The 56505-nt window shown below is 59.0% G+C and carries 54 protein-coding genes and 1 pseudogene (2 of these 55 running past the window's edge); 33 read left to right on the top strand and 22 right to left on the bottom strand.

The features are described from left to right. The 5 genes from AC07YV_RS11995 to AC07YV_RS11975 all read right to left on the bottom strand — a co-directional run. Positions 1–150, bottom strand: the beginning of a protein-coding gene (locus tag AC07YV_RS11995; protein ID WP_102699509.1) for a hypothetical protein. 333 nt of this gene lie to the left of the window's left edge; 150 of the gene's 483 nt are visible here — the first part of the coding sequence; it begins with the start codon at positions 148–150; the stop codon falls past the left edge of the window. Beyond that, positions 147–968, bottom strand: coding sequence for a transcriptional regulator (locus AC07YV_RS11990; protein ID WP_102699510.1), 822 nt, complete (start codon positions 966–968; stop codon positions 147–149). The genes AC07YV_RS11995 and AC07YV_RS11990 overlap by 4 nt, the downstream gene beginning before the upstream one ends. A 1020-nt stretch (positions 969–1988) precedes the next feature. Beyond that, a complete protein-coding gene (locus tag AC07YV_RS11985) occupies positions 1989–2330 on the bottom strand; it encodes a hypothetical protein (protein ID WP_102699512.1) in 342 nt (113 codons plus the stop codon). Positions 2331–2418: 88 nt separating this feature from the next. Beyond that, a complete protein-coding gene (locus AC07YV_RS11980; RefSeq protein ID WP_102699513.1) occupies positions 2419–2880 on the bottom strand; it encodes a hypothetical protein in 462 nt (153 codons plus the stop codon). Positions 2881–2983: 103 nt separating this feature from the next. Further along, a complete protein-coding gene (locus tag AC07YV_RS11975; protein WP_102699514.1) occupies positions 2984–3664 on the bottom strand; it encodes a DUF3313 domain-containing protein in 681 nt (226 codons plus the stop codon). Between the two features lie 225 nt (positions 3665–3889). On the opposite strand from AC07YV_RS11975, the gene AC07YV_RS11970 reads away from it, so the two are divergent. Beyond that, positions 3890–4711 carry a hypothetical protein gene (locus AC07YV_RS11970; protein WP_102699515.1) on the top strand — a complete coding sequence of 274 codons (822 nt, stop codon included), beginning with the start codon at positions 3890–3892 and terminating at the stop codon, positions 4709–4711. A gap of 34 nt (positions 4712–4745) precedes the next feature. After that, positions 4746–5138, top strand: a complete 393-nt coding sequence (locus AC07YV_RS11965; protein WP_102699516.1) for a GFA family protein — start codon at positions 4746–4748, stop codon at positions 5136–5138. A 113-nt stretch (positions 5139–5251) separates the two neighbouring features. On the opposite strand, the gene AC07YV_RS11960 is transcribed toward AC07YV_RS11965, so the two are convergent. After that, positions 5252–5590 carry a hypothetical protein gene (locus AC07YV_RS11960; protein WP_102699517.1) on the bottom strand — a complete coding sequence of 113 codons (339 nt, stop codon included), beginning with the start codon at positions 5588–5590 and terminating at the stop codon, positions 5252–5254. Between the two features lie 316 nt (positions 5591–5906). Between AC07YV_RS11960 and AC07YV_RS11955 the strand changes: the two genes are divergently transcribed. From AC07YV_RS11955 to AC07YV_RS11935, 5 genes are read left to right on the top strand one after another with little or no spacing between them, the layout of a single operon-like run. Continuing rightward, positions 5907–7379, top strand: coding sequence for a cytochrome c oxidase subunit II (locus AC07YV_RS11955; protein ID WP_102699518.1), 1473 nt, complete (start codon positions 5907–5909; stop codon positions 7377–7379). A 49-nt stretch (positions 7380–7428) separates the two neighbouring features. Further along, the gene (gene ctaD / locus AC07YV_RS11950; protein WP_102699519.1) at positions 7429–9204 is read left to right on the top strand and encodes a cytochrome c oxidase subunit I; all 1776 of its coding nucleotides are present in this window, start codon (positions 7429–7431) and stop codon (positions 9202–9204) included. Beyond that, positions 9201–9893 carry a cytochrome c oxidase subunit 3 gene (locus AC07YV_RS11945; RefSeq protein ID WP_102699520.1) on the top strand — a complete coding sequence of 231 codons (693 nt, stop codon included), beginning with the start codon at positions 9201–9203 and terminating at the stop codon, positions 9891–9893. Before ctaD ends, AC07YV_RS11945 begins: the two co-directional genes overlap by 4 nt. Before the next feature lie 6 nt (positions 9894–9899). Further along, complete coding sequence (locus AC07YV_RS11940; protein ID WP_102699521.1) at positions 9900–10625, top strand: heme-copper oxidase subunit III family protein; 726 nt, start codon at positions 9900–9902, stop codon at positions 10623–10625. A 13-nt stretch (positions 10626–10638) separates the two neighbouring features. Next, a complete protein-coding gene (locus AC07YV_RS11935; RefSeq protein WP_095966028.1) occupies positions 10639–10956 on the top strand; it encodes a cytochrome C oxidase subunit IV family protein in 318 nt (105 codons plus the stop codon). A 32-nt stretch (positions 10957–10988) separates the two neighbouring features. On the opposite strand, the gene AC07YV_RS11930 is transcribed toward AC07YV_RS11935, so the two are convergent. Then, positions 10989–11549: a hypothetical protein gene (locus AC07YV_RS11930; protein ID WP_102699522.1), complete on the bottom strand. Its 561-nt coding sequence runs from the start codon at positions 11547–11549 to the stop codon at positions 10989–10991. A 151-nt stretch (positions 11550–11700) separates the two neighbouring features. Beyond that, positions 11701–11991, bottom strand: coding sequence for a hypothetical protein (locus AC07YV_RS11925; RefSeq protein ID WP_102699523.1), 291 nt, complete (start codon positions 11989–11991; stop codon positions 11701–11703). A 291-nt stretch (positions 11992–12282) separates the two neighbouring features. Here AC07YV_RS11925 and AC07YV_RS11920 point away from each other — a divergent pair, with 291 nt between their 5' ends. Then, on the top strand, positions 12283–12831 hold the full coding sequence (locus AC07YV_RS11920; RefSeq protein ID WP_102699524.1) for a cytochrome b: 549 nt from the start codon (positions 12283–12285) through the stop codon (positions 12829–12831). A 16-nt stretch (positions 12832–12847) separates the two neighbouring features. Here the strand turns inward: AC07YV_RS11920 and AC07YV_RS11915 are convergent, their stop codons facing one another. Then, positions 12848–13654, bottom strand: a complete 807-nt coding sequence (locus AC07YV_RS11915; protein ID WP_102699525.1) for a helix-turn-helix transcriptional regulator — start codon at positions 13652–13654, stop codon at positions 12848–12850. A 96-nt stretch (positions 13655–13750) separates the two neighbouring features. On the opposite strand from AC07YV_RS11915, the gene AC07YV_RS11910 reads away from it, so the two are divergent. Then, on the top strand, positions 13751–14707 hold the full coding sequence (locus AC07YV_RS11910; protein ID WP_102699526.1) for a threonine dehydratase: 957 nt from the start codon (positions 13751–13753) through the stop codon (positions 14705–14707). A 111-nt stretch (positions 14708–14818) separates the two neighbouring features. Next, a complete protein-coding gene (locus tag AC07YV_RS11905) occupies positions 14819–15514 on the top strand; it encodes a tRNA (adenine(22)-N(1))-methyltransferase (protein WP_494990291.1) in 696 nt (231 codons plus the stop codon). 96 nt (positions 15515–15610) lie between these two features. Here the strand turns inward: AC07YV_RS11905 and AC07YV_RS11900 are convergent, their stop codons facing one another. Beyond that, positions 15611–15754, bottom strand: coding sequence for a hypothetical protein (locus tag AC07YV_RS11900; RefSeq protein ID WP_158248436.1), 144 nt, complete (start codon positions 15752–15754; stop codon positions 15611–15613). Between the two features lie 392 nt (positions 15755–16146). On the opposite strand from AC07YV_RS11900, the gene AC07YV_RS11895 reads away from it, so the two are divergent. From AC07YV_RS11895 to AC07YV_RS11835, 13 genes are all read left to right on the top strand, one after another. Continuing rightward, positions 16147–16794: a hypothetical protein gene (locus tag AC07YV_RS11895; protein WP_102674768.1), complete on the top strand. Its 648-nt coding sequence runs from the start codon at positions 16147–16149 to the stop codon at positions 16792–16794. A 754-nt stretch (positions 16795–17548) separates the two neighbouring features. Next, positions 17549–17989: an Ohr family peroxiredoxin gene (locus AC07YV_RS11890; RefSeq protein ID WP_102699529.1), complete on the top strand. Its 441-nt coding sequence runs from the start codon at positions 17549–17551 to the stop codon at positions 17987–17989. A 78-nt stretch (positions 17990–18067) separates the two neighbouring features. Then, positions 18068–18520 (top strand): Ohr family peroxiredoxin, encoded by a 453-nt coding sequence (locus AC07YV_RS11885; RefSeq protein ID WP_102699530.1) that lies wholly within the window; start codon positions 18068–18070, stop codon positions 18518–18520. Between the two features lie 126 nt (positions 18521–18646). Beyond that, positions 18647–19105, top strand: a complete 459-nt coding sequence (locus tag AC07YV_RS11880) for a MarR family winged helix-turn-helix transcriptional regulator (protein ID WP_102674766.1) — start codon at positions 18647–18649, stop codon at positions 19103–19105. 349 nt (positions 19106–19454) lie between these two features. After that, positions 19455–21155 (top strand): multiheme c-type cytochrome, encoded by a 1701-nt coding sequence (locus AC07YV_RS11875; RefSeq protein ID WP_102699531.1) that lies wholly within the window; start codon positions 19455–19457, stop codon positions 21153–21155. 49 nt (positions 21156–21204) lie between these two features. Beyond that, the gene (locus tag AC07YV_RS11870) at positions 21205–21882 is read left to right on the top strand and encodes a thermostable hemolysin (protein WP_102699532.1); all 678 of its coding nucleotides are present in this window, start codon (positions 21205–21207) and stop codon (positions 21880–21882) included. Beyond that, positions 21872–23353 carry an AMP-binding protein gene (locus tag AC07YV_RS11865; RefSeq protein WP_102699533.1) on the top strand — a complete coding sequence of 494 codons (1482 nt, stop codon included), beginning with the start codon at positions 21872–21874 and terminating at the stop codon, positions 23351–23353. The genes AC07YV_RS11870 and AC07YV_RS11865 overlap by 11 nt, the downstream gene beginning before the upstream one ends. Further along, positions 23350–24024 carry an iron-containing redox enzyme family protein gene (locus tag AC07YV_RS11860; protein WP_102699534.1) on the top strand — a complete coding sequence of 225 codons (675 nt, stop codon included), beginning with the start codon at positions 23350–23352 and terminating at the stop codon, positions 24022–24024. Before AC07YV_RS11865 ends, AC07YV_RS11860 begins: the two co-directional genes overlap by 4 nt. Further along, positions 24011–24820 carry an SDR family oxidoreductase gene (locus AC07YV_RS11855; RefSeq protein ID WP_102699535.1) on the top strand — a complete coding sequence of 270 codons (810 nt, stop codon included), beginning with the start codon at positions 24011–24013 and terminating at the stop codon, positions 24818–24820. The genes AC07YV_RS11860 and AC07YV_RS11855 overlap by 14 nt, the downstream gene beginning before the upstream one ends. After that, the gene (locus AC07YV_RS11850) at positions 24817–25461 is read left to right on the top strand and encodes a tetratricopeptide repeat protein (RefSeq protein WP_102699536.1); all 645 of its coding nucleotides are present in this window, start codon (positions 24817–24819) and stop codon (positions 25459–25461) included. The genes AC07YV_RS11855 and AC07YV_RS11850 overlap by 4 nt, the downstream gene beginning before the upstream one ends. 11 nt (positions 25462–25472) lie before the next feature. Beyond that, complete coding sequence (locus tag AC07YV_RS11845; protein ID WP_102699537.1) at positions 25473–26135, top strand: response regulator; 663 nt, start codon at positions 25473–25475, stop codon at positions 26133–26135. Next, positions 26132–27499, top strand: coding sequence for a sensor histidine kinase (locus tag AC07YV_RS11840; RefSeq protein ID WP_102699538.1), 1368 nt, complete (start codon positions 26132–26134; stop codon positions 27497–27499). The genes AC07YV_RS11845 and AC07YV_RS11840 overlap by 4 nt, the downstream gene beginning before the upstream one ends. A 284-nt stretch (positions 27500–27783) precedes the next feature. Beyond that, complete coding sequence (locus AC07YV_RS11835; RefSeq protein ID WP_102699539.1) at positions 27784–28485, top strand: response regulator; 702 nt, start codon at positions 27784–27786, stop codon at positions 28483–28485. On the opposite strand, the gene AC07YV_RS11830 is transcribed toward AC07YV_RS11835, so the two are convergent. The 4 genes from AC07YV_RS11830 to pdxR all read right to left on the bottom strand — a co-directional run bounded on the left by AC07YV_RS11830 (position 28482) and on the right by pdxR (position 34452). After that, the gene (locus AC07YV_RS11830; RefSeq protein ID WP_102699540.1) at positions 28482–29969 is read right to left on the bottom strand and encodes a sensor histidine kinase; all 1488 of its coding nucleotides are present in this window, start codon (positions 29967–29969) and stop codon (positions 28482–28484) included. The two genes, AC07YV_RS11835 and AC07YV_RS11830, sit on opposite strands and share 4 nt — an antisense overlap. 474 nt (positions 29970–30443) lie before the next feature. Further along, the gene (locus tag AC07YV_RS11825; protein ID WP_102699541.1) at positions 30444–31709 is read right to left on the bottom strand and encodes an MFS transporter; all 1266 of its coding nucleotides are present in this window, start codon (positions 31707–31709) and stop codon (positions 30444–30446) included. A 51-nt stretch (positions 31710–31760) separates the two neighbouring features. Beyond that, complete coding sequence (locus AC07YV_RS11820) at positions 31761–32831, bottom strand: sugar phosphate isomerase/epimerase family protein (protein ID WP_102699542.1); 1071 nt, start codon at positions 32829–32831, stop codon at positions 31761–31763. Between the two features lie 112 nt (positions 32832–32943). After that, positions 32944–34452, bottom strand: a complete 1509-nt coding sequence (gene pdxR / locus AC07YV_RS11815; RefSeq protein ID WP_102699543.1) for a MocR-like pyridoxine biosynthesis transcription factor PdxR — start codon at positions 34450–34452, stop codon at positions 32944–32946. Positions 34453–35115: 663 nt separating this feature from the next. Between pdxR and potE the strand changes: the two genes are divergently transcribed. Together potE and AC07YV_RS11805 are read left to right on the top strand one after the other, a co-directional pair. Beyond that, positions 35116–36462: a putrescine-ornithine antiporter gene (gene potE, locus AC07YV_RS11810; protein WP_102699544.1), complete on the top strand. Its 1347-nt coding sequence runs from the start codon at positions 35116–35118 to the stop codon at positions 36460–36462. Between the two features lie 42 nt (positions 36463–36504). Continuing rightward, entirely contained in the window at positions 36505–37410 is a 906-nt protein-coding gene (locus tag AC07YV_RS11805; RefSeq protein ID WP_102699545.1) for an amino acid ABC transporter substrate-binding protein, read from the top strand. A 195-nt stretch (positions 37411–37605) separates the two neighbouring features. On the opposite strand, the gene AC07YV_RS11800 is transcribed toward AC07YV_RS11805, so the two are convergent. From AC07YV_RS11800 to AC07YV_RS11785, 4 genes and pseudogenes are all read right to left on the bottom strand, one after another. Then, complete coding sequence (locus tag AC07YV_RS11800; RefSeq protein ID WP_494990294.1) at positions 37606–38637, bottom strand: methyl-accepting chemotaxis protein; 1032 nt, start codon at positions 38635–38637, stop codon at positions 37606–37608. A 255-nt stretch (positions 38638–38892) separates the two neighbouring features. Next, a pseudogene (locus tag AC07YV_RS11795) lies at positions 38893–39171 on the bottom strand (PAS domain-containing protein); the annotation flags it as partial. Positions 39172–39430: 259 nt separating this feature from the next. After that, positions 39431–39967, bottom strand: coding sequence for a P-loop NTPase family protein (locus AC07YV_RS11790; RefSeq protein ID WP_102699547.1), 537 nt, complete (start codon positions 39965–39967; stop codon positions 39431–39433). Positions 39968–40578: 611 nt separating this feature from the next. Next, entirely contained in the window at positions 40579–41916 is a 1338-nt protein-coding gene (locus AC07YV_RS11785) for an MFS transporter (RefSeq protein ID WP_102699548.1), read from the bottom strand. A gap of 218 nt (positions 41917–42134) precedes the next feature. On the opposite strand from AC07YV_RS11785, the gene AC07YV_RS11780 reads away from it, so the two are divergent. Next, the gene (locus AC07YV_RS11780) at positions 42135–42701 is read left to right on the top strand and encodes a nucleotidyltransferase family protein (protein WP_494990290.1); all 567 of its coding nucleotides are present in this window, start codon (positions 42135–42137) and stop codon (positions 42699–42701) included. 73 nt (positions 42702–42774) lie between these two features. Here the strand turns inward: AC07YV_RS11780 and AC07YV_RS11775 are convergent, their stop codons facing one another. Beyond that, a complete protein-coding gene (locus AC07YV_RS11775) occupies positions 42775–46095 on the bottom strand; it encodes an Ig-like domain-containing protein (protein ID WP_494990289.1) in 3321 nt (1106 codons plus the stop codon). 357 nt (positions 46096–46452) lie between these two features. Here AC07YV_RS11775 and AC07YV_RS11770 point away from each other — a divergent pair, with 357 nt between their 5' ends. Beyond that, the gene (locus tag AC07YV_RS11770) at positions 46453–46614 is read left to right on the top strand and encodes a DUF2986 domain-containing protein (RefSeq protein ID WP_007974875.1); all 162 of its coding nucleotides are present in this window, start codon (positions 46453–46455) and stop codon (positions 46612–46614) included. 53 nt (positions 46615–46667) lie between these two features. Here the strand turns inward: AC07YV_RS11770 and AC07YV_RS11765 are convergent, their stop codons facing one another. Next, positions 46668–47990 (bottom strand): DUF1329 domain-containing protein, encoded by a 1323-nt coding sequence (locus AC07YV_RS11765; RefSeq protein ID WP_102699550.1) that lies wholly within the window; start codon positions 47988–47990, stop codon positions 46668–46670. Between the two features lie 345 nt (positions 47991–48335). On the opposite strand from AC07YV_RS11765, the gene AC07YV_RS11760 reads away from it, so the two are divergent. Further along, entirely contained in the window at positions 48336–48581 is a 246-nt protein-coding gene (locus tag AC07YV_RS11760) for a hypothetical protein (protein ID WP_095966214.1), read from the top strand. Between the two features lie 23 nt (positions 48582–48604). Here AC07YV_RS11760 and AC07YV_RS11755 read toward each other — a convergent pair whose 3' ends face one another. Next, positions 48605–49504 carry a LysR family transcriptional regulator gene (locus AC07YV_RS11755; RefSeq protein ID WP_102699551.1) on the bottom strand — a complete coding sequence of 300 codons (900 nt, stop codon included), beginning with the start codon at positions 49502–49504 and terminating at the stop codon, positions 48605–48607. Between the two features lie 336 nt (positions 49505–49840). Between AC07YV_RS11755 and AC07YV_RS11750 the strand changes: the two genes are divergently transcribed. The 5 genes from AC07YV_RS11750 to AC07YV_RS11730 all read left to right on the top strand — a co-directional run bounded on the left by AC07YV_RS11750 (position 49841) and on the right by AC07YV_RS11730 (position 56250). Further along, positions 49841–50968, top strand: coding sequence for a Rieske 2Fe-2S domain-containing protein (locus AC07YV_RS11750; RefSeq protein WP_158248438.1), 1128 nt, complete (start codon positions 49841–49843; stop codon positions 50966–50968). An 88-nt stretch (positions 50969–51056) separates the two neighbouring features. Beyond that, positions 51057–51974 carry a Rieske 2Fe-2S domain-containing protein gene (locus AC07YV_RS11745; protein WP_158248439.1) on the top strand — a complete coding sequence of 306 codons (918 nt, stop codon included), beginning with the start codon at positions 51057–51059 and terminating at the stop codon, positions 51972–51974. A gap of 265 nt (positions 51975–52239) precedes the next feature. Continuing rightward, complete coding sequence (locus tag AC07YV_RS11740) at positions 52240–55176, top strand: sensor domain-containing phosphodiesterase (RefSeq protein ID WP_102699554.1); 2937 nt, start codon at positions 52240–52242, stop codon at positions 55174–55176. Then, positions 55154–55630, top strand: a complete 477-nt coding sequence (locus tag AC07YV_RS11735; RefSeq protein WP_494990288.1) for a GFA family protein — start codon at positions 55154–55156, stop codon at positions 55628–55630. Before AC07YV_RS11740 ends, AC07YV_RS11735 begins: the two co-directional genes overlap by 23 nt. Positions 55631–55671: 41 nt before the next feature. Continuing rightward, positions 55672–56250, top strand: a complete 579-nt coding sequence (locus AC07YV_RS11730) for an eCIS core domain-containing protein (protein ID WP_102699556.1) — start codon at positions 55672–55674, stop codon at positions 56248–56250. A 12-nt stretch (positions 56251–56262) separates the two neighbouring features. Here the strand turns inward: AC07YV_RS11730 and AC07YV_RS11725 are convergent, their stop codons facing one another. Next, positions 56263–56505: the 3' portion of a RidA family protein gene (locus AC07YV_RS11725; protein ID WP_102699557.1), read on the bottom strand. It continues 108 nt past the right edge of the window; the window shows 243 of its 351 coding nt (coding positions 109–351); the start codon falls outside the window, past its right edge; the stop codon is at positions 56263–56265.

Genomic DNA, 56505 nt, shown 5'->3' with positions numbered 1-56505 from the left:
GTTGAGATCTTCCAGCCATTGCCGGGCCTTTGTTTGATAGCTGGTATTTTCCATGTAGTGCGAAGGAGAATAAAAAAAGGAGAAAATGCAGAGTGCATTGATCAAGGCGATAACCGGCCAGTGAACCGCTTGCGGGATTTCAAACTTCATAAGGTGACTTCCAAGCATTGACGAATCATCATGGCGAGGTCTCTTTCGCTGCTGTTTAATTGTAGATTTGCAGTGCTTAGATCCGGGCGAATGCACGAAACGGAATAGTTGGTTTTATACAGGTTGATCCAGACTTGCCCCTTCAGGTTGAGTGGAAGCTGTTCTGATTGTTTGGCCGACAGTTCCATCAACGCTTGTGCCTCGGCAAGGTCATTGCCTACGGCGTGGATGATCAGTCCATTCTTGTCGACGCTGGAAATTTCAATTTTTGGCGCTTCGAAGTCGAACTGAAAGACCGTCAAGGCAACCACTGCCAGGGTCACGATATAAGCGATCAGTTGCGCCTTGGTAATGCGGGTGGATTTTTCGGTGTTACTTGAGGGCGCCAGCAACTCATCGCCATCCGGCGGCGGTCGTTGTCCAGGCGTGGCGGCGGGTGGCTGCACAGTTTCTTCTGAAGGTGGCGGTACTTCTGCTGCTGCATCGACTACAAAGTGCCGGTTGAAGCAATATCCCCGGCGAGGAACAGTCATCAGGATCTCGTGATCGCGACTGTCATTCAAAATGTTTCGTAGTGAGAAAACGGTTTGGTTCAAACTGCCGGAAGCAACCACGCGGTCATTCCAGGTGTAGTCGATGATCTCATCGCGGCTTTTAGTGACACCTGGCTCCATGAGCAGCAGGTCCAATAGACGCGACTCGGCTCTACCTAGCGTGGAATTCTGTACATCTCCATGGGGTGTTGTAAGGGTGAGCATGGCGCTGTCCGGGTCGAATTTCGCCACGGCACCATTTTTCAACTTGAAGGTGTAGCTCATAGAAATCTTCCGATCAGGCGTACTGGCCTGAGTATAGGGGCCGGAGTTGGCTCGGTACATTCGGGACTGGGAGATGAAATGGATGAGGACCAGGCGCAAGGCTCACTGTGGAGCCTTTACGATGCGGGACCGGCTCGGTTCAGGAGCGCGCGGCGCGGTAAACAGCCCTGCCTGTCAGCGGTATCAGTTGAATCAAACGAAGGAAAAGCATTGCTGGATGACCCACGGGTTTTGATTTTGACAGTACGAATGATGCTTTGAATGGATGTTTTGCGCTATCCGAAAACTGCAAGCTCGGGTGGGTGGATTTGCGTGTAGCCAGGGTCTGGGCGGATTGCCTGCGCTGTCCGGACAAGGCATTGGTTGCTCCCGGACGGGTCGAGAGGTTCACAATACAAGTCAATGATTGTTGTTTGTGCACCCGGTCAACGGCAGATTATTTTTGATTTCAATTAGCTTTGAACCAGGCTCGTTAGCGCTTTTAATGGATCTCGAGGAGCGTTGACTCTCATCGCGTTCATGCGCGGCGTAAACGATCCTCACCTCTCGTTCAACGGCATTTGCCCCGCGCCCTTCATGGAGGACGCGGGGTTTTTTTTTGCGTTCGGGAAATTGCAGGGGCTGGCTTGCCAGCGATGGTCGTTAACGATAACGCGTGTGAACCGGATGAACGCGGGGCACTTGTGTCCATCGCCAGCAAGCTGGTTCCTACAGTTTCAGCGTGGGCATGGTCCCATGTGGGAGCTGGCTTGTCGGGTCGCCGCATCGCAGCGATGGTCGTTAACGATAACGCGTGTGACCTGGATGAACGCGGCGCACTGGAGTCCATCGCCAGCAGGCTGGCTCCTACAGTTTCAGCGTGGGCAGGGCCCCCTGTGGGAGCTGGCTTGCCTGCGATGGTCGTCAACGATAACGCGTGTGACCTGGATGAACGCGGCGCACTGGAGTCCATCGCCAGCAGGCTGGCTCCTACAGGTTCCCGGGAGGCGTGAAGAACCTTTTTTGCGGGGGGTATCGGCGTTACAGGCATTCCTGCGCGGCACGCTCGATGCTCGATGGCCTGAAGGTCGAGGCCAGCAACTGGCGCTCGTACAAATACACCTTGCCACCATCCTGTGCCCTGTGGGTTTCCAGCACGGTGTCTACGGCAATTTTGCTCGAAACGACAACCCGGTAACTGCGCTCGCTCCCGGATACGACCGGGCTCATCGCGTTGTCTTTCAACTTCGGTACAAGGCAGTCGACATACTGCTCGGGCGATTTGTCCGTTTGCAGCGATGAGGTCGGGTTGTTAGGGGAGGCCGCGCAACCGGCCAGGAGCCAGGAAGCGAGCATCACGACAGGAACACCTGCAAGGCGCATCGGTGAAGTCCTCAAATTCGATTCGGTTCGGTTCGTTGAGTCATGGTGAAGAAGGTCGGCCAATGTTTCTGGTCATTGTCGCCGCCGATCAAGGCAAGACATCGTAGCCACGCTGCTGCAGGCAGCTGCTATAGACGGAGTTGTTGGCGGTGACGTTTTGCTCGCTCGCCGCATTATTCTGCCGGCGCGCCTGGCGTTGTCTGGAAGCCCCCACCACGGCGCCGGCCGCCGCGGCACTGCGCGCGTGGTTCTGGCGATAGTCTTGCCGGGTGTCGTCGTCGATCTGGTCATAGACGTTTTCATGTTGGCGGCCCCGGACCTCAGCCGCGGTCGCCCCGGCCACGGCGGCGGTTGCGGCGCCCTTTGCTCGTCCACCGGTTGGCACGGTGCTTTGTACCGGATGTTGTGCGTTGGCCTGGGATTGGCAGGCACTGGTGTCCTGCGCGATGGCCTGGGAAGTCTGTCCTTTGAGGGGGATCACCGTCACTGCCAGGGCGCTGGTGCTCTGCAACAGCATCAGCACCGCGAGGGTATGGGCCAGTATTTTCATGATGGGGTCTCACGTCAGGCGTCGGCACGGCTGACGGTTTGTCAGGGAACAAGCGCGGTTGAAACCCCATGCCCGTCTGCGTGCGATGGGGTTTATCCAGGCATCAGTGCTTGAGGAGCAGGGCCTGCATATCGTCTGTCATGCTTTTGAGCGCGACCTTGAAGTCACTGGCAAGCACCGGCTGTTGGGCATTGTCGAGTGTCGCGCCAAACACCTTGCGAACCATCTTCGCGACCGGCATACCGGTCTTGGCATCGATCAGGTTGGCTTCGATGTACATCTCGGCAGTCTGATCCCGATGGCCGGTGGCTGCTTGTGTGGCCCCGACAATGGCGCCGATTGGAACGGCCTCATACCAGTGCATGCCTTCGTTGTTGGCGCTGACGTGAGTGATCGCCGCTTGCAGGATCAGCGATCGCGAATTGGTCGGTGCCAGTTGTGGATAAGGGACGATCGCATAGCGGCGGGAAAAGGCTTGCTTGACGCTGTTGCTGGCCATCAATTGCAGGTCTTGCAGGGTCTTCAGGCTGACGCGCGCGGTCGGCTTCGGCGACGGGTACAGCTCCATCTGCCTGAACACCACAGTGGAGTACGCGCGAGGATCGAACCCCGGCGATACCCAGCGCAGGACCTTCTGTTCACTCGGTGTCGTTTGCTCCTCCAGGCCCTGGTAATTGCCCAGGAAGCCCGAGTATTGCTCCTGTTGCGCCACTTGCGAGACACAGCCGACCTGAAATACACAGCTCAAAGCAATACCCGCAATCCATTTATTCGACATGCCCATGTGTTCGGTTCTCACGTGATGAAAGTTGTCATTCGGGTACAGGTGTTTGCACGCCGGTCAATGCGGGCCGAATGCTGCCTGCAGCAGCGGGATAATCCGAATCAAAAACTCTCAAAAACCGTTAAACACACGGCCAGCGAGGGGCAGGGCCGGGTTGCACATCGATCACAGTTGCCTACGCTAACCCTTTGCAACGCCGGTTTTTGACAACGACAGGTGAGTGAGATGGATTTGAAAGAAGGGTGGATGGGTAGCGCGTCGACACTCGTCGTTGCGTTGGGCTTCATCCCGTTGGCTCAGGGCGAGGATGCGGCAGAGTTGGCGAAGAAAGCCCTCAACCCGGTCGCCGCGATGTACAGCCTGCCGGTGCAGTACAACTGGGACCAGAAAATGGGGCCGACCGGGGAGGGCATGCACAGCGTGACCAATATCCAGCCGGTGCTGCCGTTTGCCCTGAACGAGGACTGGAATCTCATTTCTCGCACCATTTTGCCGATCATCGATCAGCACGGCCTGGCCCCCGATGGCGCGGCGGACAAAACCGGCAGCGGCGATATCACCCAGAGTTTTTTCTTCTCGCCAACCAAGCCGACGGCCAGTGGCTGGATACTCGGTGCCGGCCCGGCGTTGCTGATACCGACCGGCAGTGACGAGTTGCTCGGCAGCGAGCAGTGGGGCCTGGGCCCGACGGGGGTGGCGTTGAAACAGTCCAATGGCTGGACCCGCGGCATTCTGGCCAACCATATCTGGGGCCTGGACGACAGCCCGCCGGACGACAAGGAAAAGGTCAACCAGACCTTCCTGCAACCCTTCCTCTCGTACACCACCCATACGCTTACGACCTACGGGGTCAACACCGAGTCAACCTACAACTGGCAATCGCGGGAATGGTCGGTACCGGTCAACCTCACGGTCACCCAATTGTTGAAGATCGGCGGTCAACCGCTGACGGTGCAGGCCGGCCCGCGCTACTGGCTCGACAGCCCGGAAGACGGCCCGCAAGGCTGGGGCTTTCGCGCCGCCGTGACGTTCCTGTTTCCACGCTGATACGCCGTTGCGGACGGCCTGGAGGAGATAACCCATGGACCGATTCACCGGCGGTTGTTTGTGCGGCAAGGTGCGCCTTGTCGCATCGGGGCGCCCGTTCCGGGTGGGCGTTTGTCACTGTCTCGACTGCCGCAAGCATCATGGGGCGCTGTTTCACGCATCCGCGATATTTCATCAGGATGCCGTGACGATCGAGGGCGAAACACGTGACTACGCCGGACGGCATTTCTGCCCGCACTGCGGTTCATCCGTGTTTGCGCGCAGCGCAGACGAAATCGAAGTGAACCTCGGGTCGCTGGATGCCCCGGACCAATTGAAGCCGACCTATGAGAGCTGGGTCGTGCGACGTGAGGCCTGGTTGCCGGCCTTTGCACTCACACGACGCTATGAGCGCGATCGGGATTCCACCGGGCGCTTTGAGGACTAGCGGGCACGCGTTGCGGTACGCCAGGTCTTGAGACTCCGAGTGTCCGGTTCAACGATCAGTGAGTTTTCAGCACCGCACCGCGCAGGAAAATCGGTGCAGCGAATCTCTCGCCGCTACTCAAGCAGCTGATCGATCAACACCGCGTTGGTATAAATCAGGCTGCCATCGCTCGCACGATGCCCGACCAGATGAAACTGACCGCGTTCGTGGTGCAGATAGACACGCATCTGACAGTCGGACAAGGGCGCGAATCCCTCGGGCATGATCAAATCCATCGAGTCCATATCGACATCGACCATGGCTTCACGCTCGTGGGTCTTCTGCAGGCGCTCTTCGGCCTCTTCCAGACGGAGATGGAGCGGTCCGTCGACGTAGAAATGGACTTCCCCCATCGGGGTGGACTTTTGGTCGCTGCTGGTTTTGCACCAGCCTTCGATCGTCAGGGCACTCATGACGAAACCTCCCATGTGGATTGCTGGACTGTGTGGCTATCGTCCCTGCTCAATGTCACCACATTCGTTTGACGACGCTGCAAGGGCAGGGTTCGAACTTTGCGGGCGCTTGCGGGCGAACTTTGCCATCCGTCATCAGCACTCAAGTATAGCTGGCAACCGGAACTCCCTTGCCGGCCTCACGGTACAAGCCGATCGCTCTATACTTCTTACTGACTTTAACGCCCGGACGGGTGGTATTTGTCGGCCCTGCTTGGACGTCAGTGGCGATGCTTATTGCATGAGCAATGAACAACAGGAATAGGATGAAGAGCAAATGGCAATAGCAATTGTCTTGATACTCATCGTTATTGCCTCCGTGCTATTCCACATACTGGCGCCCTGGCATGCGACACCGGCCGCTTCCAACTGGGGATCCATAGACACCACCCTGTTCATCACCCTGATCATCAGCGGGATATTTTTCATTGCCATCACCGGGTTCATGGCGGTAGCGGTGATTCGGTATCGTCACAAGGCGGGTTCCAGGGCGGCCTATCAGCCGGAAAACAAAAAGCTGGAATCATGGTTGATCATCGTTACTTCGGCAGGTATCGCCGGGATGTTGGCGCCAGGTCTGGTTGTCTACAACGATTTCATCCGGGTACCGAAAGATGCCTACGAACTTGAAGTGGTCGGCCAGCAGTGGCAGTGGGCCTATCGTTTTGCCGGGCAAGACGCAAAGCTGGGCAAGTCGGATATAAAGTTTGTCGACTCCACCAATCCCCTCGGCCTTGATCCCAGGGACCCTGCCGGGCAGGACGATGTGCTGGTCATGAATAATGAAGTTCGCCTTCCGCTCGATCGGCCGGTGAAAGTTTTACTGCGCTCTAAAGATGTCCTGCACGATTTCTATGTACCGCAAATTCGCAGCAAGATGGATATGGTGCCAGGGATGGTGTCGTACTTCTGGTTTACGCCGACTAAAACCGGAAAATACGAAGTCCTTTGCGCTGAATTTTGTGGTGTAGGTCATTACAACATGCGTGGCCATATGATCGTGGAAGAGCAGGGCGTCTTCGATCAATGGCTAAAAGGCCAACCGACTTTTGCGCAGACATTGACCACAACTGCCAAACCCGGTCGAGACAGCGTGCTGGAAAAAGGCCGCCAGTTGGTCGAACAGCTAGGCTGCAAGGCCTGCCATAGCCAGGATGGCAGTGCCAGTCTCGGCCCGGGATGGAAGGGGCTGTACGGCCGCACTGAACAGCTTGCCGATGGCACCAGTGTGCGGGTCGACGAGGCCTACCTGAAGGAGTCGATTGTCGATCCGAAGGCTCGCCTGGTACAGGGCTACCCACCGGTCATGGTGGCCTATACTCTCAAGGACGACGAACTGGGAGCTGTCATCGCCCTGATCAAATCACTGGGTGCTGCACCGCAAGACGATCAACCTTCGACCGGCGAAGCGTCGAGCCCGGGCGAAGACCTGGTGGCGCAGGGGCAGCGACTGGCCGGGTCGCTTGGCTGCCTGGCCTGCCACAGCGTCGATGGCAACAAGGGCGTCGGCCCCAGCTGGCTGGGTCTGTATGGCAAGACGGAAACCCTTGCCGACGATACGAGCGTAAAGGTCGATGAGGGCTATATCAAAGATTCGGTTCTTCATCCCAATGCCAAAATCGTCAAGGGCTACGCAGCCGTCATGCCGGCCCTGGCTCCGAGTGACGAGGAACTGAATGCACTGATCGCTTTTATCAAATCCAAAGCGAATGCTGACGCTGATGCGACCAAGGCGGAGCCAGGGAAGTAGCCGTAAAGCAGCCAGAAACACACTGAAACTTCGGAACGAGGATGACGTGATGGCCTATGCGGAGCAAGCCGAAACAGAAGCACTGCACGAGCCCAAAAGCTTCCTGACCAAATACATCTGGAGTCAGGACCACAAGGTCATAGCCATTCAATATTCCTTGACGGCTCTGTTCGTGGGGCTTGTCGCCCTGGTGCTGTCCGGCTTGATGCGCATGCAGATAGGCTTCCCTGGCAGTTTGGCGTTCATGGATGCCAATACTTATTATCAGGCGATGACCATGCACGGCATGATCATGGTCATCTACTTGCTGACGGCCTTGTTTCTGGGGGGCTTCGGCAACTATCTGATCCCGCTGATGGTGGGCGCCCGCGACATGGTCTTCCCCTATGTCAACATGCTCAGTTTCTGGTTTTACCTGCTGGCGGTAGTGGTGTTGCTCAGCAGCTTTTTCGTCCCGGGCGGCCCCACGGGTGCCGGCTGGACGCTCTATCCGCCACAGTCCATCGCCCAGGGGACACCGGGCGTCGAGTGGGGCATTGTCCTGATGCTCGTCTCACTGGCGATTTTCATTGTCGCCGCCACCATGGGCGGGTTGAACTACGTCACCACCGTATTGCAGGCGCGCACGCACGGCATGACATTGTTTCGCATGCCGCTCTCGGTGTGGGGCATCTTCATGGCCTCGATCATGGCCTTGCTGGCCTTCCCGGCGTTGTTCGTCAGCGCGGTCATGATGTTGTTTGACAAGCTGTTGGGCACCAGCTTCTTCATGCCGGCGATGGTCTCGCTGGGGCAGCAGCTCGATCACCAGGGTGGCAGCCCGATATTGTTCCAGCACTTGTTCTGGTTTTTCGGCCACCCGGAAGTCTACATCGTTGCCCTCCCTGCATTTGGCCTGGTCTCCGACCTGATCAGCACCCATGCGCGTAAAAACATCTTCGGCTACCGAATGATGGTGTGGGCCATTGTTGCGATCGGGGTACTGAGTTTTGTGGTCTGGGCGCACCATATGTATGTCAGCGGAATGAACCCGTACTTTGGCTTTTTTTTCGCCGTCAGCACCTTGATCATCGCGGTACCGACCGCGCTGAAAGTCTATAACTGGGTACTGACCCTGTGGCGCGGCGACATCCATCTGACCGTGCCGATGCTGTTTGCCCTGGCCTTTATCGTCACCTTCCTGGTCGGCGGTCTGACCGGGTTGTTTCTCGGCAATGTGATCGTGGATATTCCGCTCTCGGACACCTATTTCGTCGTCGCCCATTTTCATATGGTCATGGGGGTCGCACCGGTATTGGTGGTGTTCGGCGGTATTTATCACTGGTTCCCGAAAGTCACCGGGCGCATGTACAACGACACCCTGGGCAAGCTGCATTTCTGGATTACCTTCCTGGGCACCTACGCCATCTTCTTCCCCATGCACTACCTGGGTTTCCAGGGCATGCCACGTCGCTACTACGCCTATGAAAACTACGCGTTCATCCCGCAGTCGGCGCAAGAGCTGAATGCCTTCATTACGGTGATCGCATTGACTGTCGGTGTTTCCCAGTTGCTGTTCGTGTTCAACATGGCCTGGAGCGCATTCAAGGGCAAGCCCGCCGGCAGTAATCCCTGGGGCGGGGCCAGCCTGGAATGGCAAACGCTGCACACCCCGCCGAAACACGGTAACTGGGGCGAGAAATTGCCGGTCGTGCATCGCTGGGCCTATGACTACAGCGTGCCGGGGATAGAACAGGATTTCGTGCCGCAAACGGTCTCCGCCGAGGAGCTGGAGCAGATGCGGCAACTCAGTGCCGGGACTAAAATAGCGGACGTCAAGACATGAACAGACTGCTATTGAGAAACGCCGACGGCGCTGACCCCGGCGGCAGTTGGAATCGCGACCCTGAGGGCGTTCAGGCCGCCGAGGGTGCCAATAGAAGTCAAATCGCAAGAGTAGGCTTGCGCTTGTTTCTGGTGGTGGTGAGTTCGTTATTCTTCCTCTTCCTGATTGCCTTTATTGCCCGTTCACAAATGGCCGACTGGCTACCCCTGACTGAGCCTTTGGCGCCGTTAGGCGATCTGCGGCCGCTATGGCTGAATTCGGCTTTTCTGCTATTGAGTTGCATCGCACTGCAGTGGTCACGTGTGGCTGCCCGAAAGGCTCGCCCGGGCGCGACCGTCATTGGTTTCGCATTGGGTGGCGTCTTTGCAATTGCCTTTCTGGCGGGGCAAGTCTGGGTCTGGCAGCAGTTTGTCGCCTTGGGCTACTTTGTCGCCAGCAATCCGGCCAACAGTTTCTTCTATCTGTTGACCGGCCTGCATGGGCTCCACCTGCTGGGCGGGCTGATCGCCTGGTGCTGGATCGTCGCCAGATTCCTGCGTCATGTGCCATTGGCGCAACTGAGCGCCAGCGTAGAACTCTGTGCCATCTATTGGCATTACTTGTTGGGTCTCTGGTTCGTGCTGTTCGCTCTGCTGTCCAGCACGCCGCAAACCTATGAAGCCATCGCCAGATTCTGCGGCCTGAGGTGAAAAGCCATGGCATCGCACCCGCAAGCCCAAGCCCAAGCCCAAATCGAGCCCAGCTCATCCAATCCACCCGGCTCGCCACCGGCGCCAGGATGGCAAAGCATCGCCAGCGACTGGTCCTCGGACAAAGACGCCTTCAAGCAGGTGCCTTGGGGCAAGGCGATGATGTGGATATTCCTGCTCAGCGATACGTTTATATTCACCTGTTTTTTAACCGGCTACATGTCAGTACGCATGACCATCACTACGGCCTGGCCGAACCCGAGTGAAGTGTTTGCCTTGACGATCGCAGGAAGGGAAATCCCGCTTATCCTGATCGCCATCATGACCTTTGTGCTGATCAGTAGCAGCGGCACCATGGCCATGGCCGTTAACTTCGCCTATCGCCGTGATCGCGCGAAAACGACGGCCCTGATGCTGGCGACCGCAGCCTTGGGTGTGACGTTCGTCGGCATGCAGGCATTTGAATGGAGCAAGCTCATCGCAGAAGGGGTGCGTCCGTGGGGGAACCCCATGGGGGCGGCGCAATTTGGTGCCAGCTTCTTCATGATTACCGGTTTTCACGGACTGCATGTGTCAATCGGCGCCATCTACCTCAGCATTGTGGCGCTGAAAGTTTTGCGCGGAGATTATGAACGCTCCGGAAACTATCAGAACGTCGAGATAGCCGGGCTTTACTGGCACTTCGTGGATTTGGTGTGGGTGTTTATTTTTGCTTTCTTCTATTTATGGTAGAGGAGCACGGGTGATGGAACATGCTCAGGGTCAGCAACATCCAATCAGTTTGTACCTTAAAATCTGGGGGCTGTTATTTGTCCTCAGCACGCTGTCGTACCTTGTCGACTATTTCCACTTCCATGGCTACCTTCGGTGGTCCCTGATCATCATTTTCATGCTGTTGAAGGCAGGTTTAATTGTCTCCATCTTCATGCATATGGCCTGGGAGCGGCTGGCCATGGTCTACGCCATATTGGTGCCGCCCTTGTGTTTGCTGGTGCTCGTCGGACTGATGGCCACCGAGGCTGACTACATTTTCCTCAGCCGGGTCATTTTCTTTGGCCAGTAAGCCGTTTGCGGATGGCCTTGAGTCTCCAGGCGCTAACCCGATATCACTCGCTTGAACTGATGCCATTTGTGCTGCCAGGCCACTGTCCAATGGGGGGCGGCCGCTCCAGTGCCGGCGATCGTCAGCTTTGGATGTTGTTTGATGACCTGATCCAGTACCGATTCCTGGTTCGGCTCAACATCGACGAAGAAGATATGTTTGCCCTCGGTTACCAGCTGCTTGAAATTGCGGAAGTGAGTGTTCGGCACCTGGAACCCGAAAAAACCGCCTTCCCAGATGCAGAAGCCCAAAATGACAATGGAAAGGAAGATAAAGGGCATCCAGCCTGCGGCGGATTCGGTCCAGCCCATCCAATACGCGCCAACGAGTACCAGTGCCGCCAGTGGCAAGCCGATCACCGCGCCAATCTCACCCGAGTGAACAGCATCCTGTTCCATTAACGAGTTAACTTCGTGCAGGTGATGTTGTTCGACATCGGCAACGTTTTGACTGAGCACATGAATCTGTTCGGAATTGATGCCGCTGGCTTCCAGTTCATATTCAACGGATTCAAGATCGTTGAGATTGTCACTGATGTAATAGTGCCGATTCATGCCACACCTCCCGACTCGAGTTTGCTGTAGACCTCCTTTGTCCGGCAGCGGTCAACCTGGATTTGCAGTCGGTGTCTGAACCGTGGGGAACGTTGCACACTTCATGCAATCTGAAAAAAAGTATAGCACTCACCACCCTGCGGACCGGTCGCTAGTTGATCTGCACTATGACCGGACCTTCCGTCACGATCGGCGGGTTCGCGTGGATATGCGAGGTGTTTTTCTGAATCCACTCACGGGCAACTTTCAGGCTCGCATCACTGCCGGCCTTGTCCTTGCAAACAGTGATCGAAGTACCACCATCACCCGTATTGAGCAGTGTGTAGCTGACGAGGCCAGGTACTGTGCGCAAGGTCGCTTCGATGTCGACGTTGCGCTCTTCCATCACCTCGAATAGCTGCTTGGCTCCAGCACCCAGGTAGGTTCTTATCACCGCATACATGGTCGTCTCCTTTGAGCGTACCGTCTTGATGCCAATGCAGATCCGTTGATGTCCGCAAACTCCCAGGTTTCAAGTCTCAGGTCGCCCTGATTCACTAAGCTTAGCCAAACGCCGGCGACAATCGACATGCAACGACCACCGGCCACATGGGGCCGATTTCTGCCTTTACGATCGAAGGCTAAACACGAGCTATATCGAGATTTTCGATATGTTTAAGCAACATTTCACTGTTTTTCCGATAACGCCCTGTCGCGATAATCCGCCTTCAAAGGTGACGGGTAGGGCAGCGAGATGGCGAAGGAAGGAAGTTATACCGGTGTAGCCAAGTGGCTGCATTGGGGCATGGCCCTGATCTGGTTGGGAGCCTGGGTCATCGGAATCGTGGCGACGCATTGGCGCGACGAATTCAATGCCCACCATGAACTCACCTACTTGCACAAGGCAATGGCCAGCACGCTGCTGTTTCTCATCGTCGTGCGTATCGCCTGGCGATTGAGTCACCCGGCACCGGCGCTACCCGAGTCGATGAGCCCGAGGATGAAGCGTGGTGCGCTGGTCGGGCATGTGCTGCTGTACGCCGTGGCCCTGATCGGGCTGCCGTTGTCCGGCTGGTACTGGAGCTCGGTCGCCGACAAACCCATCATGGTGGCGGCGCTGTTCATGCTCCCGCCAATCGTTGACCCCGATCAGAACCTGTACGATCTGGCAAAGGCGGTTCATACCTACATGGCGTGGTTGTGTGGCGCCCTGGTAGGTGGCCATCTGCTGGTTGCGCTCAAGCATCACTTCGTTGAAAAGGATGATGTGCTCAAGGGCATGCTGCCTGCACGCAACCGTTGATTTTCCTGTCGTTTCATTATTGACGCAGCTGCGCCGGACTCACGCCGAGGCGTTGCCTGAAGGTGGTCGCCATGTGCGCCTGGGAGTTGAAACCGCAGGCGTAGGCGATTTCAGCCAGCGTGGCGGTCGAGTCGCGCATCAGGGCTCGAGCCCTGGCCAGGCGTCGGTCGATTAGGTAAGCATGGGGGCTTTTGCCGGTGGCATTTTTGAAAGCCCGCATGAAATAGCCTTCGGACAAGCCAAGCAGGCCCGCCATCGCCGGTACGCTCAACGGGCCATCGAGGCCCGCGTCAATGAACTCATCGAGCAAGCGCATCCGGCTGCCGGTTATCGAGCCATGGGGCGGTGTCGACACGGCTTCGCTGGCCGTCGCGCGCTCGGACAATGCCAGTGCCCAGGCCTCCCAGTCGTCCTCCACGCGAGCGTGCAACAGCGCGGCGCGCATCCGCCATGCGAGGACCGTGGCCTGCCGGTCGATGCGATTGTTGAAGGCGCGATCCCCCTCCAGCGCCATACCGTCAGTGCGTATCACCCGCAGATATTCACCGCCCTTGGGCGATTCGGATAACACGTCACACCCCATCGGAACGAACGCCAGGCCGTTGGGCAGGGCATCGAAGGGTTGTACCCGGTCGCTGCCGATCGCGTGCAGGCCTCGCTGGCTGTCGAAGGCAAAGCCGATTCCCGCCTGGGTCGCTACGTATCGGGTCGCGTAGGCGCAGCCGGGGAGCAATTCGATCGCCCAGGGGCCGGCCTCGATGCGGCGGACCGGTTCGGACAGCAGGGGTGGATGCGGGCGGTTTCGATGGCTCATGAGCACCATAGTAGTGAAGAGGGCACACAAAAGTCAGGTCGGTTTTTTGAAAGCCTGCGTACTGCGCCCCTGTTCAGACTGGGCAAAATCCCGAGGAGATAACTCATGCACACACTGACTCGCGACGACATCGAACAGGCCGCACGTAACGTGTACCAGGTCATGCCCGCCACCGCCCAGTACCCTTGGCCCTTGCTGGCCAGGCGGTTGGGTTGCACGGTGTGGGTCAAGCACGAAAACCACACGCCTACCGGTGCTTTCAAAGTGCGCGGCGGCATCACGTTCATGCACTGGCTCAAGCGCGAGCATCCGGGCGTGAAGGGCATTGTCAGCGCGACCCGCGGCAACCATGGCCAGAGCCTTGCACTGGCGGCTGGCGCCCTGGGCTTGCGGGCGCTGATCGTCGTGCCGCAAGGCAACTCGGTGGAAAAGAACAGCGCCATGCGCGGCTTTGGCGCTGAAGTAGTCGAGTATGGCCGCGATTTCGATGAGGCCCGCGAAGAGGCGGCACGCCTTGCGCAGGAGCACGACCTGTTCCTGGTGCCGCCGTTTCATACAGAGCTGGTCAAGGGCGTCGCCACCTATGCGCTGGAGTTGTTCAACGCCGCACCGGATCTGGATACCGTCTATGTACCGATTGGCTGCGGATCGGGGATTTGTGGCGTGATCGCCGCTCGCGATGCACTGGGCCTGGACACCCGGGTGGTGGGCGTGGTTTCCACAGAGGCGGCGGCCGCACAGTTATCGTTCGACACCGGCGCCCTGTGCGAAACGGCCTCGGCGACCACCTTCGCCGACGGTCTGGCCGTACGCAAGCCAATACCTGAAGCCTTTGCCGTCTATGCCGCAGGTGCGGCGCGGATCGTTGCGGTCAGTGACGCACAGATAGCCGAGGCCATGCGCGTGTATTACACCGATACCCACAACCTGGCGGAAGGGGCCGGTGCGGCGGCGCTGGCGGCGCTCATGGCCGAGCGTGAAGCCATGTCGGGAAAAAGGGTGGCGGTGATTCTGTCCGGTGGAAACGTCGACAGATCGGTGTATGCGGGCGTGATCGCGTGAAGGGGAGCTGTAACTTGATCGCATAAATTTGAAATGCACGGCATTGCCCGACACAATCGCGCCCCGATCCGGCCAAAGGCGCCGGACGTTCGTGGTGAGAAGGGGCCGCAGTTGAACGAACAGACATTGTCCATGCGCCTGGAGCGCGTGGCGGCGCATGTGCCGGCCGGTGCGCGCCTGGCCGATATCGGCTCGGATCACGGCTACCTGCCGGTGGCGTTGATGCGTCGTGGCGCCATCACGGCGGCGGTGGCCGGGGAAGTAGCGTTGACGCCGTTCCGCGCGGCCGAACGCACCGTGCACGAGAACGATCTGGAGCAACGGATCAGCGTGCGCTTGGCCAACGGCCTGGCGGCAATCCTGCCGGGGGACGGGATCACGGCGATCAGCCTCTGCGGCATGGGCGGCGAAACGATCCGCGACATCCTCGACAGCGGCAAGGCGTACCTGAGCGGGCAGGAGCGCCTGATCCTGCAACCCAACGGCGGCGAGCAGCCACTGCGCCTGTGGCTGATGGAAAATGGCTATCGCATCCTCTGCGAGGAAGTGCTGCGGGAAAATCGTTTCGACTACGAAATCATCGTCGCCGAGCGCGCCGGGCCGGTGATCTACACCGCTCAAGAGTTGTACTTCGGCCCGTTGCAGATGCAGGCCCGCAGCCCGGCGTTCCTGGTCAAGTGGCAGCGCAAGCTGCGCCAGAAACAGAAGACCCTGAGCCAATTTGCCGGGGCGCAGCGGGCCGTGCCTGAGGAAAAGGTGCAGGACATCGCGCGTCAGGTCCGTTGGATCAATCAGTTGCTGGCCTGATTCTGTTCAGCAAGCATCCAGGCGGTCATGCCATACGTCCAGCGGGTCTCTTTTCGAGCATTTGCGCAGGCCTTCGCGGTCAGTAAAAACGAATTTTTACGGCAATCCCCGTGCCTGCTTGCGAGGAAAAAACTCGCTGTTTGCCGGGTCAAATGGTGTGAGTTCCGCGCGAAATCCGCTTTTTTTTTCGGCGCGAAACATGAAACGATTCAGCCGCTTGGCAACGGTGGTTTCAGCCAATGAAACCGGCCTCCCGAGGCATTATTGGCAGTACCGTTTGTCGTGGTTTTTGTTCGAAAAATGAACGATTGGGGTATTCTGGGTTCTGAACTTCCAGCAGGCGGATCCTTTGAGCTCCGCACTGCACTCCCTAGTAAAATGGACGTATACCTCATCTGCATTGAATGGAATGCACATGGGGATTTTTTTTACCTGAGACCTGGAGTGATAGTATGCCGTCATCACTGACTCGCTGGGCGAGTCGCTCTCTCTTGTAATACCCAAACTATTTTAGTTGCTTCAATCAATGTGAACTTTGATTGTGCAGGCGTGGAATATTAATTCGCGTGCCTGGGGCATGGTCAACTCACACTGCCGCAATAAGTGGAGATGTAAGCGTGGATATTAATACAATGATCGGCCTGCTTGGCCAGAAAGAATCCATGGAGTTTATGCGTTTAGGAGTTGTTTACGTACACCTGTTGGCATGCTGCGTAGCCATTGGTTTGGTGTTTGCCAGCGATGTCGCCATGGTCAAGGATTTATTGAAAGGCCGTGTTTCGTCCGGGCACGATAATGATCATATGGCCAGTCTCCAGAAGTCTGTTTCCAATGCGTTGTTATTCTTGTGGATCACCGGTGCGGCGATTATAGGCATTGATTATCTTGATAAAGGGATGACCTATTTTGCCAACCCGAAACTTCAAGCCAAAGTCATTATTGTCTTGTTGCTGACGTTCAACGGCATGCTGTTGCACCGCTATGTATTGCCCGCCATGCTGAAGGCCGGGTCCTTGCTTGACCTGCCTATCAATGTGCGAATGTTTGCCCTGTTCTCTGGCGCACTGTCGGGCGTTTCCTGGCTGTATGCCGCGATGCTCGGTGTCGGCCGACCGCTGGCCTGGAAATACTCGCTGACCGAGTTGCTGATGGCCTATCCGGTATTGATCGTGCTCGGCTTTGCGACGATGGTGGCGCTGACCCAGTGGGCGCGCAATCGCAACGCGGCAGCGCCGGCTGAACAGACTACCTGGCTGTTCGCTGGAATTCCTGCGCGATGAGCTGACGAAAGTCCAGGTGAAGACGGGTGAAACCGTTTGAGCCTTGCCAACACCAGACCCCCTCCCTGTGAGGGGGTTTTTTTTGGGGGTGTTCTCGCAATTGCGGGGTACACCGGAGGTCAACGATGATGCGGAGAGCCTGACACCCCGCAGTGCTCTCCGGTTTTTCGCGAGCAGGCTCGCTCCTACAGTGCCCGCCGCCATCGGCTTCGTTGTTTGGTGGTGCACGTGTTCCCCTGTAGGAGCTGCCGAAGGCTCGGGCCGCGTTCGGACGATCTTTTGATCTTGATCTTCAGCAATCTCCAGATCGCAAAAGCAAAATCAAAATCAAAATCAAAAGATCGCAGCCTTCGGCAGCTCCTACAGATATTTCGCTATCTGTGGTCCCCCCGGTTGTCCGCTCATCCCTTGGTTCGGCGAGGGGGAGGGCAGCACGGTCGGCCGCGAACCTGCCGCTTGTCGCCAAGGCATAAAATAAACTTTGACATCATTGGGGCTTTGGTTGAATATTCATCCATCGCATGCGACCTAATCGAATGCGATAGCAAATAAAAACAACCCTTGCCGTTTGGAGAATCAACCATGAACACTGGAAGCCGCCGCACCCTGTTGATCCCTACCGCTCAAGCTTCCCATGGCCACAACGGCAACAACTGGATCGTTGCACACACCCATTGATCAACGTTGTTTTTTGAATGCCACAAACATCGCATGCGATTCAATCGCACGAACTTTAAGCCCCGAGGAAATCCCCATGAGCAAAATCGAAAAAGTACTGGCTACCGGCAAAACCCACACCACCCGCACCAGCGTCGGCGGTCACAACGGCAACCTCGATATCGTCCTGTCGTCACCGGGTTCCACCCAGCCAGCCCACGTCTTTGCCGCCACACAGCCGCATCCGAAAGCCGAGCAACTGTTCGCCGGGGCCTGGTCGGCCTGCTACACCGCAGCAGTGGGGCTGGTGGCCCAGGAACGCAATATCGTTTTGCCGGCGGACATGGCCGTCGACATTGAAGTGGACCTGGGCCAGACTGGTCCGGCCTACTTCCTTCAGGCCCGACTGACCCTGCACGTGCCAGGGCTGGCACAGGATGTCGCGACTGAACTTGCGCACATCGCCGACTCCATCTGCCCTTACTCCAAAGCGACACGCGGCAATATCGATGTTGCCCTGAACGTGATCACGGCGTGACGCGCAGACGCATCACTAATGTCGCATACGATGCAAGCGCATACGAATATAACTGATTGTAATCCTGAGGGAATCATCATGAGCAAGATCGAAAAAGTACTGGCCAGCGGCAAAACCCACACCACCCAGAACAGCGCAGGCAAAACGTCGCGCGGTCATAACGGTAACCTCGACATCGTGCTGTCGTCCCCCGGCAGCGACACACCGGCACACGTGCTGACTGCCGTCCAGCCGCACCCGAAAGCCGAGCAACTGTTCGCCGGCGCGTGGTCGGCCTGCTACATCGCAGCGGTGGGGCTGGCCGCCCAACAAATGAAGGTGACACTGCCGACCGACACGGCCGTCGACATTGAAGTCGATCTGGGCCAGACCGGCGCGGCTTACTTCCTCCAGGCCCGACTGACGTTGCGCGTGCCGGGGCTGGATCAGGGAGTGGCGACTGAACTGGCCCACAACGCCGATGCAATCTGCCCGTACTCCAAGGCCACACGCGGCAACATTGATGTCGACATCAATGTCTTGACGGCCTGACCCGCTGCACGGCCGGCTCAACGGGGATTTTCCCGGTGAGCCGGCCGTCGGTGTTTATGCGCACTTCCGATACCATCGTGTACGACGTATAGTTTCAGTCTTGCAAGATTGCCCCTGAGAACGTTCATGAAAAACACCGACAAGACATCCGCCCTCGATCTCAAACTCTCCGACTTCCTGTGTTTTGCCGTCTATTCCACCAACCTGGCCTTCGGCAAGGCCTACAAGCCGATGCTCGAACGGCTCGGCCTGACCTACACGCAATACATCACCCTGGTCGCGCTGTGGGAAGAAGACAACCAGACCGTCGGCAGCCTTGGCGAAAAGCTGTTTCTGGAATCCAACACCCTCACGCCAATCCTGAAGAAGCTCGAAGCGATGGGTTATTTGCTGCGCCAGCGCGACCCGGAAGACGAACGCCAGGTGCGGATCAATCTCACAAAAGAGGGGCGAACATTGCGTGAAGGCCTGCGCGAAGACGGCTTCCCGCAAACCGGCCTCGATCCCGACGACTTCGTGCAAATGCAGAAGGCCATCGTCAAGTTACGGGGTAATCTCATCCGGACGACGAAAGACAGGGAGTAAGGGGTCTCGACTCAAGACGGTGAGTGGTCCCCGATTTCGGTGTAAGCGTCCCCACTAACGGGGCGCTATTCCCCAGCAGTATTCACGCCAGCATCAGCACGGCATTTCAACTTTCGACGAATGTTTGCAGGGACATTCCGGTCCTCGCTCATATTTTGTTACAGCAATGGCAGGGTAATTGCTGAGTGAGCGTGTCCCGTTCACGAAAGGTGCAGCGTCGGCAAGCTGTGGAGCTGTAAGTACCCCATTGAGTGATTGCACGTAACCATCGGTTTGCATCACGAAATATCCCTGGCGACTCAATAGAAGTACTGCAGTCATCCTCTGCGAACCGTCCAGAGGAAATGCCATGAGCCACACCAGACCAACGTGTGCACAGTTAGCGCTGCATGGGCTATCGGCCTTGATTGTTCTTTGGACGATCAGCGCCGGGTCTTACATGGCAATGTTCAACGTACCGCCAGGCGTCAAGCTGGCTATTGTCGACTTGAACATTTCCCTGGCGTCATTGTTCATACCGTTGTTCCTGGCGCTCAAACCTCTGGCTCGGCGTTTTTTGTTCTTCCTGGCCTGCCTGCTGACGGTGACGCTGGTGGCGGCCGACGAACCCCAGAGCAGTAACAATCAGGGCAATGACAATCAGAGCAATGACAAGTGGCTGGAGCCGGCACGCTCCAGGCTCATGCATGTGACTGGCGGGATGCCGTTCTTCCCGCACCGGGCCAATACCACCGGTAACCTGGTCTTGAATGTGAAGGACTTCGACAATGCCCAGGTCTGCGGCGCTTGTCATACGGAGATCTACAAACAGTGGCGCTCGTCGATGATGTCCCAGGCCTGGGATGAACCCATCTATCGGGCCTTGCTCAAGCGTGCGAGTGCGGCCACCGAGGGCAAGGTCGATAACTTCTGCACCGGCTGCCATACGCCGATCGGTCTCACGACCGGGCAGATCACTTCGCAAGTCAACCGCTCCTCGGTTGAAGACAGCGCGAAGAACACTCCGATGCCTGGGGTCGATTGCGAAACCTGCCACAACATCAGTGCCCGCACGGGCCTGGACAACGGCGCCTATGTTCTGAGTCCGCGGGCAAACGGTAAACCAACCAAGTTCGGCCCGCGCAAGGACGCCGTTTCGCCTTATCACGACACGGTGTACTCGGCCTTGCACACCCGCTCGGACTTTTGCGGCACCTGCCACAACGTCACGCACCCGTTCAGCAGCGTGGCGGTGGAGCGCACCTATGACGAATGGCAGGAGAGCACCTACAGCCTTAACGACATCACCTGCCAGAGCTGCCACATGCCGGGTTTCAAGGGTAAGGCTGCGATCATGGGGCCGGATCGCGAGGAGGTCGCCTCGCATTGGTTCAGCGGAGCCAACGCGATGATGCTCAACCATCTCGGTCAGGAAGAGGGCGCGCAACGGGCTCGCAACATGCTCGCACGCGCCGGGGAAATAACCTTCGAGCAATTGCCGGCAGCGATCGTTGCCGGGCAATACACCTCGGTCGCCGTCAAGGTGTCCAATGTCGGCGCAGGGCACAAGCTGCCGACCGGCTTTCCGGAGGGACGGGAGATGTGGATCGATTTCCGCGTGCGGGATGCCACGGGTCGCGAGATCTACCGGCTGGGGTCGATCAAGGACGGCAAGACCGAAGTCAACACGCGAAATTTCAAAGTGCACATAGGCGACAAGGACGGCAACCCGCTGGACGTCGAGGTCTGGAATGCCACGCAAATTCTCTCGGACAACCGCATTCTGCCCAAGGGCTACGATATCGGGGAATTCTCCTTCCTGGTGCCGGCCGACGCCGTCGGACCGCTGACCCTGACGGCCGACCTGAACTACTGGCCGTTTTCGCAGAAGCTGGCCGACTACCTGCTCGGCAAGGACAAGGTGCAGGTGGAAATCACCCGGATGGCCAACGTCACGCAGAGCGTACCCTTGTCGACCAGCCTGCCGGTTGTCGGGGTGGCCCCGGTCATGCAAGGTGACAATCCGAAGACCACTGAAAAGAACCGTTTTGTCACCTTCAGACTTCGTTAAGAATAGTCTTTGATACTGCTCCCCAATTGATCCGGGGAGATGTTTTTCAATGTCCGATTTCAACTGGAACGTTCAGTTGCCACTGCGCTTTGGCCTGACCGAAGCACAGCAGATGCATCTTGTCAGGGCCTTGCCGGACGCCCCGCAAAGGGAGGGCTTCGAAGCCTTTATCCAGCAACGGTTTCGCAGGGCCCACGGTGCCGATGTTCGCCACTTCATGCCGGAGCTGTTTGGCATGAGCGATGCGTCCGGCACGCTATGCGCGGTGGTTGGCGTGCGTCTGGCGAGCGGCGGACCGCTGTTTCTGGAAGGTTACCTGGACGAGGCGATCGATGCGCTGATCAGTGCCGCGGCCGACCAGACCGTAAGCCGCTCAGCCATCGTCGAGGTCGGCAACCTGGCTGCCAGCGACACCGGCAGCGCACGGATGAGCATCATTGCGATGACCTACCTGCTCGCCATGGGGGGGCTGGAATGGGTCGCCTTCACCGGAAACCTGGGGCTCGTCAATAGCTTTCATCGCCTTGGCTTGAAGCCCGTGACCCTGTGTGCTGCCGACCCGGCGCGTCTTGGCGAAGACCGCCACGCCTGGGGCAGTTACTACGAAAGCAAACCGTGGGTTCATTTCGGCAATATTCGTTCCGGTTTCATTCATTTACGCAACACCGGCCTGTTCAGTCGCCTGGGCTTGCCGACTTCCATTGAAGGGGCCTGCCATGTCGCCTGAAATGGAGCGTTTCAAACAGATCCTGCGTCATCATGCTGAGCAAAAAACCAACACCATTGCCTTGTGGGATGACCTTCGCCAGCTCGACTACGCCACGCTCTATGCCGAGGTCATTTATCGTCAGCAGCGCCTGCGCGATGAACGAGTCAGGGTGGTCGCCCTGGCCCTGGACAATGGTATCGAAGCCCTGCTGTGGGACCTGGCCGCGTTGTTCGAGGGGTTGACCTGCGTGGCCTTGCCGCCTTTTTTCAGTCCGGCGCAACGCAAGCATTGCCTGGAGCAAAGCCAGGCCGAACACGTCATTGCCGAACCGCCATTGCAGGACGAACTGCAAGGCGCTGGATATCAGAAGTGCGGCGAGTTCTGGTACCGCACGTTCAGTGGCCCGAACCGGATGCCCGACGGCACCGCCAAGTTGACCTTCACCTCCGGCACCACAGGCACACCCAAGGGCGTGTGCCTGAGTGCCGACAGCATTCTGCGGGTCGCTCGCGAGCTGGATCAGGCCAGCAAACCCACTGACCCGCAACACCACCTGGCGCTGCTGCCGCTGGCCATTTTGCTGGAGAACATCGGTTGTTACGCCGCACTGTATGCCGGAGCCACCTTGAGCCTGCCCAGCCAGAAAACCCTGGGGATTGCAGGCGCCAGCGGTGTGGAGGTGCCGAAATTGTTGGGATGCCTGGCCAGCCGCTCGCCTCAGAGCCTGGTCTTGGTGCCGCAGTTGTTACTGATGCTGGTCGGTGCTGCCGAGCAGAAGGTTTTCGATCCACAGCACCTGCGTTTTGCCGCCGTTGGCGGTGCCCGGGTCAGTGAAGATCTACTGCATCGCGCTGAACGCGTGCGCATACCCGTCTATGAAGGTTACGGGTTGTCCGAGTGCGCATCGGTGGTCTGCCTCAATCGCCCGCAAGCTCGGCGCCCCGGCAGTGTCGGACGGCCATTGCCCCATGTGGAGATTCGCCTGGCGGATGACGGAGAAGTGCTGATCAAGGGGGCAACCTTGCTGGGCTATCTGGGAGAGGCACCGCACACCGACCCGTGGTGGCCCAGCGGCGATCTCGGCGAGTTCGACGCCGAAGGTTTTCTCTACCTCAAGGGGCGCAAGAAGCATCAGTTCGTGACCAGTTTCGGGCGCAACGTGAACCCCGAGTGGGTGGAAGCCGAGTTGACTCAGCGGGGGCCTATTGCTCAGGCCTTCGTCTATGGCGAGGCGATGCCTCACAACCATGCGCTGCTCTGGCCGCATCACCCGGACTGTACCGACGACCAGCTGGCCGCCGCCGTGGCCCAGGCCAACGAGGCCTTGCCCAAGTACGCCCAGGTCCGCCACTGGAGTCGGCTCGAGCAACCCTTTACTGCCACCAACGGTTTGCTCACCGCCAATGGCCGGCCCCGCCGTGACGCCATCATCGAGCGCTACCGGCGGCAATTGACCGAATCTGCATTTTCCGAGGAATCCGCACCATGAGTTTTTTTGACACGTTGCAGCAAGCCACTGAGCAAGAACGCAATGAGCTGTTCAACCTGCCGATCATCCGTGACGCGCTGCAGGGCGATGTCAGCCTGGAAAGTTACCGGGCCTTTCTGGCACAGGCCTATTACCACGTGCGCCATACCGTGCCATTGATGATGGCCTGCGGTGCGCGCCTGCCATTGCGCCTGGAATGGCTGCGCGAAGCGGTCTGTGAATACATCGAGGACGAATACGGCCACGAACAATGGATACTCAATGACATTCAAGCCTGCGGCGGTGACAGGGACGCTGTTCGCGATGGACGCCCGTCATTGCCGATCGAATTGATGGTCAGCTTCCTTTACGACCTGATCGCCAGGGACAATCCGGTGGGACTGTTCGGCATGGTCAACGTACTCGAAGGCACAAGCATTGCCTTGGCGACCCACGCCGCCGGCAGTATTCGCCAGCGTCTGGACTTGCCCGAAAGCGCGTTCAGCTACCTCAGTTCCCACGGTTCGCTGGATATCGAACATATGCAGACCTACCGTCGACTGATGGACACTCTGGATGACCCGCACGACCAGGCCGCCGTCATTCATGCCTCCAAAGTGGTGTACCGGCTCTACGCCGATATGTTTCGTGGCTTGCCGCGTAACGGGGAGAAGCTGCATGCGCCTGTCTGAAGCCCGCGTCGTGTTGACCGGCGCCAGCGGCGGCATCGGCCTGGCCATCGCCACTGCACTGTGCGCCAGTGGTGCTCGGGTGCTGGCCGTGGCTCGCCATCGGGAGCCCCTGGTGCCGTTGCTCGAGCTTTATCCCAATAATCTGTGTTGGATCCGTGCAGACCTGACGTTGCTCTCCGACCGCCGCGAGGTGCTGGCGCGGGCCCAGGGCATCGGCGGCATCAACCTGCTGATCAATGCCGCCGGGGTCAATCATTTCGCCATGCTCGAACAGCTCGACGACAGTGAGATCAATTCGATGCTCGCGGTGAACATCAGTGCGCCAATGTGCCTGACAAAACTGATGTTGCCGCTGCTCAAGCAAGCCGACAGTGCCATGGTGGTGAACGTCGGTTCGACCTATGGCTCCATTGGCTACCCCGGCTACGCCAGTTACTGCGCCACCAAGTTTGCCCTGCGCGGGTTCTCCGAAGCCCTGCGCCGAGAGCTGGCAGACACCCGGGTCAGTGTGCTCTACGTCGCCCCGCGAGCGACCCGTACCGGCATGAACAGCCCGGCAGCCCAAGCGCTCAATGATGCGCTCAAAGCCAATGTCGACGATCCGCAAACCGTGGCGGCCGCGGTGACTCACGCCATTGCCGGTGACCGTCGCGACTTGTACCTGGGCTGGCCCGAGCGTTTTTTTGTACGCCTGAACAGCCTCCTGCCCCATCTGGTGGACCGTGGATTGCGCAAGCAATTGCCACTGATCCGCCGCCTGAGCCAGAAACCCAACCACGAGAATCTCGAACCATGAAAAAGATCATCGCTTGCCTGCTGCTGGGCGCATTGAGCCAGGGTGTCTGGGCGCTGGATGCTGCCGACCAGCAGCGTCTCAACGGTATCCAGCAAAGCTGGGCGCACATTCAGTACGAGTTGCCCGAGGGACAACGCACTGCGGCTTTTGAAAAGCTGGCCGCCCAGGCTTCGAGCTTCAAGCAGGAACGTCAAACGGTGGCGGAGGCCTGGATCTGGTCTGGCATCGTCACCAGTAGCTGGGCGGGTGCCCAGGGTGGACTGGGTGCGCTGAGCAAGGTCAAGGATGCCAAAGCCGATCTGGAAAAAGCCCTGGCCCTGGACCCCAAGGCCCTGCAAGGCTCAGCCTATACCAGTCTGGGGGCCCTCTATGACCGCGTACCGGGCTGGCCCATCGGTTTCGGCGATTCGGACAAGGCCGAGCAGTTGCTCAAGCTGGCATTGCAAATAAACCCCAACGGCATCGACAGCCTGTACTTCTGGGGCGATCACCTCTACCGTCAGAAGCGGTATGTCGAAGCCAGGGCCGCGCTGCAAAAAGCCTTGCAGGCTGCGCCCCGTCCTGGCCGCGAGAGCGCTGACGCCGGGCGCCGCAAGGAGATCGAAACGCTGTTGGTGGACGTGAACAAGAAACTCGGCTGACAGGAGACCCTGTGCGTTTATTACTCGTAGAGGATGACGTGGCGCTCGGCGAGGGCATTCATCAGGCCCTGCGCCGTGAAGGTTATACCGTCGACTGGCTGCAGGACGGCAATAATGCCTTGCACTCGCTGCTCAGTGAAATCTTCGATCTGGCGGTGCTCGACCTTGGCCTGCCACGCATGGACGGTCTCGAAGTGCTCAGGCGCTTGCGAGACAGCGGCTCCAACCTGCCGGTGCTGATCCTGACGGCGCGCGATGCCACTGAAGACCGCATCGCCGGCCTGGATGCCGGCGCCGATGACTACCTGATCAAGCCCTTCGACCTGGCAGAATTGAAGGCGCGCATACGTGCGTTGCTTCGGCGCAGCGCCGGGCGTGGGCAATCGCTGATCGAGCACGCGGGCATCAGCCTGAACCCCGGCACCCAGCAAGTCAGCTACAAAGGCGAACCGGTGGCCCTGACACCCAAGGAATACCAGTTGCTCCACGAACTGCTCTCGCCACCGGGCCGGGTAATGACTCGCGATCATCTGATGCAGTTGCTGTACGGCTGGAGCGAGGAGGCTGAAAGCAACACGCTGGAAGTGCACATCCATCACCTGCGCAAGAAGCTCTCCACCGATCTGATTCGCACCGTCCGTGGTATCGGTTATCTGGTGGAGGAGCGTCGATGACCTCGATCCGCCGGCGCACCCTGACCCTGATCATTGGCCTGATGCTCGCAGGTCTGGCGGTGATCAGCGTGCTGAACCTGCACGACAGCAACCATGAAATTGCCGAAGTCTATGATGCCCAACTGGCCCAGAATGCTCGCCTGCTGCAAGGCGTCATGCGTATGCCCATGGTGAGCGAGGATCACGCAGATCTGTACAGGGCTTTCAACCAGGCCCTGAACGAGGCGACGCCCAGGGCCGACGGGCATCCGTATGAGACGAAGATTGCGTTTCAGCTCTGGAATGCCAGGAATGAAGTGCTGGTGCATACCGCCAGTTCTCCGTCTTTCAGCCAACCCCCGGTCACACCAGGCTTCAGCGATGTAGTCGACCTGAACAACCGGCACTGGCGCGCCTTCCTGCTTGAAGACAAGCAGAACAACCTGCGTATCTGGGTGGGGGAACGGGACGACGTGCGCACGGACCTGGTGGACCGCATCGTACGCCACACCTTGTGGCCTAACATTCTGGGGAGTTTGATACTGGCCGCCATGCTCTGGCTGGCCATCGGCTGGGGATTGAAACCTCTGGTCAACATGGCTGCAACACTGCGGGCGAGGCATCCCGGTTCACTCGAACCCCTGCAATTGACGCCGCTGCCTACCGAGCTTGAGCCGATGCAGGCAGCCCTTAACCGTATGCTTGCGCAGATTCAGGAAGTCATGGGACGTGAGCGCCGTTTTATCGCGGATGCCGCCCACGAAATGCGCACCCCCCTGGCCGTGCTCAGGGTGCATGCGCAGAACCTGATGGAAGCGGGGAGCGAAGGGGAGCGTCGTGCGTCGCTTGAACACTTGATTGCCGGAGTGGACCGTACCAGTCGGCTGGTCAATCAATTGCTCACGATGGCACGTATCGAGCCTCAAGCAGGCGCGCGACCGCCTGCACCGATTGACCTGGCAGCCACGGTTCGCGACAGCCTGGTTCAGTTGACGCCCTGGTTGTTGAGCAAGGATCTTGAATTGGTTTTCGATGTCAGCGACGACATCGGCCTTGTGAGGGTCGACCCTGCGGCTATCGACATTGCCTTGAACAACCTGGTCACCAACGCGGTGAATTTCTCCCCCCGGCACGGCGTGATCACGGTAAAGCTGGTCGAAAAGAGAAACGGCTACGAACTGTCTGTCGAAGATGAGGGGCCGGGTATCGATGAGCAGGATCGTGATCGGCTCTTCGAGCGGTTCTACAGTCGCGCAAACGATCAGGGGGCAGGGTTGGGGCTGACCATCGTCAAGGCCATTGCCGATCGCCTGGGTGGACAGATCAGACTGGAGAACCGCATCGCTGGCGGTTTACGCGCCACGTTGGAAATCTGTCGCGTTTGACGTTGTGCCTGGTTATGCCTGGTGCTGTGGTCGGATGAAAGACGGATCCGGTTTTATGAGGGTTTCTGTTTTTTATGCACTTAATTAAAAAAAACAGATAGTTGGGAGGTAAAGGTAGTGTGTTTTGTAAGATTTATCCTTGGTTAGAATTCTGATTGCATCCGACCTGAGTCTGATATCCGTACGCCTGGAGCCCGGGACATGCGACTGATGACCGGCGCCTTCCCGGGTTCCCTGCTATTAATCAATGTGTATCCGAATGCTTATCCTTGCGGGAGCGTCTCATGAGTCCATTCATTCGCATCGGTATTGCCGACGACCATCCGATGTTGCGTGAGGGCGTTGCCAATACGCTGAGAAAACGGCCGGATCTTCAGGTCGTGGAGCAGGGCGCCAACGCGCAGGATGCCATGGATATCGCGCAGAGGGAGCGTCCGGACGTGATGTTGATGGACGTCAATATGCCGGGTGATGTTTTCGCCGCGGTGCGGTTCATTTCCACGCAGCTGTCGGATGTGAAGGTGCTGATGCTGACGGTTTCGGAATCCGAGGATGACGCCTTCCTGGCACTGGAGGCCGGCGCACGCGGGTATGTGTTGAAAGGTGTCAGCGGGCCGGAACTGGTCCTGGCAATCAGGACGGTTGCCAAGGGGGAGTCGTACATCACTCCCGAGTTTGCCAACAAACTGCTGAGCAACATCAAGAAGCACGAAGCGGAAACCCGCAAGTTCGACCTGACCCATCGCGAGGAAGAGGTCATTCGCGAAGTGTCCAAGGGGCTGACCAACAGGGAAGTGGCGCAAAAGCTGTTGATCAGCGAAAAAACCGTCAAGCATCACATGGGCTGCGTGATGCAGAAGCTCAACGCGAGAAATCGAGTCGAAGCGGTCACGGCTCTGCGCCACTACCGGGAGCGCGAAGCGATCGGGCACCTCCACATCGGCGCGGCGAAAGCGTCAATGGATGCCGAAACGGCGCCTGACTAGAGTTTGAACTGTGCATTGACCGACGTACCCGTGTCGCAGGAGTCGATGCTGAACAACCCGCCCAGGGATTCGACGCGATAGCGCAAACCGGCGAGGCCCAATCGGGTTCTACCGGATTTCTCGAGCTGCATTGCGTCCGCCGCCATGCCTGGACCACTGTCTCTGACGCTGATGTTCAATACGCCATCAATGTACTTCGCCTGGATGACCTGACCCTCGCCGTTGGCATGCCGGTATGCGTTGTTGAGGGTTTCTTGCACAAACCGGTACAGACAGAGTTTGAGCGGCAATGGCGCGGCCTTCGGTAGCTGCCCCAGGGTCAATGTGACCTTGGTGCCCGTGCGTTGCTCGTGCCGTTGCGCCACCAGTTGCAACTCTTCCACCAGGCTCACGTCGTTGATTTCCGGAAGTGCCAGGCCTCGTGATAAATCCCGGACCTCACGCAATGCGTCGGTAGCGGCGCCACGGATGGTTTCCAGCGATTCCTGATCGACCGCCGTGCAGTTTTCGGCCAGGTCATCGAGCCGGATCAGAATCAAGGTCAATAGCTGCGCCGGCCCATCGTGCAGGTCTGCGCCAATGCGCCTCAAGGTGAGTTCGTTGACTCGGGAAAACTCCTGGGTAGCCGTTGCCATCTTGTGCTGCAGTTCAGCATTGCTGATGTGCAAACGGGTTTGCTCTATCAGCCGCAAGTGCAGTGCCACCTGTTGTTGCTGGATAATCCTGTCACCGCGTCGCACGATGAAGAAAAGCAGGGTCAGCATGGCCAGTGTCGCGGCGCCGACAACCCCCCATACCTCCTCCCGGACCCGATTGATCTCGCGCCTGAGGCTATCGGCCTTTTCATAAAATTCGCCGACCGCGATGATTTTTCCGGAGCGTGAATCCCGCAGGGGCGCGTAGATTTCATAGAGCGGCACATTGAGCGTGCGCTCGAACGCGTTCTCATCCTGGGTCAATTCTTGAAGATCGGTGACCACTTTGCCCTTGAGTGCCTCGGTGATTTCATCCAGCGGGAATTGAACGTTGGTGATGTCTTTGTTCGTGCTGTAGACCACCGTGCCATCTGCTCGCCAGATCTTGATCGAGACAATGTGCTGTTTCAGCGAACGACTTTCCGTGAGGCGGTCCAGGGACTGGACACTTGCTGCCGAGAGGGTGTTGTCCTGGCTCAACTCCTGCACAAAGGGCTCCAGGAACGTATCCATGTACTGAGCGCCTGCTTCCGCTGCGCTGTGTACCGCGGCACTTTCTATGCGTACGCTCACCAGATTGCCGACGAAAAACATGGTCAGCCCCAGGATCACCGCAGCGGCAATGACAAACTGGGTCGAGTGACTCAGCCTGTGTGCCCGGACCCTCATCCATGTACGCCAGAGGCCATTGCGACTTGCATCGCTAACAGGGGCTGGTTCGTCCATCGCCCCGGCCTCCTGCGCGGGAAACGTCTGGTTTTCCGATTCGACTTTTGCATCTTTTGCCATAGGTCCGGCTCCCTGATCATCGAGACAGGTCGGCTGGAAACCCGGCAGTTCAACGTAAATCCCGAGATTGACGCCAGGCCCATGACTGACAGTAGTTCACTGCATGTCGAGGCGACAGTTTCAGCGTGGGCAGGGTCCCCTGTGGGAGCTGGCTTGTCGGGTCGCCGCATCGCAGCGATGGTCGTTAACGATAACGCGGGCGAACTGGATGAACGCGGCGCACTGGAGTCCATCGCCAGCAGGCTGGCTCCTACAGTAGTTTCAGCGTGGGCACGTACCCTTGTGGGAGCTGGCTTGCCAGCGATGGTCGTTAACGATTACGCGTGTGAACTGGATGAACGCGGCGCACTGGAGTCCATCGCCAGCAGTCTGGCTCCTACAGTTTCAGCGTGGGCACGGTCCCCTGTGGGAGCTGGCTTGCCTGCGATGGTCGTTAACGATTACGCGTATGAACTGGATAAACCCGGCCTATGTTCAGGCTTGCGCGGCGCTGACCTCGCCAGTGATCGTGGCGTTCTTGCGGACCGCTTGATACAGCAGGCTCGATACCATGAACCCGACAATGGCCAGCAGGCTCATCAACGAGAAGACGTAGTTGTAGCCTTGTTGACCTGGGAAGTGGTCGAGTATCGCGCCATAGATGACGTAGGCAAACATCCCCGGCGCATAGCCGATCAGGCACCCAATGCCAAAGGCCGAGCCCGTGATGTGCTGGGGAATGCCGACTTCACCCATCGGTGCCCAGAACACACCGCGCATGGAAAACACAATCAGCGCGAAGGAGAGGGTGGCCGCCATGCCTGCGTAGATGAAACCCGGGTTTTTCGGGATGAGCATGATGACGCCCATCAGCGGCAACAACGCCAGGAATGCCCACTTCAGATAACGGCTGGAACTCTTGAACTGCTTGTCGGCAATGAAGCCGCCAGCGGGGCCGCCGAGGATCTTGAGGAAGTACTGGTTGATGATGCCGTAGGCGCCCACCAGGGCCACGGGCAGTTCGTACATTTCCTTGAGGTAGGGAATGAAATAGGTCAGGCCGCAGTACACGATGTAGACCATGAACACGTTGAGGCTGACCAGCCAGATGCCCGGCACCTTGATGGCCTCGAGCAGGTTCGACAATCCGTTCTTCGGCTTGACGGTCGACTGGGTTTTGCCGCTCTTGAGCAACAGCCAGGTCAGGGTACCGGCAAGAATGTCGATGACCGAATAGAACAGGATCGCCGACTTCAGACCGTTTTCACCGGAGCCCATGGCGACGAAGACGCCCAGCGCAGAGAACGCGACCAGGGTATCAATGACGCCACGACCGCCTTCGAGCAGGCCGAACAGGCGCCCCTGTTCCTTATCGTCACCCAGGTTGCGGATGGCTTTGAGCAGCGAAGGCCAGAAGAGGCAGTCGGCACACACGGCCAGCAGGCAGAACACCACCAGCAGGTTGCTGAAGGGCGGAAAGGTCGCCAGGTAAAGCCCGAGAGCGCCGGTACCGATCAGGCCGAGGGGGATCAGCTTGCGCGTGTCGTACCGGTCGGCGAGCATGCCGCCCACTACGAACAGCGCGGTGGCGATGATGGCGTTGGCGCTCAGCAGCACGCCGATTTCAGTGTGGGACAGACCCATGAATTCCTGCATGGGGATGTAGAAGGCGTCTTTGAGATTCGCTAGCTTGTAGATGGTGCCGCCACCGAGGATGAGAATCAGGAATCTGAGCCATTTGGCCTTGTCATGGGATGTCATTATTGTTCTCCAGGCGTATTGGGGTAGGCAGTGCCGCTCGGCACGTCAGGTTCAGGCGTCAGCGCAATGGGCCAGGGTCAACTCGGCCAGGGTTCGGAACTCGGCCAGCAGGCCTCGTACATAGGCGACCTGGTTGTTTGCCCAACGGTGTTCATCGGCCAGCATTCGCTCCAGCGAGTAGCCTTGTGGCAGGGCTGTCTCACTCATTTCCCGGTACGCAATGAACGGGTCGGCGGCTTCGTCGAGCTGGCGGAACGCCGGTGCCACGTAGTGGTTTTCCTGCTCGAGAATGAAGGCGATCACTTGCGGGGTTGATTCGCCGAGCATCAACAGTTCGAACAGCATGCGAGCGCTGGGCAGGTCGTCTTCGTCACTGCCTTGCAGCACGCCGTAATGCCCGAAGCCGTTCTGCTCAGGCACGATGCGCACACCCTTGAGGTGGGTCTGGCGTATGTGCGGGGCCAGGGCGCGTAGTGCCGCAAGGGGTTGCTCGCAGGCATTGATCATGTTGCCGAAGTCGAACAGGGCGTGCAGGCGCGGGTGGTTCAGCCGGCTCAGCAGTTGCGCGATCTCGCCGCTCTTGAGTTCCTCGTGCTGCTCGAAGTCGAAGAACAGGTCGTGCTCGTCTGCCTGTTGCGCGAGGTAGTGCAGGTCCGACTCGATCACGTCCATGACCCGGGACAGTGCCCCTTCGTAGCGTGAGTAGACACGGATGTTGCGGGTGCCCAGCGCCTTGGCAATGGCGATCACTTGATCGACATCTTTTTTCAGGGTGCTGCTGATTTCCAGGTGCACGTCCAGCCCGAGGGCATTGGCCTTGGCCGCGAACGCCTGAAGCTGCGTAGGCGTCATTTGACTCAGGCTGTTTTCCTCACCGTCGAGCAGGTGCAGGCTCAGGCCCTGCAGTTCGTGGCGATAGGCGAAGTCCAGCAGGTCGCCCGGGGTGACACGGCCGTGGGTCAGGTTGGTCAGCAAGGGGTAGGCATGGGCAAACAGGCGCAGTTGCCCAAGTCGGTCGAGCAACTGGCGGGCCAGTGCCTCGGTCAGTAGCGGGGGAGCCTCGGCCTCGACAGCCTTATGGCTGAGCAAGGCGTTGAATCGTTCCTGGATCTTATTGTTCATTCGAGTCGTTCCTGGTTCAGACACCGGGTCTACCGGCGCAGCCTTTATCGCGCCAGTCAGGAACTCTCGATAGATCCATTATCAGTTAAATCATAAGACCACTTGCCCGGTGTCAGGTGGCCGATTGCAGGTAGCCCATTGTGTCCAGGGCCTGGGCCAGTGCTTCGACCCGCGCCTGGGCCTGGTCTTCGGGAGTGCTGGCAAAGCCGATCAGCAGCGCCGGCGGCAAGACGTGCTCCAGGCAATAGTCACTCAGGGGATAAGTATGAATGCCATGCTGGCCGAGTTCCCTGGCCAGGGCGTCGCCGTCGAGATGCGCGGGTAACCAGGCGATCAGGTGCATGCCGGCTTCCACCGGGGTGATCCTGAAGAAAGTCCCCAGCTGTTTCTGCAGCTGTTCGACCAGTGCCTGCTGGCGAGCCTGGTACAGGGCGCGCATCCGGCGAATATGGCCGAGGAAGTGGCCTTCGCGCATGAAGTCCGCCGTGGCGGCCTGAAGCAGGGTGGGCGGGCTGCGATCCATGACCGCCCGCAAGGTGCAGAAGGGTTCGACCAGGGCGTTCGGCAGTATCACGTACCCCAGTCGCAGCGAGGGGAAGAGCACCTTGCTGAAGGTCCCGGCGTAGATGACCCGGGCCCACTGGTCCATGGCATAGAGTGCTGGCAGCGGGCGGCCGTTGTAGCGAAACTCACTGTCGCAATCGTCCTCGATGATCCAGCTTTGATTCCGGGCGGCCCAGTCGATGAGTTCCTGGCGTCGCGCATAACTCATGGTGACGCCCAGGGGATGCTGGCGAGAAGGGGTGGTAAACACCAGGCGGGCGTCAGGACACAACGCCAGGCCTTGCCGGACATCGATCCCCTGTTCGTCGATACGCAAAGGCACGACCTGGCCACCCTGGGCCTGGAGCGCAATGCGCGCCGCGATATGCCCCGGGTCTTCCATCCAGAAACTGTCCTGCGGATTGAGCAACAGCATGCCCAGCAGGTTGAAGGCTTGCTGGGCGCCGGACACGATGACCACTTGATCGGCACTGCAATCAATGCCGCGGGCATCGAAGACGTACTCGGCAATCGCCTCGCGCAGGGCCAGCAACCCCTGCAGTTCGCCATAGCCGAGCATGGCCTTGGTCGGCTTGTGCAGGTGGCGGTTCAACAGGCGCTTCCAGACCGATTGCGGGAACGCATCGTAGGCGCTGTGACTGGGCAGGAACGAGGTCGGGCTGCCGGTCGCCCAGTCAGCATAGGAAACACCGCGAAAATGATCGCTGCGCAACGACAGCATCGACTGGCTCAGGTCGGACAGGCGAGGCGGCTGGCGCTTGTGCTCATCGTCTTCAATGCCGCGGCCTTCCCATTCATGGCCGACGTAAGTCCCGGCCCCGGTCCGCGACGTCAGGAAACCTTCGGCAATCAGCTGATCGAACGCATTGAGAATGCTGATTCGCGACAGCTGCAGTTCCTTGCTCAGGGTCCGGGTGGACGGCAGGCGCACGCCGCCCTGAAGCCTGCCACTGAGAATCTGTTTGCGAATCTGCAAGTAGAGTTGGCGGTACAAGGGGATGGAACTGGCACGGTCCAGTTCGATACCCGACAACAGCAAACCTGCGGAGGATTTCATTATTCGTTCGTCTGGATGGAATGTGGTCTGGCCTGAATCGCTGTCAGGCACCCGGGTGCGAAAGGGTAGCGAGGGGCGCTGGATAAGTCATCCACCCCGGCGTCACTTGAGAATCATGGACGGGTTTTCGCAGGCAAGCGTTCAAACCTTGCCGGCCCACTGTAGGAGCTGCCGAAGGCTGCGATCTTTTGATCTTCACAATTCAAAAATCAACATCAAAAGATCGCAGCCTTCGGCAGCTCCTACAGGTCGATAGGCTCAAATAAAAAGGTCTCGCCAACTCTTCCGCCGGAGCCTTCTCACCGTGAGCCAGGTTGGGTGCCCCCCCATAGGTTGGATAAAGAAGGGCGTCTGACCGCCATGCGCCATGCCCAAAAGGCCCAGGAAAAAATCAGCAGGAAGTAACAGATTGTAAATTTGAACTATACCCAATAGGGCAATCGCTCGTGGCCCCGGGACATGATGCCTTCCCAGAGACTCGTCCCAGGAACTTCAACGTCGGACAGACCGAGAAATTCCGGTTATGAACGCTTTGAAGATCGCTGCCAGCAATGCGCTGCGTTTACAGGCTCAAGGCCTGATCAAGCATTAGCCCCAGTCCGGCCGCGTGTTGCACGTCGCCAGGCCCAAGTTCAAAACACTGAACAAGGCAAGGAGTTTGCGATGGCTGATTCAAGCAAGAAAATGGGCCTGATGGGGCTCACGACGCTGGTAACGGTCAACATGATGGGCTCAGGCATCATCATGTTACCCACCAACATGGCTCAACTGGGTGCCGTCTCGCTGCTGTCATGGATCTTCACCGCGATCGGCTCGATGGCCATCGCTTACTGCTTTGCCCAATGCGGAGTCTTCTGTTCGCGTTCCGGCGGCTTGTCCGCCTACACCGAAGAGGCCCATGCGAAGTCGGGGTTTTTCCTCTGCTCGTACCTGTACTTCCTGTCCCTGGCCATCGCCAACGTGGCCGTGGCCATTTCGGCAGTGGGCTACATGACGGCCTTCGTGCCCTGGCTGGGCACGGGTGCCATTCCGCTGTGCATCGGCACGATCTCGCTGATCTGGCTGACCACTTTCGCCAACTTCGGTGGTCCTGGCATCACCGGCAAGATCGGCGCGTTCACGGTGTGGGGCGTGATCATTCCGGTAGCCGGCCTTAGCATCATCGGCTGGTTCTGGTTCAAGCCCGATGTGCTGGCCGCCGCCTGGAACCCCAACAGCCTGCCGATTTCCGAAGCCATCAGCAAAGCCATCCCCCTGACCCTGTGGGCCTTCCTGGGCATGGAGTCGGCGGCCCAGGCCACCGATGCCGTGGAAAACCCCAAGCGCAATGTGCCGCTGGCCTGCCTGTTCGGCACCCTCGGTGCCGCCGTGGTCTATGTGCTGTCGACCACTGTCATCCAGGGCATCATTCCCAATGCCGAACTGGCCAAGTCCTCGGCGCCTTTCGCGCTGGTCTACGCCACGATATTCAGTCCGATGGTGGGCAATGTCGTCATGGCCCTGGCGGTCATGGCCTGCGTCGGCTCGCTGTTGGGCTGGCAATTCACCCTGGCGCAAACGGCGAAGATGACGGCTGACCAGAACCTGTTCCTCAAGCTGTTCAGCAAGGTCAACTCGATGAATGCGCCCGTCGTCGGCATGATCGTCTGCGGTGTACTGCAAACCCTGATGGCCCTGTCGACCATCTCCCCCGACGCCGCCGCGCAGTTCAGCAAGCTGGTCAGCCTGGCGGCGGTCACCAATCTGATTCCCTATATCACTGCGCTGACCGGCCTGCTGGTGATCATGCACAAGGCCGGGGTCTCATCAGCGATTCGCACGCGTAACGTGGTGGTCTTGCTGATTGCCGTCACGTACTCCCTGTACGCCCTGTATGCCTGCGGCAAGGACGCGGTGATGGGCGGCACCCTGGTGCTCGCTGTCGGCTACCTGCTCTACGGATTCCTCGCCAAGCGCTTCACCGAAGTGCCAGCGGCCAGCCAGGCCAGGCCTGCAAACCCTCAGGCGTAGCCATCAGGACTGCACAGACATCTGCATACGGGGAAACCGGACATGAACGTACCATTTGCCACAACCACCAGACTGCTGCTTGCCTTCGCACTCTTGACGCTGCCACTGATGGCCGGCGCCAACACCCTTGAACGCGTGCGCAGCAGCCACACCTTTAACCTGGGTTACTTGCCGGACCTGGCGCCCTTCAGCAAGCAGGAAGGCGACAAGGCCAGCGGTTATGCCATCGACCTGTGCCTGAAAGTCGCCGACAAGCTCAAGAGCGAACTGGGCCTGCCCGACCTGCAAGTGCACTACCTGCCGGTCACGGTTGCGGACCAGGTCAGTGCAGTGAGCCAGGGCAAGGTGGATATCCTCTGCACGCCGACTGCGCCCACTCTGGAACGGCGCAAGATGATCAGCTATTCCATCCCGGTCTACACCGCCGGCCTCTCGGTCGTGGTGCGCAACGATGCGGCCGAACCCTTGCTCAATGTGCTCAATGGCAAGGTCGCCAATAGCGGTCCGACCTGGCGTGCCAGCATCAACAATGGCCTGGCCAACCAGACCTACGCGACCCTCGAGGGCGGGGTGACCGAAGACTGGATTCGCGAACGGATGCGCCTGCTCAACGTGATCGCCTCGCTGGTGACCGTGGCCAACAATGACGAGGGCGTCAAGCTGGTCGCCGAGGGCAAGGCCGATGCCTTCTTCTCCGAACGCATGCTGCTGCGAAACGAAATCGCCAAGGGCGGTGCGGCGCAGAACCTGATGATCCTGGACCGTATTTTCGAGTACTCGCCGGTGGCGATGATGGTCGATCGCAATGACGAAGACTTCCGCCTACTGGTCGATACGGCCCTGAGTGAAGCCTATTACTCGGGCTTTGTTGAAAAGGCCTACGACCAGTATCTGGGCGGGAGCAACCTTACCGTGAAGAGACTGTTCAGGGTGTATGCGTTGCCGTAGCGGCATCTTGCAAACCTGTGGCGAGGGAGCTTGTCGGATCGCCGCACCGTCCCGCTGGACTGCGCAGCGCCCCGAAAAAAGAGGGACTGCTGCGCAGTCCAACGGGAGCAAGCTCCCTCGCCACAGGGATGCCATTGGTTCGGAGCCGCATCAATTGGCGAGGACCCTGGCGAAGCAGGAATCGCCCTGTCGCTACTAACGGTTAAAACGCTCGGCCAGGCTGTGCAGGTATTCGGCCATGACTTCAAGATCCTGGCTGATCGCGGCACCTTGTTTGGCCTGCCCGGCGCTGTGATCACAGAGCTGGGCAATACGCGTGATCTGCTGATTGATGTCTTCGGCCACGTGGCTTTGCTCTTCAGACGCCGAGGCCATCTGCTGGCTCATTCCGGTAATCCGGGTGACGGCCTGACTGATGCCGACCAGCGCCGACTGCACTGCCTCGACACGCTGCATGCTTTCGCGGGACATCTGCTCACCACGGCTGGCCGTAGACACTGCGCGATCGGCACCGTCGTACAGAGAGGCAATGATGCCGTGGATCTGCTCGGTGGAGGTGCGGGTGCGTTGTGCCAGGGAGCGCACCTCGTCGGCCACCACGGCAAAGCCGCGACCTTGCTCACCGGCCCGGGCCGCCTCGATCGCCGCATTGAGCGCGAGCAGGTTGGTCTGTTCGGCAATGGACGTGATGACATCCACGACACTGCCGATCGATTGCGTTTCACTGGCCAATGCGTTGACCGCCTTGCCGATCTCGTTGACCGCCTCATGCATGGTTTCCATGGCGCTCAGGCTTTGCCGGGCCAGCTCACTGCCCTCACGCGTCAACTGGTCCGCCTGGGACGCGGCATGCGCGGTGCTGATGACGTTCTGGGTGACTTCCTGGATGGTGGCGGCCATCTGTGAGATGGCGGCGGCAGACTGATCGGTTTCACTGCGTTGACGATCCAGCGACTGCGCCTGAGAACCGGAGAGTTCGGATGACTGCGCGGCCTTGGCCTTGACATTGACCCCGGCATCGACGAGTCGGCTCAGGGCGGTCTGCAAGCGCGCTTCCTCACTGACCATGGCCATGTCCAGGCGCCCCTGGGGACCATGGTTGTCGCTGTAGGTGAGCGCGACCAATGGATCGGAAAAGGCTTTTGGATGCTCGGCCAGGGTGCGTTCGATGTCTCTGCGATGCCGGGACTCGATCAGGTACCAGGCCATACACAGGCTCGCCACCATCAGCCCCTGAGCTGCCGAATTGGGCAGCCACTGCTCGGCGAGCAATGAAACTGCGCCAGCGATCAACAACGGCCACCCGTGTTGCAGCGGCCGGGAAATCCGCGTGCTCAGCGAAACGATGGGCTTGCCGGCCCGCATCCGTGCATAGAGTGCTGCTGCCCGACGAACCTGGTCGCGGCTGGGCAGCGAACGAACCGACTCGTAGCCACTCAGGCGTCCGTTTTCATGGATGGGCGTGACGTAGGCACTGACCCAATAGAAATCACCATTCTTCGCGCGGTTTTTCACAATGCCCATCCAGGGCTTGCCTTGCTTGATGGTGTGCCACATGTGAATGAATACCCCGGGAGGCATGTCGGGGTGTCGAACCAGGTTATGGGGCTGGCCCACCAATTCGTCGTAGGTGAAACCGCTGATGGCAACAAAGGCCTCATTGCAGTAGGTGATCCGGCTATCGAGATCGGTCGTGGAGATCAATCGTTGTTCGGCGGGAAATACTCTTTCATGTTCGGTTACGGGTAAATTCACGCGCATACAATGCGGCCCCTCGGATTATTATTATGATGTTGAGCCTGTAAACCAGAACGGACCCGCCGTCAGATCGCGAGATTCAACGCGCGCGGGTCCGAAGAGGAATTTATGGAGGGGGGAGGCTGACGGAGATTCATTCGACGACAATTTCTTTTCATTTCATGACAGGTCCACGATGTCGCTGTGGAATCATGGGTGACGTCGAATCGAGTGAGTTTCGGGGCGCGAGGCATAACCTCGGGTGACGGATGTCGTCGCCCCTCTATTCGAGGCAGGTTCCAGGCATGGCGGGCAAGCCATGGAGAAAGGCGGCAATCTGCCGGCCATTGCGCAAATGCACCACGGGAATCCGCGGGCCCATGGCCAGGTGCACTGCTTCGATACCCGGGCGGTAGCCTCGATCGAAATTCCACACGAACTCAAGGAACGTCAGGAACGCCCGGTCGAGCTTCTCTGCGCAGCCGGCTGCAAGGTCAGGGCGAGGACGGTTCATGAGGCTGCGCAGGATCACCCGGGCGAAGCAGGTGAGGCGCGGCGTATCGAGCCAGATGATCAGGTCGGCCCGGGGCAGGCGCAGGTCAAAGGTGCGCCGGGCATAGTTGCCTTCACAAATCCAGCTATCCGATGCAATCGCTGCGCTGACCCGCGCGCGGAACTGCTCAGCGTCGGGTTCGATCCAGCCGGGCTCCCAGAACAAGGTATCGAGGTGCACCACGGGCAGCCCCAGATGCTTGCCGAGGGCGCGGGCGAGGGTGGATTTGCCGCTGCCGGCATTGCCCAGAATAACAATCCGTTGCACGAGTGACGTCCTGTCGAAAAAAGTTCTTTACGCATTCCCGGGAAACTGTAGGAGCCAGCCTGCTGGCGATGCACTCAAGCGCGCCGCGTTCATCCAGATCACCCGCGTTATCGTTTACGACCATCGCAGGCAAGCCAGCTCCCACAAGGACCATGCCCACACTGGGAAACTGTAGGAGCCAGCCTGCTGGCGATGGACTCAAGCGCGCCGCGTTCATCCAGATCACCCGCGTTATCGTTTACGACCATCGCAGGCAAGCCAGCTCCCACAAAGGACCATGCCCACACTGGGAAACTGTAGGAGCCAGCCTGCTGGCGATGGACTCCAGTGCGCCGCGTTTATCCAGTTCACACGCGTTATCGTTAACGACCATCGCTGGCAGGCCAGCTCCTACAGGAGCCGCGTTTAACCAGGTCACCCGCGTTATCGTTAACGACCATCGCAGGCTGCGCCAGCTCCTACAAGAGGCCGCGTCTGAGTCGAAATCGAAGCGGCCTCCAAACCAGTGAAAGCACCAAAAACAGCCGGCAATTGTGCAGGGTTTTGCTTGCCAGTCAAAGGCCTCTGAGGGAAACCTCGCTGACTTGACGCCTGCCGGCCCGTTTCGTGTGTCAGGCGGATGCACCCAGGCCTTCGGCTTTCTCCTGCGCCGCCACGTCATGCAGGGAAGTCCTCGAGGTCTCCGGCAATGCCAGTCCCCCCGCCAGCGCGAGCAATGCGATCGCGATCAGGTAGAACGCCGGCGACAGGTTGCTGCCGGTGGTGCTGATCAGCCACGTCGCCACCAGCGGCGCGGTGCCGCCGAACAGGGTGTACGCCATGTTGTAGGTGATGGCCGAGGCGGTGTATCGAGTGCGGGTCGGGAAGGTTTCCGAGAGCAAGGCCGCCGTCACCACGCCACACAACACCGCGCCGATCGCCAGGAGCATGACGCCGACGACGGACGCTGCGAACGAGCCGGAGCTGGCCATCAAGAATGAGGGATACACGACAACGATCAACAGCGCGCAGGCCGTCATCACCGTCATGCGACGCCCGACCCGGTCCGAATACAGTCCGGCCAGCGGGCAGATCGCCGCGGCGAACAGCAATGCAATCAGTGACACCAGCAACGCGGTGGCGCGACTCAAGCCACCGGCGACCTGCAGGTAAGTCGCGAAATAGGTGGTGAACATATAAAACGACAGTGCAGTCAGTGACACGAAGGCCCCCAGGCAACAAATCGCCGCCCCATGGTTGCGCAAGGTGTCCTTGAGCGGCGAGTGGGCGACCGCATGTTCCTGGGTCACCGCCTGGAATGCCGGCGTCTCGTCGAGCTTCCAGCGCAAGTAAAGCCCTACCAGGCCCAGCGGCGCAGCGATCAGGAACGGCAAGCGCCAGCCCCAACTGCCCATGGCTTCGGCCGACAATGACGCCTCGAGCGCGTAGGCCACCACGGCGGCCGCGGCGAAGGCAGAAAATGTCGACACCGGGATGAAGCTGCCGTACCAGGCGCGTTTGTCACTCGGTGCATGCTCCATCAGGTAGGCACAGGCACCTGCGTATTCGCCCCCGGCGGAAAAGCCCTGGGCGCAGCGGATCAGCGACAGCAGAATCGGCGCGGTGACCCCGATCGCCGCATAAGTGGGCAGCAGACCGATCAGGGTCGTCGCACCTGCCATCAGCAGAATGGTCATCGCCAGGGTTCGCTTGCGGCCGATCCGGTCCCCCAGCATGCCGAAGAAAATCCCGCCAAGGGGCCGAAACGCGAAGGCCACGGCGAACACGGCGAAGGTCTTGAGCAGCGCGGCACTGGCATCGCCGCTGGGGAAAAATTGCTGGGCGATGGTGGTGGCCAGAAAGCCATAGACGGCGAAGTCGAACCACTCGACGAAATTGCCGATGCCGGCGGCGACAATCACTCTTCTCAGTGTTCCCGGGCTGACTTGTTCCGTATTTGCGCTCGTCATGCTTGACCTCGACAGTTCGTCAGTAAGCTATCGATTATCGGGGCAGGCACGGCGGCGGCTCACTTCAAAAGTGTCATCCACGTAGTCAGTACCGACGAGATAACGCTGAATGGCATCTGATTGGCCGGATAAGGGAACGGGCCGTGTTTTTCGTGAACTTGTAAAGCGCCGGGGGTATTGTCGGTCGCCAGGATCAGATCGATAGGGAAGGGATGAAGATGACATTGACGGCCGAAAGCCTGGTCAGGATCGCAATGACCAACCCGGTCAACGCAGAAATTTACACACGCTTGCCCGAGCTTGGCTTGAACCAATGCATGCTCACGGCCGGTTGCCTGTTCCAGGCCGTCTGGAATCATCAGTCGCAGCGACCGCCAGAATGGGGCGTTAAGGATTACGACGTCTTTTACTTCGATGACGATCTGTCCTGGGAGGCAGAGAATGAGGTCATCCAGTCAGCCCGGCAGCTGTTCAACGACCTCGACGTGAACATTGAGGTGAAGAATCAGGCTCGCGTTCACCTGTGGTACAGCCAGCGGTTCGGCGGGGATTATCCCAGGCTTCAGTCGGCCCGAGACGGGATCGACCGCTACCTGGTTGCCGGTACCTGCATCGGTTGGGATGTCGCCACCGGCGAGGTCTATGCCCCCAACGGCCTGGCCGACACAGAGCACGGATTGCTTCGAATCAATCCATGCAATCCCAGGCCGGACTTGTTCGATCAGAAGGCCAGAAGTTATCAGGCTCGCTGGCCATGGCTCAGGATCATCGCGCCACACAGTTGAACGGGACCAACCGAACTGATCGATTCGGGCCTCAGGTCCTTTGAGGCCCTCGTCGCTAAAGCCAGGTTGAAACTCAGTTCTTCACGACCGGCACCGTCACGGTTTTGCCGAAGGCCGACTTGATGGTCGCCGTCGGGGCAGCCGACGGGCCGCTGCCGACGGTTGTCACCGCTATATTCCAGCGTGCGCCTGTAGGCGTAGTGGTCAAGGTGGCGGTGCCAAGGTTCACCGTGCCGGTTGTGGTCGTGGCAGTCGCCGTGATGGTATTGCCCGCGCCACGCGAGGTGGTGCCCGACAGCACCCAATACCAGCGGCCGCTGCTGCGGGCGGTGACGGTGGCGCTGGTGACGATCAGGTTCTCGACGACCCCTGCCGAGACCGCTACGGATACCGTCGCCGGTGCCGATTCCGCCCCCTTGGCATCGGCGGCCTGATAGGTAAAGTTCGCGGTGAACGGCGCGGCGATCGTGGCCGGTGGCGTGTAGATCACGCGCAGGCCATCGGTGCTGACCGAGCCCATGCCAGAGTCCGGTTGTGCCAGGCCCACCACTTTAAGCGGCACGTTACCGTCAGGGTCGGTGTCGTTGGCCAGCACGTTAATGGTCACCGGTTGGCCGGTGTTGCTGATGGCGCTGTCGGGGTTGGCGACAGGTTTCTGGTTGGCGAGGTCTTCGACACGTTCATCGCCAGTGCGGAAAGTCGGCAGCGCGGCGGAATTGACGTAGGTGACGCCGTCCCAGCCGGGCAGGGGCGTTGGCATCAACTGGAACTGGCCGGGGTGCTCGACATCCCAACGCATCAGCATGGACGTGTCCTCGTGCTGGGTGTTGTGGCAGTGCTCCAGGTAGGTCCCGGCGAACTCGCGGAAGCGGATCGCAATGTCAACGTCCACCGAACTGTCGATGCCTTGACCGATGAGATAGACGTCTTTGCGCGCCCATTTTTCCCATTCTGGCGGCGCCTTGCCGTCGCGGTTGAGGACGATGCCCTCTTCGAAATGCACGTGCACCGGGTGGCTCCAGCCGTTGCCGCCGTTCCTGATTTTCCACACTTCCAGGGTGCCATCGCCGGAGAACCCGGCAGGGGTCGGACCGGTGGCCAGTTGCGGAGCGGCGCTGACGATCCGAGGATCCATTTGGTAGCCGAAACCACCATCGGTCTTGATCGTCCAGGGTTCTTCGTCGGTGCCGTCGGAGCGACCGAAGATGAACTCGCGATGGCGCGCAGCCTTGAGCTTGGCCTGCACCACCGGATCATCGCGGTTAAGGGTCAGTGGGATCATGCTTTTACCCACCGGCTTGCCCGGCTTGGCGGGTTCGTAGTCGGCGGGGTTCATGCTCACGTCCTGGCCGGAATATGGCTGGACCACCATCTGCATGAACTTGCCCACCGCCGGGTCACCCAAGTCCCATTCCAACCCCTTGCTGCCCAGCTTGAGCACCGCTTTGTACTTGCCGGACAGCACATCGGCCAGGCTCAGCGCAATATTCTCCGGACCCTTGCCGTCGTGGTGCTCCATCAGGTTGACGAAGTACAGCTTGTCGCCGGTCTTGATCCCGTACTTCGAGAAGTTGACGATGATGTCGAAACGCTCGGCAATGCCCTGGGTGGGCAGTATCGCGTTGTGGTCCTGCACATCGCCGTCGGCGTCCAGGTCCATGCTGCCGTCGAACGGCACGGCGTGTTCCATCAGGTTGCCGTCGTTGGCGATCATGTGGAAGGGCACGCGGGTATAGGACAGGCCCGAACCTGCCGGGCCGGGGAATTCACCCCCGGTGCCGGCGACTTCACGCACCAGCGCGATCCTGAAGAAGCGCGACACCGAGCCATTGAGGATGCGGAAACGATAGCTGCGCGCACGCACGTTCAGGCGCGGCTGGTACTGCCAGTTGACCAGGATCTGATCGCCGAGGAAGCCATCGGTGTTGAACGGGTTGAACCACAACTGGCCATTGGCATCCCAGGCCTTGTCGGCCACCATCAGGTTGACGTCGTAGTCACGGTTGCCCCAGGGCAATGCCGAACCGCTGGGCAGGCGCAGGTTGACACCGTCCTGCAGCGCTTCGTTGCCGCGGTCCATGGCGCTGTAGTAGTTCATCATCGACGCGCTGCCCTTGTAGACGTTTTGCGCGGTGAAATCGAGCATGTGGTCGTGGAACCAGTGGGTGCTCATGGTTTCGCGCCAGTCGCCACGGATCTTGATGGTGCCGTTGTTGCAGGTCTTCAGGCCCGGCGTGGCATCGTTGACGTACAGGGTTTCACCCGGGGCGCAGGGGAACGCTGCGCGCGAATCCTGCGCAGTGGTATTGATGCTGTCATAGCCGGCCAACTGAATCGGCCAGCGATAGTCGTAGTACTGCCCCGGAAAGAAAAACGCATTGGCATAGCCGTCGCTTTCGGCCGGGGAGTGGCCGTTGTGTTCGTGGGTGCTGAGGGTGTGCAAGCCAAAACCCATGTTGGCCGCCGGGTCGATCGGCAGGGCGTTGTAGTGGCGCATCAGCACCGGCTGGCCGTAGCGCACCATCAGCAGTTTTGGCGGGAAGGTGCCGTCGAAGGTCCAGAGCGCCTTGTGGTTCTGGATCGGCATGTTGGGGTGGAAACGGGTATCGATGCCTTTGGTGGTGCCCGCAATGATCGGGTTGTCCGAGGTCTGGTTGTAGAGCCCGCCCGGCCCGAACTCACCGACGGCGTAGTTGTGCAGCTGGCGACGGTCGCGCATGCCGCCGTTGAGCTTGGCGCCTGCTTGGGCGGTCTTGAAGGCGACCTGTGGGTAGAACTCGTTCCAGCGCTGATGCGACCAGCCTTTTCCTGGCGGACGCCCCTCGGCCGGCGAGCCGACCGGATGGCGGTTGAGGAAGGCTTCTACCTGCGCTTTCCACGGGTTACGGTCCAGCACGTTGGAATACTGCGACGGAAACGGGTACAGCCCGGGCTGGCGCATGAAGGCTTCGAGCGCCGCGGCCGAGGGGCCGCTGCGGGCGATGCTGTTCGGGTCCTGCACGGGCGCCGGGCCGACGGTCGGAGGCGGGAAGGTCAGGGGCGGTGCTGGCAGTGTGGGGTCGAGTTTTTCCGTGCCGAATTCTTCGAACAACAGCAGTTGCTGAGTGTACGGCTGCGCCCCGAACAACGGGCTGGGCTTGCCGTTGGTGGGGATCTTGAATGATGTCTGCAGCGCTGGCGGCAGCACGTTGTCGGTCGTCGGCGTGGTGCGGGTACCATACACGCCATTGGGCAGGGCGAAGGCGCCCGTGTTGGTGGGTGGCATGGCCTCTATGGCATCCAGCGCGGCCTGGGGATCGGCCGGCGGATTGGTAAACGCCGAGGGGTCCGTCGGTGGTGGCGGGCCGAAATCATCCAGTGGCGCGGCGTCTGCCGTGGCCAGGGAAAGGAGCATCGCACAAGGCAGGCTTGATCTGCGCAGCCGGTCGAAGGTATTGCATGGTGGTGTCGCGCTTTTCATTTTGTTTACCCCTCGGCTGATGTCCCGTCGTCTCCATGTCCGGGACGACCGCTGTTGTGGGCACAAGTGGGGGAGTGCAACTAATGAGCCATCACCCGGGCAAAGAAAAAATCCAGGTAAATGAATGGGTTGTTGACTGGGTGATCGGCAGCAGAAGCGGGGGATATTCCTCCAATATGGTGGTGATTACCCGGAAGGGTGGGTGAAGGACCCCAGTTATGGGGGATATGGCAGCCCGGCCTGAATGTTTAAGCTGATATCATTCAAGAAATACCGGTTGAGCAGAACAGCATGAATCGTCGCAAGAAAATAAATCAGTTGTTAAAGGCTAACGCCAAAAAGGCGAGTGCCAAACTGGCACCGAAAAGCAAGGATAAGTACATCAGCAAGGCTGACCGATTGAAGCTGGCTGCCGAAGCGGCTCAAGACCCGGTTGTTGCCAGCGAGAGCTGATCCGCGCAGCTCACGCCCCCTTTTGCCAATCAGGGGGCTCTGCCACCACGAACTCAGCGAATACCGGCGCCCGCCATGGACTCCGGCACCCACTGCGCCGTCGATAGCGGCTCGATGTAGCGGATGCCGCCATGAGGGCCCACCACGCCATTGATGTTATAGGTGCCTTTCGACAGGTCGTACGTCATGAAGGGCGTGGCATCCGGGACTTGCTGGTCATAGCTCTGGCTGAAGAATGCGAAGGAACCACGATACAGCTGGCCACGGGTGTCGTACTGGTCGGAGGCCACCGCGGCCCAGGTGTCTTCATCCAGGTAAAAGCGGCGCTTCTGGTAGATGTGCTTTGCACCTGGCTTGAGGTTGCCCTCCACGACGTAGACCCGGTGCTTTTCCCAGCGAACGAAATCCGGGGCAATGAAATCGGGGGTGGTCAGGGATTTGGCGTTGCGAGCGTAGGTGAGCTTGTAGGTGTTGTAGGGCACGATCATTTCCTGCTTGCCGACCAGCGTCCAGTCATACAGCTCGAGCGCACGGGCTGTACCGGGGTTGGGTGTGTCGTAGGCCAGGATCGAAATCTGTTTGACCCGGCGCTGGGCCGGCATGTATTGCCAGGCGCGGCCAGGAAACTCCGTTGGATTGGTGGCGTTCTTGAGCATGATCGACTCGCCGGCTCGGCGCGCAGGCCCGGTATAGGACAGTTTCAACTGATAATAAATGTCCGAGCTGTTGAACGGCTTGGACATGTTCTCGTAGATCGGGAAGGAGACGAATGCCTCGCCGGTGACTGCCAGGCTCGGTACGCCAGCTGTGTCGACCGTCCAAGAGTCGTACTTGGAGTGGATGTTGACGCCCTGGTAGCGCAGCAGGAAGTTCCACATCGCCTCGGCGCCCGATTGCGGGATCGGGAACGGCACCCCGGGCAGCACATTGTCGATGGCGATCCCGCCGTTGAGGGACTTGGCATTGGTGGCATTCCTGCGGCTGTTGTCCAGTACCGCCTGGGGCAGCGATGCCGTGCGGTGGGTCGGGTACACGTCGATGCGAAAGCCGGGGTAGCGCTTGGCCAATGCCACGGTGGTGGCGGTGAGCATGCCTTTGTACGAATCGACGTTCTTGCCATTGATCACCAGCAGCGGTTTTTCGCCCGCAAAGGGGTCCGGGCGCATGCTGTCGCCGGTCTTGAAGCCGGGCGGGGCAGTGGTCAGGCCACCGTTGTAGGGCGGAATGGAGCCATCGGCATTACCGGCCTTTTCGGCGCCCACCCACGTCAGGCTGCTGCCCAGTCGGGCGGCTTCCTGGCTCGATACATAGGCGTGGGCATCGATGGCCAGCGCCATGAGGGGGACGGCAGCCAGAAGAGTTTTCACGAATTTCATATTGTTGTTCTCCTGCCTGGTGTTCCAGGCAACTCGTGACTCAGGCGCAATGTCGCTTACGTCGACTCGTCGCCAGAGACCTTTTCAGTACTGCCATTAGATAACCCTCGTGTCAGGGGCGCTTTTCATTCGACGACAGCCCCTTGGCTATTCATGACAGGCCTATTGATGACAGGCCCGGCTGGTCCCGGCGGGCATTCGATGGCGTGATCGCTGGGAGTGACCGTCACTTGTTTGTATTTCCCAACGGAATCATTGAGTTACCGAGTGGTCATAGCCATGGCTCCGGATGAAAGTCTCGAGCAGCCATGACCCTTGCATAATCCCGACATTCAGGACGTTTTCATGAATCGCGCAGCAATCTTGATCTTGGCCATTTCCAGCGCCGTGTTGTTGGGAGGCTGCGGCCCGCATTGGGATGACGGAGAACGGTACGGGCGATATCACGATCATGATCATCGACGTGGTGACGACTGGAGAGGGAACGATGATCGAGGTTATGACCGTGACTATGATCGTCGTGGCTATGATCGAAGCGACTATGATCGCGATCACCGTCGCTACCGTGATCGCGATGACAATGACGACTGACAGGTCGCATTGAAATGCAGGGGCTAGTGGGGAGCTGCTGTGAAACCTGGCCCACCGCGCAGCTTGTGCCTGAGGCTGGAGAACAGAAAATCGAACATTTCTTTCTTGCAGGCATCCAGCGGAATCGCTTCGAGTGAAAGAAGCCAGAGATCCGATCCTTGCCCTGTCCCCGTCATGAACCCCGGAAGCTGAACAAGCCCGGGGTCGGACTCGGCAAAGGCTTGCCACATCAGCGCAACATTTTGACCCGCTTGAGTGGCCGCCTTGAGCGCGGCCCAGGAGTCTACCCAGCTACCGGTCCGGGCGTCTTCCTTGAGATGACGGGTCATCCAGCTTGCCAGCATGCAGCCGTTCATGTCTTCAGACCACCCAACCCAGGTAGAGCGCTCCGGGTCCACACGGGGACGAGGGGGGCTCGCGGCGCCATAAACCGCGAGTGACAATCTACCCAGGCAAAGCCCTGTCAAATACTCAGGCCTTGCCCTCAAAACGCCCAGGGCGATGTCGGCTTTGCGTTGGGTCAGAGCGATTCCCGGGTCACGTACGCTTGAGACCTCAACGGTCACTTCGGCATGGGTCTGTTGAAAACGCATGATGTCGGGGAGCAGGTCGCTGCCCAGTTCCGCTGCGACGGCAACGCGAACATGCCCCTCCAGTGCGCCTTGTTGCTTGACGAGTGTGGTTGACAACTGCGCGACATGCTTTTCGAGTTGCTTAGCACACTTCAAGACTTTGACGCCTACTTCAGTTGGATGATATCCGGACGCCGATTGTTTGAAGAGTGGACTGCCGATGCGTTTTTCCAGTGCTTCGACACGACGGCCTACAGTTGTTCGATTAACCCCCAACGCTTTTGCACCGCCCAAATAAGAGCCCGCTTCAACGGCCGCGAGGAAATAACGTAGATCGTCCCAGTCCAGCATTCTCGATGTTCCTTTTTGTTCTAATAGTGCTTCCGATCTTTCCCCTCAAACACGGGTTTTACTTGCGCTTGATCAGTATCTGGTTGACGGGGGCGAGGCTGTGCATAAAAGCACGTATGGGTGCAGCGATCAACCATCCGGTAAACCCCGGAACTCAAAGTAGCCTCATGGCGCCTGCGGTGTACGCCTGCATTAAAGCAACTTGATTGCAGCGTGCGAGAATGCACTGTTGCGTGCAAATTTGAACCTTTACACAGCGTTCTTGCACTACTAGTTTTCTTCACATTCATCTGTATGGCAGTTGGCCCTGGAAGTGAACTTCATAGAGGAAGGAAGATGGTTGATTTTGCACGGATAATCTCGAAGTTGCCTGATCGCTATGCACGTGGCTGGCATTGCTTTGGACTTGAAAGAAATATCAAGCGGGGCGAAATAACTTCTCTTGAGGCCTTTGGCACAGAACTGGTGGCGTTCCGGGGTGAGGACGGACAGATTCGGGTTTTCGACGCTTACTGCCCGCATATGGGAGCGAACCTGGCAAACGGAACCGTCAAGGGAAATACCCTGGAATGCCCCTTTCACTCATGGCAGTGGGGCGATGGCGGTTACTGCGAAAAGATTCCTTACTGCGAAAAAATCCCGCCTAAAGCACGGATCCGGCAGTGGGAAAGCATGGTCGAAAACGAACTTCTGTTTATCTGGCACGATCACGAAGGTCAGGGACCGATTGCTGAACAGAAAATACCGGCTCACAGATGTTGTACTGAAGATGGCTGGTCGGATTGGGCCGTTATCAGCAAGCCGGCGAATACCAACTGCCGGGAACTGATCGATAACCTTGCCGACGTGTATCACTTTGAACCGGTCCACGGCTCACCCGTCAGTAGTTACCTTAATGTTTCGCAAGGACATACATACTGCCAGATGCTGACAGGCGGAAATCAGTTGATTGGTACGGGCGATTCGCTACGCAGTATTGCCTATTATTATGGGCCGTCCTATGTAATAGCGGACATGGAAGCCGAAATGTGGGGCTATAAGCTCGAATGCATCATGATGATTGGTAACGTTCCGATTAATCATGATCGCTTCATGATGCACTTCGGGATGAAAGTGCGGGCGCTGGAGTGCTTGTCTTTTTCCGAGAATCAAAAGCTCATCGCTGAATACATTGCCAACGGGCAGGAAACTTTCTTTCAGGATCTGCGTATCTGGGATAACAAAAAGCGCGTGGACAATCCAATTCTCTGTGGCGGGGACGGGCCGGTATATCAGTTGCGCGAATGGTATGACCAGTTTTATCTGGACCGTGAGCAAGTGCCCCTTAAGTCCATCGAGAAAAGAGTATTTGTTTCTCGCGAAAGAGAGGATACGGCGCAATGGCTTCTGGATGTTCATGGTGTCGGGCTCGACGGCCAGGCAGTCAGCCAAAGGGAGGGGTTGTTGTCTGGTTCCGAGGCATAGGGTGGCGCGCAAAAAACAATAAAAGCCTGGAGATACAACCGTGAAAAAAGACTTTTTTTCTGAACGATTCCCCAAGGGATGGTTTGGTGTGCTCTTTTCAAGTGAGCTGGCCGCAGGGGAAATAAAATCGTTCAAGTACTTCAATCGGGATTACGTGGCTTTTCGGGGTGAAAACCAGGAAGTGGCGATACTCGATGCGCATTGCCCGCACCTCGGCGCCCACCTTGGCGGCGGCAGTTGCGTAGGAAATACCATTCGCTGCCCCTTCCACGGATGGCAGTTCGATCAGGAGGGAAAGTGCACCGCCATCCCGTACTCGGAGCGTATTCCACCCAAGGCGAAGGAAGGCGCCCTGAAATGGCACCCCGTACGCGAACTCAACCAGATGATTCATCTCTGGTTCGACCCTGAAGGTGGCGAGCCCGAATGGGAGGTTCCGCGGTCAGCCGAAATGAGCGGGGAGGAGGGCTGGACGCGTTGGTACTTCAAGCGCTGGAGGATCAAGACCCAGGGTAAGGAGATCATCGAAAACCTGGTGGATACCCCGCACTTCGCCATCGTTCACCAGTCGCCCATCGACAAGATCACCGTTGAATACGACAGGCACATCGCACGGCAGATTTCCTTGATTGGCCAGCACCCCACACTGGGCAGTCAACTGGAGACGGTGGCCACCTACTTCGGACCCGGCGTCATGCACGTTGAAATGCAGGGTACCCACGAAAGCCGCCAGGTCAACTTCCATACGCCGGTCGATCACGAGAGTCTGGACCTTTGCTACGGATTGAAGCTGCGTCATGATCGTTCGATTGCGGATATTGACGCCATTGCCGAGGAGTACGCCGGGTTTGCCCATAAGGCGTTCTACGAGGATGTCGAAATCTGGGAGAACAAGGTGTATCGCGAGTCGCCGCTGTTGTGCCAGGCGGACGGTCAGCTGTTCGAACTGAGAAAGTGGTATCGACAGTTTTTTGTTGATGCGCCACCTCAGGCCAACATTGCCTGATCAATGGTCCCCTCCATAGACAGCACTACAGAAACGCCACTCGCTAGAGTGGCGTTTCTTTGTCTGGGCCGGTTGATGGAACGCATCACCGTAGAGACGCTGGCCCGGGCAATACGCAGCGAATAATTTGCAGCCCGTCTCATACCTGGCACTAAAGTGAACAAATCATTGAAAAAAACGCTATAAGCTATAAATAAGATGATAGATGGCATATTGCTAGCAATCAGTCAGTGAGTGTCGGCGGTTTTTGGCTAAGGGAGCCCTGATGAGTTTTCGTACATTGACCGACTCCCGGCGGCATTCGAGCCATTGCGAAGTGGCCGCACTCCAACCAACCGTGAATCCGGATACTGTCGGCATGGCTTACGCTGGCAACGACGACTCGATCGAACAGGTGCTGGACTCAGCGCGCAACTGGGCCCACAGCACTGGCTGGGTGTTCTACCGCGCCGGCGAACAAATGCATTGGGTCGGGCAAGGCGACCCGCGGGCGCAATGGCCTTCGAGCATTGCCAATGAGGCGTTTGAAGCTTTTTGCCTGACGTCGAACCTGCATCGTTGGCCGACCGGCAGAGGCGAAAGTGAGCTGGGTTGGCTGCTCGCACCCATCAATGAAGCTGCTGAACCCGCGTTTGCGGACTTTGCCCGGCGCCTGGGCATCGAGCTACAGACCAATACCCTGGCCCGTGCGCAGATCACCCAGCGTGTGCTGTATGAAATTACCTATCTGGCCAGTTCGACCCGTGACCGTTCAGTGTTCCTGGTGGGGGTTCACCGGCTGCTGGCCAGCCTGATCGACGCCGAGAACTTCTATCTCGCGCTGTATAACCCGCACACTGGCAAGATCGATTACCCGTATTACGTCGACATCATCGACGTCGATGCCCTGGAATCGGAAAACTATGAATACCTTGACCCTTCGCGCCTGTCGTTGACCGGGCAGGTGTTGACCACTGGCCAGCCATTGCTGATCGACGCCGCCGGCATTCTCGCGGCCCAGGCACAAAACCGTTTCCACTGCGTGGGTGATCGTCCCGAGTTCTGGATGGGCGCACCGTTGAAAAATGCCTCGGACGACGTGTTTGGCATGCTGGCGATGCAGGTCTACGACGTTTCGCGTGTCTATAGCGCTGAAGACCGCGCGTTGTTTCTGGTGGTCGCCCGTCACGTGGCCATGGCGCTGGACCGGATCCTGCACCGGGAGGACCTGGAAGAAACGGTGATGCGTCGCACCCTGGAACTGTCCGCACTCAACGATGCATTGCGCCAGGAAGTGGCAGAACGGGAACGCGCCGAACATCTGCAGAGCGCGCTGTTCCAGATTGCCGAACTGTCCAGCCAGCCCGGTGACATGGCCGAGTTGTTCAAGACCCTGCATGGCATCGTCGGTGATCTGCTGTTCGCGCAGAACTTCTATATTGCACTGTTCGACGACGCCACCGGCGAAGTGACCTTTCCCTATTACGTGGATGAGCGGCAGACGACCTGCCCGCCGGCACGGCGAGGGCGCAGGGGCCTGACCGAATATGTGATCCGTCAGCGCCGACCTTGCCTGATTGACGTCGCCGAGGCCGAACGCTTGTCCGCGCAGGGTGAAATCGAACTTGCCCATGAGTCTGTACGCTCTTACTCCTGGCTGGGCATTCCCTTGTTCGAAGACGACGCGGTGCGTGGCGTGCTGGCGGTGCAAAGCTATACCTCACAGGTGCGCTATACCCAGCGTGACCAGGAACTGCTGACGTTCGTATCGCGGCACATCGACACGGCGCTGTCGCGACGCACGGCCGCTGAAGCGATCCATGCCGCCAACCTCCAGCTGGAAGCCCGGGTGCAGAGCCGCACCCGCGAACTCGATCACGCCAACGCCAAGTTGCAGCACGAAAACGCCCACGATGCGCTGACCGGGCTGCCGAATCGCACCTACCTGCAACAGCGCCTCAACCTGGCCTGGTCGCGGTTCGGCCGCGAAGGCGGGCACCTGGCGGTGATGTTCATCGATCTGGACCGCTTCAAGATGGTCAACGACAGCCTCGGCCACCACTTTGGCGACCTGCTGTTGATGCAGGCGGCCCAGCGTTTGCGCGGTTGTCTGCGCGAGACCGACATGCTGGCACGCCTGGGGGGCGATGAGTTTTCGGTACTGGCGCCCGAGGCCCCGCTGGACGTGATGATCGAAATTGCCGAACGGATCCTGGTGGCATTCGACCTGCCTTTTTTCATCAACGGCTACGAGGTTTTTTCGTCTTGCAGCATCGGTATCGTCAGCGCCGACAGTCAGTTCCATCACGAGCCCGCCGACTTGCTGCGCGATGCCGATGCAGCGATGTACCGGGTCAAGAGTGCCGGGCGCGACAGCTACGCGGTGTTCAACCAGGAAGTGCGCCGTGAAGTCTCGGACCAGGTCGAGCGGGAAGGGGCCTTGCGCAACGCGCTCAAGCGTACTGACGAACTGCTGCCGTATTTCCAGCCGATCGTCAGCGTCGAAACCGGCGAGCTGCTGGCCCTGGAAGCGCTGATCCGTTGGCATCAGCCGGGCGGCCGGGTGATCGCGCCGGGCGAGTTCCTGCCGGATGTCGAAGGCTTGCGCCTGATCGGTCGACTGGACCTGTACATGCTGACCAGCATTGCCGCGATCCTCGCGCAGCCCGAGCACGCCAATTGGCCTGCGGTGCACGTCAACTGTTCCAGCTACAGCATGACGCGTCCCGACTTCGCCAGTGAGGTACTGGAACTGCTGGCGCAGCACCAGGTATCGCCGTCGCGGATCTGCCTGGAACTGACCGAAGGGGCGCTGGTCGCCGAGCCGGCGATTGCCCGACAGACCATGCAGAAACTGGCCGACAACGGCATGTCGGTGGTGCTCGATGACTTCGGCGCAGGGTTTTCTTCCCTGAGCTATGTGCATCAGTACCGTTTCAGCGGTTTGAAAATCGACAAGTCGTTCATCCTCGAACTGACCAGCAGTTCCCGCAGTCGCGCGATTGTCCGGGCGATTGTGCGGATGGCCGAGTCGCTCGACCTGAGTGTGGTGGCCGAAGGCGTCGAGGATGAGGCGACACTGAAGCTGCTGCGTGAAATGGGGGCAGGGCAGGCCCAGGGTTATCACTTTGCCAGGCCGATGGCATTGAAAGCGCTGTTGGCGAGTGAACTGCTCGGCCGCCAGGGATCAAGCGGATATCATGGCGCAAACCAATACGGATGAACATTTTTCAAGGGAGGGACTCATGGCATCAGGGCAATGTCTTTGCGGGGCGGTACGCTTTTCCCTGGCGGTAGAACCACGATTTTTCTATCGCTGCCATTGCACGCTGTGCCGCAAGCAAACCGGGGTCGGCCATAATCTCGCCACACTGGTCAATGCTCGCGACTTTCGATGGGAAGAAGGGCAAGAGGCGATCACCGGTTGGCGCAAATCCAGCGGGTACAGAAATGACTTTTGCTCGCGATGTGGCTCGACCGTGCCGAATGTTCTTCGCGAAACACCTTATTTCTGGATTCCGCTCGGACTGCTCGACGCCGAGCTGAGCATGGAATGCATTGGCGATTTCTGTACCGATGACGCGATGCCATGGGATGAACAACGCTCTGAAAGAAGTCATTGCGCAGCCCCGGAATCATTGGGTTTTCTTCTGCATGAACTCCAGGTCAATACCTGACCCGGAAACGGTTCACCACTGTCCGCTGCCCGGAGTGCCGAATGCCGCCCATCATCAAGCCCCTGGTGGCGCTGTTTGTGCTTTGCCTGGCACTTGAAGTGCCGGCCCAGACCAGCGACTGCCCGGCTGGCGAGAGACAGGTGTGCCTGGACGGCTGCATCTGCCTGCCGGACGTGGTGCCCGAAGACGTTTACCAGATCGCGACGCCCGCCCTGGCGCTGTGGCTGACCCAGGCCCGCGATGAAGCGGCCATCGCCGGCACCCAACCCATCCCTGCGCACATCCGTGAGCAACTGCTGCCCTGGTACGATTCCGGCGTCCTCGATGCCGCGCGCTACAAAATCAGCGACAACGGCCAGTTCAGTGCCGCCACTGCCATGCTGCAGAACCCCGATGTCGGTGCCGTGACGCTGATCGACATCATCCTCTTCCGCGACCCCCAAGCCGCAGAACAGGACGTCGCGCTCTGGGCTCACGAACTCAAACATGTGCAGCAATATCAGGAATGGGGTGTGCAGGAATTTGCCCAGCGCTATACCCATGACTTCAATGCCGTGGAGGCTCCGGCCTATGCCATACAGGCCGAGGTCAGGCGGGCAGTGCGCAAAGGGGTTGAATGAAGCCGTCCCGACTCAGCCCCGGTTGGCGCAGACGATGATTTCTACCCGCAGCGCCGGGTCTGCCAGTTTCGCCTCGCCACAGGCGCGGGCGGGGGCATGGCCCGCCGGTACCCACGCATCCCAAACGGCATTCATGGCGGCGAAATCCGCCATGTCAGCGAGCCAGATGGTCACTTGCAACATCTGCTCCCGTGACGAACCGGCCTGTGCCAGCAAGTCATCCACCCGTGCAAGGGCATCGCGAGTCTGACCGGT

The organism is Pseudomonas sp. GW456-E7 (genome assembly GCF_059424105.1).
This window is presented reverse-complemented; position numbering and strand designations above follow the sequence as displayed.

Bases quoted from the DNA above. Each gene is read 5' to 3' on its own strand.
- AC07YV_RS11990 (WP_102699510.1), bottom strand. From the start codon at position 968: ATGAGCTACACCTTCAAGTTGAAAAATGGTGCCGTGGCGAAATTCGAC.
- AC07YV_RS11985 (WP_102699512.1), bottom strand. From the start codon at position 2,330: ATGCGCCTTGCAGGTGTTCCTGTCGTGATGCTCGCTTCCTGGCTCCTG.
- AC07YV_RS11980 (WP_102699513.1), bottom strand. From the start codon at position 2,880: ATGAAAATACTGGCCCATACCCTCGCGGTGCTGATGCTGTTGCAGAGC.
- AC07YV_RS11975 (WP_102699514.1), bottom strand. From the start codon at position 3,664: ATGGGCATGTCGAATAAATGGATTGCGGGTATTGCTTTGAGCTGTGTA.
- AC07YV_RS11970 (WP_102699515.1), top strand. From the start codon at position 3,890: ATGGATTTGAAAGAAGGGTGGATGGGTAGCGCGTCGACACTCGTCGTT.
- AC07YV_RS11965 (WP_102699516.1), top strand. From the start codon at position 4,746: ATGGACCGATTCACCGGCGGTTGTTTGTGCGGCAAGGTGCGCCTTGTC.
- AC07YV_RS11960 (WP_102699517.1), bottom strand. From the start codon at position 5,590: ATGAGTGCCCTGACGATCGAAGGCTGGTGCAAAACCAGCAGCGACCAA.
- AC07YV_RS11955 (WP_102699518.1), top strand. From the start codon at position 5,907: ATGGCAATAGCAATTGTCTTGATACTCATCGTTATTGCCTCCGTGCTA.
- ctaD (WP_102699519.1), top strand. From the start codon at position 7,429: ATGGCCTATGCGGAGCAAGCCGAAACAGAAGCACTGCACGAGCCCAAA.
- AC07YV_RS11945 (WP_102699520.1), top strand. From the start codon at position 9,201: ATGAACAGACTGCTATTGAGAAACGCCGACGGCGCTGACCCCGGCGGC.
- AC07YV_RS11940 (WP_102699521.1), top strand. From the start codon at position 9,900: ATGGCATCGCACCCGCAAGCCCAAGCCCAAGCCCAAATCGAGCCCAGC.
- AC07YV_RS11935 (WP_095966028.1), top strand. From the start codon at position 10,639: ATGGAACATGCTCAGGGTCAGCAACATCCAATCAGTTTGTACCTTAAA.
- AC07YV_RS11930 (WP_102699522.1), bottom strand. From the start codon at position 11,549: ATGAATCGGCACTATTACATCAGTGACAATCTCAACGATCTTGAATCC.
- AC07YV_RS11925 (WP_102699523.1), bottom strand. From the start codon at position 11,991: ATGTATGCGGTGATAAGAACCTACCTGGGTGCTGGAGCCAAGCAGCTA.
- AC07YV_RS11920 (WP_102699524.1), top strand. From the start codon at position 12,283: ATGGCGAAGGAAGGAAGTTATACCGGTGTAGCCAAGTGGCTGCATTGG.
- AC07YV_RS11915 (WP_102699525.1), bottom strand. From the start codon at position 13,654: ATGGTGCTCATGAGCCATCGAAACCGCCCGCATCCACCCCTGCTGTCC.
- AC07YV_RS11910 (WP_102699526.1), top strand. From the start codon at position 13,751: ATGCACACACTGACTCGCGACGACATCGAACAGGCCGCACGTAACGTG.
- AC07YV_RS11895 (WP_102674768.1), top strand. From the start codon at position 16,147: ATGATCGGCCTGCTTGGCCAGAAAGAATCCATGGAGTTTATGCGTTTA.
- AC07YV_RS11890 (WP_102699529.1), top strand. From the start codon at position 17,549: ATGAGCAAAATCGAAAAAGTACTGGCTACCGGCAAAACCCACACCACC.
- AC07YV_RS11885 (WP_102699530.1), top strand. From the start codon at position 18,068: ATGAGCAAGATCGAAAAAGTACTGGCCAGCGGCAAAACCCACACCACC.
- AC07YV_RS11880 (WP_102674766.1), top strand. From the start codon at position 18,647: ATGAAAAACACCGACAAGACATCCGCCCTCGATCTCAAACTCTCCGAC.
- AC07YV_RS11875 (WP_102699531.1), top strand. From the start codon at position 19,455: ATGAGCCACACCAGACCAACGTGTGCACAGTTAGCGCTGCATGGGCTA.
- AC07YV_RS11870 (WP_102699532.1), top strand. From the start codon at position 21,205: ATGTCCGATTTCAACTGGAACGTTCAGTTGCCACTGCGCTTTGGCCTG.
- AC07YV_RS11865 (WP_102699533.1), top strand. From the start codon at position 21,872: ATGTCGCCTGAAATGGAGCGTTTCAAACAGATCCTGCGTCATCATGCT.
- AC07YV_RS11860 (WP_102699534.1), top strand. From the start codon at position 23,350: ATGAGTTTTTTTGACACGTTGCAGCAAGCCACTGAGCAAGAACGCAAT.
- AC07YV_RS11855 (WP_102699535.1), top strand. From the start codon at position 24,011: ATGCGCCTGTCTGAAGCCCGCGTCGTGTTGACCGGCGCCAGCGGCGGC.
- AC07YV_RS11850 (WP_102699536.1), top strand. From the start codon at position 24,817: ATGAAAAAGATCATCGCTTGCCTGCTGCTGGGCGCATTGAGCCAGGGT.
- AC07YV_RS11840 (WP_102699538.1), top strand. From the start codon at position 26,132: ATGACCTCGATCCGCCGGCGCACCCTGACCCTGATCATTGGCCTGATG.
- AC07YV_RS11835 (WP_102699539.1), top strand. From the start codon at position 27,784: ATGAGTCCATTCATTCGCATCGGTATTGCCGACGACCATCCGATGTTG.
- AC07YV_RS11830 (WP_102699540.1), bottom strand. From the start codon at position 29,969: ATGGCAAAAGATGCAAAAGTCGAATCGGAAAACCAGACGTTTCCCGCG.
- AC07YV_RS11825 (WP_102699541.1), bottom strand. From the start codon at position 31,709: ATGACATCCCATGACAAGGCCAAATGGCTCAGATTCCTGATTCTCATC.
- AC07YV_RS11820 (WP_102699542.1), bottom strand. From the start codon at position 32,831: ATGAACAATAAGATCCAGGAACGATTCAACGCCTTGCTCAGCCATAAG.
- pdxR (WP_102699543.1), bottom strand. From the start codon at position 34,452: ATGAAATCCTCCGCAGGTTTGCTGTTGTCGGGTATCGAACTGGACCGT.
- potE (WP_102699544.1), top strand. From the start codon at position 35,116: ATGGCTGATTCAAGCAAGAAAATGGGCCTGATGGGGCTCACGACGCTG.
- AC07YV_RS11805 (WP_102699545.1), top strand. From the start codon at position 36,505: ATGAACGTACCATTTGCCACAACCACCAGACTGCTGCTTGCCTTCGCA.
- AC07YV_RS11800 (WP_494990294.1), bottom strand. From the start codon at position 38,637: ATGGTGGCGAGCCTGTGTATGGCCTGGTACCTGATCGAGTCCCGGCAT.
- AC07YV_RS11785 (WP_102699548.1), bottom strand. From the start codon at position 41,916: ATGACGAGCGCAAATACGGAACAAGTCAGCCCGGGAACACTGAGAAGA.
- AC07YV_RS11780 (WP_494990290.1), top strand. From the start codon at position 42,135: ATGACATTGACGGCCGAAAGCCTGGTCAGGATCGCAATGACCAACCCG.
- AC07YV_RS11775 (WP_494990289.1), bottom strand. From the start codon at position 46,095: ATGCTCCTTTCCCTGGCCACGGCAGACGCCGCGCCACTGGATGATTTC.
- AC07YV_RS11770 (WP_007974875.1), top strand. From the start codon at position 46,453: ATGAATCGTCGCAAGAAAATAAATCAGTTGTTAAAGGCTAACGCCAAA.
- AC07YV_RS11765 (WP_102699550.1), bottom strand. From the start codon at position 47,990: ATGAAATTCGTGAAAACTCTTCTGGCTGCCGTCCCCCTCATGGCGCTG.
- AC07YV_RS11760 (WP_095966214.1), top strand. From the start codon at position 48,336: ATGAATCGCGCAGCAATCTTGATCTTGGCCATTTCCAGCGCCGTGTTG.
- AC07YV_RS11755 (WP_102699551.1), bottom strand. From the start codon at position 49,504: ATGCTGGACTGGGACGATCTACGTTATTTCCTCGCGGCCGTTGAAGCG.
- AC07YV_RS11750 (WP_158248438.1), top strand. From the start codon at position 49,841: ATGGTTGATTTTGCACGGATAATCTCGAAGTTGCCTGATCGCTATGCA.
- AC07YV_RS11740 (WP_102699554.1), top strand. From the start codon at position 52,240: ATGAGTTTTCGTACATTGACCGACTCCCGGCGGCATTCGAGCCATTGC.
- AC07YV_RS11735 (WP_494990288.1), top strand. From the start codon at position 55,154: ATGGCGCAAACCAATACGGATGAACATTTTTCAAGGGAGGGACTCATG.
- AC07YV_RS11730 (WP_102699556.1), top strand. From the start codon at position 55,672: ATGCCGCCCATCATCAAGCCCCTGGTGGCGCTGTTTGTGCTTTGCCTG.